This window comes from Pseudomonas sp. URMO17WK12:I6 (assembly GCF_003253625.1).
In the GTDB taxonomy this organism is placed as follows: domain Bacteria; phylum Pseudomonadota; class Gammaproteobacteria; order Pseudomonadales; family Pseudomonadaceae; genus Aquipseudomonas.
Genome location: NZ_QKYZ01000009.1, coordinates 1 through 56,559 on the forward strand (window position 1 = coordinate 1; position 56,559 = coordinate 56,559).

General features: G+C 59.9%; 55 protein-coding genes, 1 tRNA gene, 1 pseudogene and 1 riboswitch (1 of these 58 only partly in view). Of the genes and pseudogenes, 17 read left to right on the top strand and 40 right to left on the bottom strand.

The features are described from left to right. Window positions 1-11 precede the first annotated feature (11 nt). Window positions 12-87 (bottom strand) — tRNA-Val (locus F475_RS17260). Window positions 88-246: 159 nt separating this feature from the next. Here F475_RS17260 and rdgC point away from each other — a divergent pair. From rdgC to sugE, 3 genes are all read left to right on the top strand, one after another. Further along, entirely contained in the window at window positions 247-1,167 is a 921-nt protein-coding gene (rdgC, locus tag F475_RS17265; protein WP_019579659.1) for a recombination-associated protein RdgC, read from the top strand. 152 nt (window positions 1,168-1,319) lie between these two features. Then, entirely contained in the window at window positions 1,320-2,285 is a 966-nt protein-coding gene (locus F475_RS17270; protein ID WP_018925159.1) for a bile acid:sodium symporter family protein, read from the top strand. A gap of 119 nt (window positions 2,286-2,404) precedes the next feature. Beyond that, complete coding sequence (gene sugE, locus F475_RS17275; protein WP_018925158.1) at window positions 2,405-2,719, top strand: quaternary ammonium compound efflux SMR transporter SugE; 315 nt, start codon at window positions 2,405-2,407, stop codon at window positions 2,717-2,719. A gap of 52 nt (window positions 2,720-2,771) precedes the next feature. Here sugE and F475_RS17280 read toward each other — a convergent pair whose 3' ends face one another. From F475_RS17280 to F475_RS17295, 4 genes are all read right to left on the bottom strand, one after another. Continuing rightward, entirely contained in the window at window positions 2,772-4,646 is a 1,875-nt protein-coding gene (locus F475_RS17280) for an MFS transporter (RefSeq protein WP_111454354.1), read from the bottom strand. A gap of 102 nt (window positions 4,647-4,748) precedes the next feature. After that, window positions 4,749-5,900 (bottom strand): TDT family transporter, encoded by a 1,152-nt coding sequence (locus F475_RS17285; protein ID WP_111454355.1) that lies wholly within the window; start codon window positions 5,898-5,900, stop codon window positions 4,749-4,751. Window positions 5,901-6,006: 106 nt separating this feature from the next. Then, entirely contained in the window at window positions 6,007-6,318 is a 312-nt protein-coding gene (locus F475_RS17290; protein ID WP_007936125.1) for a cupin, read from the bottom strand. 41 nt (window positions 6,319-6,359) lie between these two features. Further along, window positions 6,360-7,553, bottom strand: coding sequence for an MFS transporter (locus F475_RS17295; protein ID WP_111454356.1), 1,194 nt, complete (start codon window positions 7,551-7,553; stop codon window positions 6,360-6,362). Window positions 7,554-7,644: 91 nt separating this feature from the next. Between F475_RS17295 and F475_RS17300 the strand changes: the two genes are divergently transcribed. Next, a complete protein-coding gene (locus tag F475_RS17300; RefSeq protein ID WP_086945823.1) occupies window positions 7,645-8,184 on the top strand; it encodes a TetR/AcrR family transcriptional regulator in 540 nt (179 codons plus the stop codon). A gap of 172 nt (window positions 8,185-8,356) precedes the next feature. Then, window positions 8,357-11,827: a PAS domain-containing hybrid sensor histidine kinase/response regulator gene (locus F475_RS17305; protein WP_111454357.1), complete on the top strand. Its 3,471-nt coding sequence runs from the start codon at window positions 8,357-8,359 to the stop codon at window positions 11,825-11,827. A 185-nt stretch (window positions 11,828-12,012) separates the two neighbouring features. Here F475_RS17305 and rmuC read toward each other — a convergent pair whose 3' ends face one another. Together rmuC and F475_RS17315 are read right to left on the bottom strand one after the other, a co-directional pair. Further along, window positions 12,013-13,377: a DNA recombination protein RmuC gene (gene rmuC / locus F475_RS17310; RefSeq protein WP_169342498.1), complete on the bottom strand. Its 1,365-nt coding sequence runs from the start codon at window positions 13,375-13,377 to the stop codon at window positions 12,013-12,015. 175 nt (window positions 13,378-13,552) lie between these two features. Continuing rightward, complete coding sequence (locus F475_RS17315; RefSeq protein ID WP_082920890.1) at window positions 13,553-13,876, bottom strand: sel1 repeat family protein; 324 nt, start codon at window positions 13,874-13,876, stop codon at window positions 13,553-13,555. A 994-nt stretch (window positions 13,877-14,870) separates the two neighbouring features. Between F475_RS17315 and F475_RS17325 the strand changes: the two genes are divergently transcribed. Then, window positions 14,871-15,095: a hypothetical protein gene (locus F475_RS17325; RefSeq protein WP_007898912.1), complete on the top strand. Its 225-nt coding sequence runs from the start codon at window positions 14,871-14,873 to the stop codon at window positions 15,093-15,095. 405 nt (window positions 15,096-15,500) lie between these two features. Here F475_RS17325 and F475_RS17335 read toward each other — a convergent pair whose 3' ends face one another. The 8 genes from F475_RS17335 to F475_RS17370 form a co-directional block, all read right to left on the bottom strand. After that, window positions 15,501-16,136: a LysE family translocator gene (locus F475_RS17335; RefSeq protein ID WP_018925150.1), complete on the bottom strand. Its 636-nt coding sequence runs from the start codon at window positions 16,134-16,136 to the stop codon at window positions 15,501-15,503. After that, on the bottom strand, window positions 16,133-16,918 hold the full coding sequence (locus F475_RS17340) for an SDR family oxidoreductase (RefSeq protein WP_018925149.1): 786 nt from the start codon (window positions 16,916-16,918) through the stop codon (window positions 16,133-16,135). The genes F475_RS17335 and F475_RS17340 overlap by 4 nt, the downstream gene beginning before the upstream one ends. Then, window positions 16,915-18,111 carry an acetyl-CoA carboxylase biotin carboxylase subunit family protein gene (locus F475_RS17345; protein ID WP_111454358.1) on the bottom strand — a complete coding sequence of 399 codons (1,197 nt, stop codon included), beginning with the start codon at window positions 18,109-18,111 and terminating at the stop codon, window positions 16,915-16,917. Before F475_RS17345 ends, F475_RS17340 begins: the two co-directional genes overlap by 4 nt. Next, window positions 18,108-19,364, bottom strand: a complete 1,257-nt coding sequence (locus F475_RS17350) for an ATP-grasp domain-containing protein (protein ID WP_111454359.1) — start codon at window positions 19,362-19,364, stop codon at window positions 18,108-18,110. Before F475_RS17350 ends, F475_RS17345 begins: the two co-directional genes overlap by 4 nt. Window positions 19,365-19,421: 57 nt before the next feature. Further along, a complete protein-coding gene (locus F475_RS17355) occupies window positions 19,422-20,378 on the bottom strand; it encodes a TauD/TfdA family dioxygenase (RefSeq protein WP_064619327.1) in 957 nt (318 codons plus the stop codon). A 141-nt stretch (window positions 20,379-20,519) separates the two neighbouring features. After that, window positions 20,520-22,361: a carbamoyltransferase gene (locus F475_RS17360; protein WP_111454360.1), complete on the bottom strand. Its 1,842-nt coding sequence runs from the start codon at window positions 22,359-22,361 to the stop codon at window positions 20,520-20,522. Further along, the gene (locus F475_RS17365; protein WP_111454361.1) at window positions 22,358-24,403 is read right to left on the bottom strand and encodes an iron-containing redox enzyme family protein; all 2,046 of its coding nucleotides are present in this window, start codon (window positions 24,401-24,403) and stop codon (window positions 22,358-22,360) included. The genes F475_RS17360 and F475_RS17365 overlap by 4 nt, the downstream gene beginning before the upstream one ends. Window positions 24,404-24,580: 177 nt before the next feature. Further along, the gene (locus F475_RS17370; protein ID WP_064619336.1) at window positions 24,581-25,630 is read right to left on the bottom strand and encodes a hypothetical protein; all 1,050 of its coding nucleotides are present in this window, start codon (window positions 25,628-25,630) and stop codon (window positions 24,581-24,583) included. Window positions 25,631-26,113: 483 nt separating this feature from the next. Here F475_RS17370 and F475_RS17375 point away from each other — a divergent pair. The 3 genes and pseudogenes from F475_RS17375 to F475_RS17390 form a co-directional block, all read left to right on the top strand. Next, window positions 26,114-26,235, top strand: a pseudogene (locus F475_RS17375) (phosphatidylcholine/phosphatidylserine synthase); the annotation flags it as partial. 409 nt (window positions 26,236-26,644) lie between these two features. Next, entirely contained in the window at window positions 26,645-27,127 is a 483-nt protein-coding gene (locus F475_RS17385; protein WP_007936111.1) for a hypothetical protein, read from the top strand. 146 nt (window positions 27,128-27,273) lie between these two features. Beyond that, window positions 27,274-28,542: an OmpP1/FadL family transporter gene (locus F475_RS17390; protein WP_064619339.1), complete on the top strand. Its 1,269-nt coding sequence runs from the start codon at window positions 27,274-27,276 to the stop codon at window positions 28,540-28,542. Between the two features lie 89 nt (window positions 28,543-28,631). Here F475_RS17390 and F475_RS17395 read toward each other — a convergent pair whose 3' ends face one another. The 14 genes from F475_RS17395 to cobO all read right to left on the bottom strand — a co-directional run bounded on the left by F475_RS17395 (window position 28,632) and on the right by cobO (window position 40,134). Further along, window positions 28,632-29,183, bottom strand: coding sequence for a glutathione peroxidase (locus F475_RS17395; protein WP_018925139.1), 552 nt, complete (start codon window positions 29,181-29,183; stop codon window positions 28,632-28,634). A gap of 71 nt (window positions 29,184-29,254) precedes the next feature. Beyond that, on the bottom strand, window positions 29,255-29,377 hold the full coding sequence (locus F475_RS30750; protein WP_007936107.1) for a hypothetical protein: 123 nt from the start codon (window positions 29,375-29,377) through the stop codon (window positions 29,255-29,257). Further along, the gene (locus F475_RS17400) at window positions 29,374-30,582 is read right to left on the bottom strand and encodes an MFS transporter (protein WP_111454363.1); all 1,209 of its coding nucleotides are present in this window, start codon (window positions 30,580-30,582) and stop codon (window positions 29,374-29,376) included. Before F475_RS17400 ends, F475_RS30750 begins: the two co-directional genes overlap by 4 nt. Window positions 30,583-30,634: 52 nt before the next feature. After that, window positions 30,635-31,039 carry a MarR family winged helix-turn-helix transcriptional regulator gene (locus F475_RS17405; protein ID WP_007898923.1) on the bottom strand — a complete coding sequence of 135 codons (405 nt, stop codon included), beginning with the start codon at window positions 31,037-31,039 and terminating at the stop codon, window positions 30,635-30,637. Between the two features lie 254 nt (window positions 31,040-31,293). After that, window positions 31,294-32,025, bottom strand: coding sequence for an adenosylcobinamide-GDP ribazoletransferase (locus tag F475_RS17410; protein WP_111454364.1), 732 nt, complete (start codon window positions 32,023-32,025; stop codon window positions 31,294-31,296). Between the two features lie 2 nt (window positions 32,026-32,027). After that, window positions 32,028-32,603, bottom strand: a complete 576-nt coding sequence (cobC, locus tag F475_RS17415; RefSeq protein ID WP_111454365.1) for an alpha-ribazole phosphatase family protein — start codon at window positions 32,601-32,603, stop codon at window positions 32,028-32,030. Further along, window positions 32,600-33,655 (bottom strand): nicotinate-nucleotide--dimethylbenzimidazole phosphoribosyltransferase, encoded by a 1,056-nt coding sequence (gene cobT / locus F475_RS17420; RefSeq protein ID WP_018925134.1) that lies wholly within the window; start codon window positions 33,653-33,655, stop codon window positions 32,600-32,602. Before cobT ends, cobC begins: the two co-directional genes overlap by 4 nt. Then, window positions 33,652-34,173 (bottom strand): bifunctional adenosylcobinamide kinase/adenosylcobinamide-phosphate guanylyltransferase, encoded by a 522-nt coding sequence (gene cobU, locus F475_RS17425; protein ID WP_111454366.1) that lies wholly within the window; start codon window positions 34,171-34,173, stop codon window positions 33,652-33,654. Before cobU ends, cobT begins: the two co-directional genes overlap by 4 nt. Window positions 34,174-34,215: 42 nt before the next feature. Continuing rightward, window positions 34,216-35,667 carry a cobyric acid synthase gene (locus F475_RS17430; protein WP_111454367.1) on the bottom strand — a complete coding sequence of 484 codons (1,452 nt, stop codon included), beginning with the start codon at window positions 35,665-35,667 and terminating at the stop codon, window positions 34,216-34,218. After that, entirely contained in the window at window positions 35,664-36,656 is a 993-nt protein-coding gene (cobD, locus tag F475_RS17435) for a threonine-phosphate decarboxylase CobD (RefSeq protein ID WP_019648164.1), read from the bottom strand. The genes F475_RS17430 and cobD overlap by 4 nt, the downstream gene beginning before the upstream one ends. Next, entirely contained in the window at window positions 36,649-37,557 is a 909-nt protein-coding gene (gene cbiB, locus F475_RS17440; protein ID WP_111454368.1) for an adenosylcobinamide-phosphate synthase CbiB, read from the bottom strand. The genes cobD and cbiB overlap by 8 nt, the downstream gene beginning before the upstream one ends. After that, complete coding sequence (gene bluB / locus F475_RS17445) at window positions 37,554-38,204, bottom strand: 5,6-dimethylbenzimidazole synthase (RefSeq protein ID WP_111454369.1); 651 nt, start codon at window positions 38,202-38,204, stop codon at window positions 37,554-37,556. Before bluB ends, cbiB begins: the two co-directional genes overlap by 4 nt. Next, entirely contained in the window at window positions 38,201-39,526 is a 1,326-nt protein-coding gene (locus F475_RS17450; RefSeq protein WP_111454370.1) for a cobyrinate a,c-diamide synthase, read from the bottom strand. The genes bluB and F475_RS17450 overlap by 4 nt, the downstream gene beginning before the upstream one ends. Then, window positions 39,523-40,134, bottom strand: a complete 612-nt coding sequence (gene cobO, locus F475_RS17455) for a cob(I)yrinic acid a,c-diamide adenosyltransferase (RefSeq protein ID WP_007936078.1) — start codon at window positions 40,132-40,134, stop codon at window positions 39,523-39,525. Before cobO ends, F475_RS17450 begins: the two co-directional genes overlap by 4 nt. Window positions 40,135-40,214: 80 nt before the next feature. Continuing rightward, window positions 40,215-40,449, bottom strand: a riboswitch (cobalamin riboswitch). A 154-nt stretch (window positions 40,450-40,603) separates the two neighbouring features. Between cobO and F475_RS17460 the strand changes: the two genes are divergently transcribed. Then, entirely contained in the window at window positions 40,604-41,188 is a 585-nt protein-coding gene (locus F475_RS17460; protein ID WP_018925127.1) for a hypothetical protein, read from the top strand. Window positions 41,189-41,256: 68 nt separating this feature from the next. Further along, on the top strand, window positions 41,257-42,570 hold the full coding sequence (locus tag F475_RS17465; RefSeq protein ID WP_018925126.1) for a sorbosone dehydrogenase family protein: 1,314 nt from the start codon (window positions 41,257-41,259) through the stop codon (window positions 42,568-42,570). Between the two features lie 90 nt (window positions 42,571-42,660). On the opposite strand, the gene F475_RS17470 is transcribed toward F475_RS17465, so the two are convergent. The 5 genes from F475_RS17470 to F475_RS17490 all read right to left on the bottom strand — a co-directional run bounded on the left by F475_RS17470 (window position 42,661) and on the right by F475_RS17490 (window position 47,304). Further along, window positions 42,661-43,197 (bottom strand): C40 family peptidase, encoded by a 537-nt coding sequence (locus F475_RS17470; protein WP_064619367.1) that lies wholly within the window; start codon window positions 43,195-43,197, stop codon window positions 42,661-42,663. Window positions 43,198-43,363: 166 nt separating this feature from the next. Beyond that, entirely contained in the window at window positions 43,364-43,999 is a 636-nt protein-coding gene (locus F475_RS17475) for a C40 family peptidase (protein WP_064619369.1), read from the bottom strand. 214 nt (window positions 44,000-44,213) lie between these two features. Continuing rightward, complete coding sequence (gene hda, locus F475_RS17480) at window positions 44,214-44,918, bottom strand: DnaA regulatory inactivator Hda (protein ID WP_007936072.1); 705 nt, start codon at window positions 44,916-44,918, stop codon at window positions 44,214-44,216. A gap of 230 nt (window positions 44,919-45,148) precedes the next feature. Continuing rightward, window positions 45,149-46,222: an AI-2E family transporter gene (locus F475_RS17485; protein WP_018925123.1), complete on the bottom strand. Its 1,074-nt coding sequence runs from the start codon at window positions 46,220-46,222 to the stop codon at window positions 45,149-45,151. Window positions 46,223-46,254: 32 nt separating this feature from the next. Next, window positions 46,255-47,304, bottom strand: a complete 1,050-nt coding sequence (locus F475_RS17490; protein ID WP_111454371.1) for a DUF2066 domain-containing protein — start codon at window positions 47,302-47,304, stop codon at window positions 46,255-46,257. A 384-nt stretch (window positions 47,305-47,688) separates the two neighbouring features. Between F475_RS17490 and purM the strand changes: the two genes are divergently transcribed. The 5 genes from purM (at window position 47,689) to F475_RS17515 (ending at window position 51,687) form a co-directional block, all read left to right on the top strand. Further along, a complete protein-coding gene (gene purM / locus F475_RS17495) occupies window positions 47,689-48,747 on the top strand; it encodes a phosphoribosylformylglycinamidine cyclo-ligase (RefSeq protein WP_007936066.1) in 1,059 nt (352 codons plus the stop codon). Beyond that, the gene (gene purN / locus F475_RS17500; RefSeq protein ID WP_018925121.1) at window positions 48,747-49,397 is read left to right on the top strand and encodes a phosphoribosylglycinamide formyltransferase; all 651 of its coding nucleotides are present in this window, start codon (window positions 48,747-48,749) and stop codon (window positions 49,395-49,397) included. The genes purM and purN overlap by 1 nt, the downstream gene beginning before the upstream one ends. 8 nt (window positions 49,398-49,405) lie before the next feature. Beyond that, entirely contained in the window at window positions 49,406-50,119 is a 714-nt protein-coding gene (locus F475_RS17505; RefSeq protein ID WP_064619375.1) for a DUF3108 domain-containing protein, read from the top strand. A gap of 202 nt (window positions 50,120-50,321) precedes the next feature. Beyond that, a complete protein-coding gene (locus F475_RS17510; RefSeq protein ID WP_007936063.1) occupies window positions 50,322-50,738 on the top strand; it encodes an OsmC family protein in 417 nt (138 codons plus the stop codon). A gap of 61 nt (window positions 50,739-50,799) precedes the next feature. Next, entirely contained in the window at window positions 50,800-51,687 is an 888-nt protein-coding gene (locus tag F475_RS17515) for a pirin family protein (protein ID WP_111454372.1), read from the top strand. 93 nt (window positions 51,688-51,780) lie between these two features. Here F475_RS17515 and F475_RS17520 read toward each other — a convergent pair whose 3' ends face one another. The 4 genes from F475_RS17520 to F475_RS17535 all read right to left on the bottom strand — a co-directional run bounded on the left by F475_RS17520 (window position 51,781) and on the right by F475_RS17535 (window position 55,488). Then, window positions 51,781-52,509 carry a dienelactone hydrolase family protein gene (locus F475_RS17520; RefSeq protein WP_086945838.1) on the bottom strand — a complete coding sequence of 243 codons (729 nt, stop codon included), beginning with the start codon at window positions 52,507-52,509 and terminating at the stop codon, window positions 51,781-51,783. 67 nt (window positions 52,510-52,576) lie between these two features. Continuing rightward, window positions 52,577-54,481, bottom strand: a complete 1,905-nt coding sequence (gene htpG / locus F475_RS17525; RefSeq protein ID WP_064621333.1) for a molecular chaperone HtpG — start codon at window positions 54,479-54,481, stop codon at window positions 52,577-52,579. A gap of 81 nt (window positions 54,482-54,562) precedes the next feature. Then, a complete protein-coding gene (locus F475_RS17530; protein WP_019579626.1) occupies window positions 54,563-55,015 on the bottom strand; it encodes a PaaI family thioesterase in 453 nt (150 codons plus the stop codon). Continuing rightward, window positions 55,012-55,488 (bottom strand): PaaI family thioesterase, encoded by a 477-nt coding sequence (locus F475_RS17535; RefSeq protein WP_111454373.1) that lies wholly within the window; start codon window positions 55,486-55,488, stop codon window positions 55,012-55,014. Before F475_RS17535 ends, F475_RS17530 begins: the two co-directional genes overlap by 4 nt. A 156-nt stretch (window positions 55,489-55,644) precedes the next feature. Between F475_RS17535 and F475_RS17540 the strand changes: the two genes are divergently transcribed. Continuing rightward, entirely contained in the window at window positions 55,645-55,890 is a 246-nt protein-coding gene (locus F475_RS17540; protein ID WP_064619386.1) for a hypothetical protein, read from the top strand. A 76-nt stretch (window positions 55,891-55,966) separates the two neighbouring features. On the opposite strand, the gene F475_RS17545 is transcribed toward F475_RS17540, so the two are convergent. Both F475_RS17545 and F475_RS17550 read right to left on the bottom strand, forming a co-directional pair. After that, entirely contained in the window at window positions 55,967-56,368 is a 402-nt protein-coding gene (locus F475_RS17545) for an MAPEG family protein (RefSeq protein WP_111454374.1), read from the bottom strand. Further along, window positions 56,368-56,559, bottom strand: the 3' end of a protein-coding gene (locus F475_RS17550) for a DUF599 domain-containing protein (RefSeq protein ID WP_018925112.1). Its footprint extends 546 nt past the window's final position; only the last 192 of its 738 coding nucleotides appear in the window; its start codon lies off the right edge, out of view; its stop codon occupies window positions 56,368-56,370. The genes F475_RS17545 and F475_RS17550 overlap by 1 nt, the downstream gene beginning before the upstream one ends.

Below are 56,559 nucleotides of genomic sequence, written 5' to 3' on the forward strand. Positions count from 1 at the left end.
CTTGAAACGAATGGTGGGTGATGACGGGATCGAACCGCCGACATTCTGCTTGTAAGGCAGACGCTCTCCCAGCTGAGCTAATCACCCTTCGCTTCGGTGTGGCGCGCATTCTACGGAGCGACCCAACCTCTGGCAAGCACTTTTTTAAATAATTTTCTCAGGCCTTCCAAAGGCTTAGAGAAGGGTTGGCCTATGACCCGGCGAAGACAATAATGCCCCCCTTTGTATAAAGGAGAGACTCACCCCATGTGGTTCAAAAACCTGCTTATCTATCGCCTGACCCAAGATCTGCCTTTTGATGCCGAGGCGTTGGAAACTGCACTGGCCACCAAACTGGCGCGTCCATGTGCAAGCCAGGAGTTGACCACCTACGGTTTCGTCGCGCCCTTCGGCAAAGGCGAAGATGCACCGCTGGTACACGTCAGCGGAGACTTCCTGCTGATCGCCGCCCGTAAAGAAGAACGCATTCTGCCGGGCAGCGTCGTGCGTGACGCAGTGAAGGAAAAGGTCGAAGAGATCGAAGCCGAACAAATGCGCAAGGTCTATAAAAAGGAACGCGATCAGATCAAGGATGAAATCATCCAGGCCTTCCTGCCCCGCGCCTTTATCCGTCGCTCGTCGACCTTCGCCGCCATTGCGCCGAAACAGGGCCTGATCCTGGTGAACTCGGCCAGCCCGAAACGTGCCGAAGACCTGCTGTCCACCCTGCGTGAAGTGATCGGCTCGCTGCCGGTACGTCCGCTGACGGTGAAGATGTCGCCGACCGCAACCATGACCGAGTGGGTTACCACTCAGAAAGCCGCAGACGATTTCTTTGTGCTGGACGAGTGCGAACTGCGCGACACCCACGAAGACGGCGGCATCGTGCGCTGCAAGCGTCAGGACCTGACCAGCGAAGAGATCCAGCTGCACCTGAGCACCGGCAAAGTGGTCACTCAATTGTCGCTGGCCTGGCAGGACAAACTGTCGTTCGTGCTCGACGACAAAATGGTGGTCAAGCGCCTGAAGTTCGAAGACCTGCTGCAAGATCAGGCGGAACAGGACGGTGGCGACGAAGCACTGGGTCAACTGGACGCCAGCTTCACCCTGATGATGCTGACCTTCGGCGACTTCCTGCCGGCACTGGTTGAAGCGTTGGGTGGTGAAGAGATGCCGCAAGGGATCTAAACCGACGCGCGGTCTAAATGTGGGAGCGGGCTTGCTCGCGAAGGCGTCATGACAAACAACATCATCGTTGAATGTCCGACCGCCTTCGCGAGCAAGCCCGTTCCCACATTGGATCTGCGCAATTTTCGAATATGAATAACAAGGATCAGGCCATGCGCGCACTCGCTGCATTGAGTCGTTTTGTCGGCAACACCTTCGCTTACTGGGTACTGATTTTCGCCATCGTGGCGTTTCTGCAGCCGGCCTGGTTCATCGGCTTGAAAGGCGCAATCGTGCCGCTGCTGGGGCTGGTGATGTTCGGCATGGGCCTGACCCTCAAGCTCGAAGACTTCGCCGAAGTCGCTCGCCATCCGTGGCGCGTGGCCCTGGGCGTGGTTGCCCATTTCGTGATCATGCCCGGTATGGCGTGGTTGCTCTGCCAGGTATTCCACCTGCCGCCAGAGATCGCCGTCGGGGTGATTCTGGTCGGCTGTTGCCCGAGCGGCACCTCGTCGAACGTGATGACCTGGCTGGCTCGCGGCGACCTGGCGTTGTCGGTGGCCATCGCCGCCGTCACCACCCTTCTCGCGCCATTGCTGACACCGGCGCTGATCTGGCTGCTGGCCTCGGCCTGGTTGCCGGTGTCGTTCATGGAGCTGTTCTGGTCGATCCTGCAAGTCGTGCTGTTGCCGATCGTACTTGGCGTGGTTGCCCAACGCGTACTCGGTGATCGGGTTCGTCACGCGGTAGAAGTGTTGCCGCTGGTGTCGGTGGTGAGCATCGTGATCATCGTCACGGCCGTGGTGGCTGCCAGCCAGGCGAAGATTGCCGAATCCGGTCTGCTGATCATGGCCGTGGTGATGCTGCACAACAGTTTCGGCTACTTGCTGGGTTACTTCACCGGGCGCCTGTTCAACCTGCCGCTGGCCCAACGCAAATCCCTGGCACTGGAAGTCGGCATGCAGAACTCCGGCCTGGGTGCGGCACTGGCCAGTGCGCACTTCTCGCCACTGGCGGCGGTGCCGAGCGCGTTGTTCAGCGTCTGGCACAACATTTCGGGGGCGCTGCTCTCCACCTATTTCCGTCGCATGAGCGAGAAAGAGGATCGGAAAATCGCTGCTCAGCAGGTGGCCGACTGATCCGAAAACTTGATCCTCGAGTTAATGATGGGCACTCTATTGCGCAACGCGAGGACGACCTCGCGGCTCGATCGAGTGCTTAATCCGGGGACGACCCCATCCATCGATGGAGGTCTTCCATGTCCTGGATCATTCTGTTTTTCGCCGGTCTGTTCGAAGTCGGCTGGGCCGTTGGCCTGAAATACACCGACGGCTTCAGCCGCCCTCTTCCCACCGCATTGACCGTTGCCGCCATGGCGATCAGCCTTGGCCTGCTGGGCCTTGCCATGAAGGAATTGCCGCTGGGCACGGCCTATGCGATCTGGACCGGCGTGGGTGCAGTGGGCACGGTGATCGCCGGGATCATTCTGTTTGGTGAATCCATGGCACTGTTTCGGCTGGCCAGTGTGGCACTGATCATTACCGGGTTGGTTGGGCTCAAGGTCAGCGCTTAGGCCACTGACGTCATCGCGGGCAAGCCCGCGATGAGGCCCGCAAAGTCACCAACTATCTAACGGCGCCACGCAAATCCCCCACCATCGCCTGCAACTTCGCTGGCTCAGCCACTTCAACGGCCACCGCCGGCCCCGCCACCAACGTCACCCGCGACCACAACCGACGGAACAAGCCCTTGTTCGGATCGCGGCTGAAGAAACTCCCCCATAACCCCTGCAAGGCCAGCGGAATCACCGGCACCGGCGTTTCTTCGAGAATCCGCGTCAGCCCGCCCTTGAACTCGTTGATCTCGCCATCAGCGGTCAACTTGCCTTCAGGGAAAATACACACCAGCTCGCCATCCTTCAGATACTGGGCAATGCGGGTGAAGGCTTTTTCGTAGATTTGAATGTCTTCCTGGCGCCCGGCAATCGGAATTGCCCCGGCCGTGCGGAAGATGAAGTTCAGCACCGGCAGGTTGTAGATTTTGTAATACATCACAAAGCGAATCGGCCGACGCACGGCTCCACCAATCAGCAACGCATCGACGAACGACACATGGTTGCAAACCAGCAGCGCAGGGCCCTCATCGGGAATCAGCTCGAGGTTGCGATGCTCGACGCGGTACATGGAATGGCCAAGCAGCCAGATCATGAAACGCATGCTGAATTCCGGGACGATTTTGAAGATGTAGGCGTTGACGCCGATGTTCAGCAGCGACACCACCAGAAACAGCTGCGGGATCGACAGCTTGGCGATGCTCAGCAAGACGATCGACACAATCGCCGACACCACCATGAACAGGGCGTTGAGAATGTTGTTGGCGGCAATCACTCGGGCCCGTTCGTTCTCGACGGTGCGGGACTGGATCAGCGCATACAGCGGCACGATGTAGAAACCGCCGAAGACTCCCAGCCCGAGGATGTCGATCAACACCAGCCAGGTGTGACCGAAGCCAAGGATTTCGATCCAGCCATGGCCGGTAACGCTGTCCGGAATTCCACCGGAATGCCACCACAGCAACAGGCCAAATACGGTCAGGCCGAATGAGCCGAACGGCACCAGACCGATCTCGACTTTGCGCCCGGAGAGTTTCTCGCAAAGCATCGAACCCAGTGCAATACCGACCGAGAATACGGTAAGAATCAGCGTCACCACAGTCTCGTCGCCGTGCATCCATTCCTTGGCATACGCCGGGATTTGCGTCAGATAAATCGCCCCGACAAACCAGAACCATGAGTTGCCGACGATCGAACGCGAGACCGCAGGGGTTTGCCCCAGGCCCAGCTTCAACGTGGCCCAGGACTGGCTGAAGATATTCCAGTTCAGGCGCATTTGCGGCGATGCCGCCGCAGCTCGGGGAATGTTGCGGCTGGCCAGATAACCGAGCACCGCAATGCCGATGATTGCCGTGGACACCACCGGCGCATAGTTGCTGGCGGACATCATGATGCCGGCGCCAATCGTCCCGGCGAGAATTGCCAGGAAGGTGCCCATTTCCACCAACCCGTTGCCACCCACCAGCTCTTCTTCGCGCAAGGCCTGCGGCAGGATCGAGTACTTCACCGGCCCGAACAGCGCCGAGTGGGTGCCCATGGCAAACAGCGCCAACAGCATCAGCGACAGGTGATCGAACATGAAACCGACCGCGCCCACCGTCATGATGACGATTTCCCCGATCTTGATCAGACGGATCAGCGCGTCCTTGGCGAACTTCTCCCCGAACTGCCCGGCCAGGGCCGAGAACAGGAAGAACGGCAGGATAAACAGCAGCGCACACAGGTTGACCCAGATCGAACGGTCACCCTCGATGGTCAGCTTGTACAGAATGGCTAGGATCAGCGACTGCTTGAAGATGTTGTCGTTAAAGGCCCCAAGGGACTGCGTGACAAAAAAAGGCAGGAAGCGCCGAGTGCGAAGCAAGGTGAACTGCGAGGGGTGACTCATCTTCCATGTGTCCCTGATTTTTTTGGTAGAGGGTGGCGTGGATACTGTTATTGGAATGTCGAACGTCGATCCAGGCCACACACATTACCTAATCTTTGCCGGTTATTTCTTTAATCCTGCGATGCACGGTGAGACAAACAGTTCGCCCTTCCACGCGCCCTGCACCGTGCGTTTGGCGACAATCAGCCACATCACCGCCAGCATGGCCACCAACACGCAACCAAAGATACTGAAAAACGTCAGGTTCAAGGTGCTGGCCAGTTTCAGCGTAGTCAGGGAATAGACACCCAGCGGGAACGTGAAACCCCACCAGCCGAGATTGAACGGGATACCGGCGCGCAAGTAACGCACGGTGATCAGCAGTGCTATCAGCATCCACCAAAGCCCGAAGCCCCACAGCGTGATCCCGGCCACCAGCCCAAGGCCCTCAGCTATTTCACCGATCCCCGGCAGACCGTTGGCGGCAAAGATCGCCGGCGCGTCGGCGCCCAGCAGCAACATGCCCAGCGCACCCGTGCCAATCGGCCCAAGCGCCAGCCAGCTCGAGGCGGCCATGTTTTCGTGGGGCAATTTATGCAACGCCATGCGCAGCAACAGGATGGTCAGAATGCTGAACGCCACCGGCAGGGAAAAAGCCCAAAGCACGTAGCTGGTCACCAGCACCACTAACTGCGAATGAGCATCGGCCAGGTGCGGCGCCAGCAAGCCACCACTGGCAGCCGCCACTTCCGCCGCCACCACCGGCAACAGCCAGACAGCGGTCATCTGGTCGATGCTGTGCTCCTGACGGGTGAACATCATGTAGGGAATCAGTACGCCGCAGGCCAGCGACATCGCCACGTCCAGCCACCACAGCACTTCGGCGACATGAATCACACCGTCGCCCCAGCGCGGCAAGCCGAACAACAGAACGCCATTGATGATGGTCGCAAGGCCCATGGGAATGGTGCCAAAAAACATCGAAACCGTGGAGTGGCCGAAAATCCGCCGCGCTTCGTCGAAGAACATGACCCAACGCGCGGCATACATAGCCGTGAACAACACAAACAGGCCAATATTTAATAGCCACAAGCCTTCGGCCAACGCATGCAGACCGGGAGTCGACACCGGCAGTTGCGCAAGCGCAAGCGCCAATACACCAGTGCCCATGGTCGCCGCGAACCAGTTCGGGGTGAATTGGCGGATGGCTTCTCTTGGGTGCTGCAGATGACTGAGCGGCTTGATACCGGGTTTAACGCTACGGGTGCAGGTCATGGCGAACTCCTGTCCTCTAATGAGGGAGGCGCTCATGATAGATCCGAATAGAATATCGATATAACGGGTAATATCTCTAACTGTTATCTGTTTTACAGATATAGCATCAGACGCTGCCTTCAGTCTCGATCACCAATATCCTCGCCACGCCCTGCGGATGAGCCACATGTTCGGTGCCCACCGAGGCATAAAAAATATCGCCGACCTCCAGCAGGGTTTCCTTTTCGAGGCCTGCTTCGCGATAACGCATCTGCACCTGACCGTCGAGCACCACGAACACTTCCTGGCCATCGTTGACGTGCCATTTATACGGCTGATCGGTCCAGTGCAAACGGGTGGTGATACCGTTCATGTTGGCGATGTCCAGCGCCGCCCAGGCGCGGTCACCGGTGAAGGATTTGCTGCGGATGATCTTCATGGGCGGTCCGTCGAAATGAATGGCGGTGCCAAGGCTAACGGTCATCTGACATCGACGCCACAGACTTTGACAGACCGCTCACGAAGCAACCCGATCAGCGCACCGAGCGACAGGATGATCAGTACCGCGCCGTAACCGTCGGTGGTCGCCACCAGCCCAAAGCTGCGGGTCAGATTACCGGCCAGCAACGACGGCAAGCAGAACGCCAGATAACTGAGCACATAAAACGCCGACATCAACCCGGCCCGCTCATGAGGCAAGGCCAGCGGCACGATGCTGCGCAAGGCGCCAAGGAAACCCGTACCGAATCCGCTGCCCGCCACCAGCGTGCCGAAGAAAAACAATGGCAGGCTGGCGCTGTGGACCGCCAGCAGAATCAGCGCAACGCCTGCGGGCAGCAAGCTCGCGCCCAGCAGCAAGACCTTGTCGGCCGGCCGATTGCGCAAGGTGTAGATCATCGAGGCACCGGTCACCGTCAACACGGCCACCGTCGCACCGCCAATCAGATTCGACGTCGACCCGGTGGCTGTCCGCACCAGAGACGGCGCCAGGGAGGCGAAAAAGCCGCCAAGCGCCCACACCGCGAGGTCAATCGGCAGCACCCGCCACAACATTCGCCGCGCCTGAATCGGCACATGCAGGGTCGGGCGCAGCGAAGCCCAGGCACCCGGTTGTCGACTGACGCTTTCCGGCAGACGCCAGACGTACAGCGCTTGCATCGCAAACAGCGCGAACAACATCCAATAGGTCAATTGCAGCGGCAGGGGCGCAAACTCGGCCAATAATCCGCAGCCCATGGCCCCCAGCGCCATGCCCAGCAACGGCGCGACACTGTTGACCATCGGCCCTTGCTGGCGATCGGTGTCCAGCAACGCCGCACTCAAGACGGCGGTGGCCATTCCCGTCGCAAACCCCTGAAGTACTCGCGCACCGATCAACCAGGCGACGCTGTCGGCGTTGATGAACAGCAACATCGCCAGCATATTCAGCAACACGGCGGTAAAAATCACCGGTTTGCGCCCCAGATAATCCGACAGCGAACCGACCGTGAGCAGCGCCGCCAGCAAGCTGAGGGCGTAGACACCGAAAATCAGGGTCAGGGTCGCGGCTGAGAACTGCAGGTGCTCCTGATAGAGGTGATACAACGGGGTCGGCGCGGTGGAAGCGGCGAGAAAACTGAGTAAGGTGATCGCCAGAAACCACAGGCTGGAACGATTTGTCGCTGGAAGAGACATGAGCACACTCCGCAAAAGCTAATTTTTTGCTTTTGCGGAGTCTGCTACTGGTCAGCGCTTAAAGCAAATTCTTTGTGTTAAGGTCCGCCGCATGGCTATTAAAGAAGGTTTACGCCCTGGTGGCAGAAGTGCCAGGGTTCAAGAGTCGATTCATTCGGCTGTCCGCGCGCTCCTCGAAGAGCAGGACCGCGCCTGCGTGACTGTGCCGCAGATTGCTGCCCGGGCCGGGGTGACGCCGTCGACCATTTATCGGCGCTGGGGGGATTTGTCAGCACTGCTCGCTGATGTCGCCCTCGCCCGCATGCGCCCCGACAGTGAGCCGGCCAATACCGGCAGCTTACGCGGGGACGTCCGGGCTTGGGCCGAGCAGTATCTGGATGAAATGAGTTCCGAACCCGGGCGCAACATGATGCGCGACGTGCAATCCAGCGCCACGCCGGGCTATTGCGTGACGATCATTGGCGGGCAGTTGCAGACGATTCTGGATCGCTATCCCGATCAATCGCGGCCAAGTGTCGACCGGCTGATCAATATGGTGGTGGCACCGACGGTGTTTCGCATCCTGTTTGCGGCGCAGGCGCTGGAGGTTGAAGAGTTGCATCGGCTGATCGATATTGCGTTGAGTCAGTAACCCCGCCTTCGCAGGCAAGCCTCGCTCCCGCAATGACGACCAGGATCTGACGGATACACAACCTGCGACACCCCGCCACGCCACGACCTTGGTCGACACTGACTAACTCAGGCGGTCATGCGAGACTGTCTGGATCGGGCGCAGTCCCGGATGTCTTTTGTCTGGAGTTCCCATGTCGCTGTCCACCGGGCTGATCGCCATTGTCGCCCTGGCCTATATGGCCATCCTGTTCGCCATCGCCTTTTACGGCGACCGTCGCAGCACGCCGCTGCCGCCACGGGTGCGTGCCTGGGTGTACAGCCTGTCGCTGGCGGTTTATTGCACCAGCTGGACGTTCTTTGGCGCCGTGGGCCAGGCAGCCGAACAACTCTGGTCCTTCCTGCCGATCTACCTCGGGCCGATCCTGCTGCTGGTGTGCGCACCGTGGGTCCTGCAAAAAATGGTGATGATCAGCAAGCAGGAGAACATCACCTCCATCGCCGACTTCATCGCCGCCCGTTACGGTAAATCCCAGTCCCTGGCGGTAGTCGTCGCGCTGATCTGCCTGGTCGGCGTGCTGCCCTACATTGCCTTGCAACTCAAGGGCATCGTGCTGGGTGTAAACCTGTTGATCGGCGCCGGCGCCGACGCCATGGGCACGCGCGCGCAGGACACGGCGCTGATCGTCTCCCTGGTACTGGCGCTGTTCACCATCGTTTTCGGTACCCGCAACCTCGACGCCACGGAACACCACCGCGGCATGGTGCTGGCGATTGCCTTTGAATCGCTGGTCAAGCTGTTCGCTTTTCTCGCGGTCGGCGCGTTCGTGACCTACGGCCTGTACGACGGTTTCGACGACCTGTTCGACCAGGCCATGCTCGCCCCGCGCCTGGAAGAGTACTGGAAGGAAACCATCAACTGGCCGTCCATGGTGGTGCAGACCGGTGTGGCGATGATGGCGATCATCTGCCTGCCCCGGCAGTTCCACGTGACCGTGGTGGAAAACATCGACCCCCAGGATTTACGCCTGGCCAAGTGGGTGTTCCCGACGTATCTGGCGCTGGCCGCGCTGTTTGTGGTGCCGATTGCACTGGCCGGTCAGATGTTGCTACCCAGTTCGGTGCTGCCGGACTCATTCGTTATCAGCCTGCCTCTGGCCCAATCTCACCCTGCCCTGGCAATGCTGGCGTTTATCGGCGGCGCTTCGGCGGCGACCGGCATGGTGATCGTCGCCAGCGTGGCGCTATCGACCATGCTCTCCAACGACATGCTGCTGCCATGGTTGCTGCGGCGCAACAACGCCGAACGGCCATTCGAAGTGTTCCGCCAGTGGATGCTTTCGGTGCGCCGGGTGAGCATTGTGGTCATTCTGCTGCTGGCCTACGTCAGCTATCGCCTGCTGGGCTCGACCGCGAGCCTGGCGACCATCGGCCAGATTGCCTTCGCCGCCGTGACCCAACTGGCCCCGGCCATGCTCGGCGCGCTGTACTGGAAACAGGCTAACCGCCGTGGCGTGTTCGCCGGACTGGCCACCGGGACATTCCTCTGGTTCTACACCCTGGTGTTGCCGGTTGCCGCCAACAGCCTCGGCTTGCCCTTGAGCGGTTTTCCGGGCCTGGCCTGGCTGCAAAGCAATCCGCTGAACCTGCCGATCACGCCGCTGACTCAGGGCGTGGTGTTGTCCCTGGCGGGTAACTTCACCTTGTTCGCCTGGGTCTCGGTGCTGTCACGCACACGGGTTTCGGAGCACTGGCAGGCCGGTCGTTTCATCGGCCAGGAAATCAGCCCCCGCCCCAGCGCCCGCTCGATGCTGGCGGTACAGATCGACGATTTGCTGCAACTGGCTGCCCGGTTTGTCGGCGAAGAACGGGCCCGTCAGAGCTTCATCCGTTTCGCCTACCGCCAGGGCAAAGGCTTCAACCCGAACCAGAACGCCGACGGTGAATGGATCGCCCATACCGAACGCTTGCTGGCCGGTGTACTCGGCGCCTCTTCGACTCGGGCGGTGGTAAAAGCCGCCATCGAAGGTCGGGAAATGCAACTGGAGGACGTCGTACGGATCGCCGACGAAACCTCGGAAGTGCTGCAATTCAACCGCGCCCTGCTGCAAGGCGCCATCGAGAACATCACCCAGGGCATCAGCGTGATCGACCAGTCGCTGAAACTGGTGGCCTGGAACCGGCGCTACCTGGAGCTGTTCAACTACCCCGACGGTTTGATCAGCGTCGGCCGACCGATTGCCGACATCATTCGCTACAACGCCGAACGCGGCCTGTGTGGCCCCGGCGAAGCGGAAGTGCATGTCGCCCGTCGCTTGCACTGGATGCGTCAGGGCCGCGCCCATACCTCCGAGCGACTGTTCCCCAACGGCCGAGTGATCGAGCTGATCGGCAACCCGATGCCCGGCGGCGGTTTCGTCATGAGTTTCACCGACATTACCGCGTTCCGCGAAGCCGAGCAGGCGCTGACAGAAGCCAATGAAGGCCTTGAGCGGCGGGTCGCCGAACGGACCCACGAACTGTCACAACTCAACCTTGCCCTGACCGAAGCCAAGGGCACCGCCGAATCGGCCAACCAGTCGAAAACCCGTTTCCTGGCCGCCGTCAGCCATGACTTGATGCAACCGCTGAACGCCGCGCGGCTGTTCTCCGCCGCCCTCTCCCATCAGGAAGAGGGTTTGTCCAGCGAAGCGCAGAAGCTGGTTCATCACCTGGACAGCTCACTGCGTTCGGCCGAAGACCTGATCAGTGATCTGCTGGATATTTCCCGTCTGGAAAGCGGCAAGATCAACCCTGATCGCAGGCCCTTCGTGCTCAATGAGTTGTTTGACACGCTGGGAGCCGAGTTCAAGGCACTTGCTCAGGAACAGGGGCTGAAATTCCGCGTCCGGGGCAGCACGCTACGGATCGACAGTGACATCAAACTGCTGCGACGGATCTTGCAGAACTTCCTGACCAATGCCTTCCGCTACGCCAGAGGCCCCGTGCTGCTCGGCGTTCGGCGGCGCAACGGCGAGCTGTGCCTGGAGGTCTGGGACCGTGGACCGGGTATTCCGAAAGACAAACAACAGGTGATTTTCGAAGAGTTCAAACGCCTCGACAGCCACCAGACCCGGGCCGAGAAAGGCCTGGGCCTGGGGCTGGCGATTGCCGATGGACTGTGCCGCGTGCTCGGTCACACTTTGCGCGTACGCTCCTGGCCGGGGCGCGGCAGTGTATTCAGTGTCAGCGTGCCGTTGGCTCGGGCACAAGCCGCGGTGCCGGCCAAGGTTGCCGAACTCAATGGCCATTTGCTCGGCGGCGCACAGGTGCTGTGCATTGATAACGAGGACAGCATCCTGATCGGCATGAACAGCCTGCTCACGCGCTGGGGTTGCCAAGTCTGGACCGCGCGCAACCGTGATGAATGCGCGACGCTGCTCAACGACGGGATGCGCCCGCAGTTGGCGCTGGTGGATTACCACCTGGACGATGGCGAGACCGGAACCGACTTGATGGCGTGGTTGCGCACGCAATTGGGCGAGCCGGTGCCGGGGGTGGTGATCAGCGCCGATGGACGGCCGGAGACCGTGGCCCAGGTGCATGCAGCGGGCCTGGATTACCTGGCCAAACCGGTGAAGCCGGCGGCATTGCGGGCGTTGTTGAGTCGGCATTTGCCGTTGTAATAAATGCGTCTGGCTAGCCCAGAACCTGTGGCGAGGGAGCTTGCTCCCGCTAGACTGCGCAGCAGTCGCAAAACACGCAACGCGGATTGCTTTACGGGAAACGGGGGCTGCTGCGCAGCCCAACGGGAGCAAGCTCCCTCGCCACAGCAAGCCCCCTCGCCACAGATGCCATCGTAAAAGATGGCTTATTCGGGCAACTCGGCCAAGCCATCGACATCCGTCATGGCCCGCTCCAGCAGGTCCGCCGGCAAGCTCTTGCTGGCCCGCGCGCCAAGCAATTTGAGCTGTTCGCTGCGACTGACCAGGTTGCCACGGCCTTCTGTCAGCTTATTGCGGGCAGAGCTGTAGGCCTTGTCCAGCTGCTGCAAGCGATTGCCGACCTCATCCAGATCCTGAATGAACAACACGAACTTGTCGTACAGCCACCCGGCGCGCTCGGCGATTTCCCGAGCGTTCTGGCTCTGGCGTTCCTGCTTCCACAGGCTGTCGATGACCCGCAAAGTGGCCAGCAACGTGGTCGGGCTGACGATCACGATGTTGCGGTCGAAGGCCTCTTGAAACAACGTCGGCTCTGCCTGTAACGCTGCGGAAAACGCCGCTTCGATCGGGACGAAAAGCAGGACGAAATCCAGGCTGTGCAACCCGTCGAGCCGCTTGTAGTCCTTGCCGGCCAGGCCTTTGACATGATTGCGCAGGGACAGCACGTGCTGCTTGATGGCGATCTGGCCGATGCCGTCGTCTTCGGCGGCCACATATTGCTGATAAGCCGTGAGGCTGACCTTGGAATCGACCACGACCTGCTTGTCGCCAGGCAGGTAAATAATCACATCCGGCTGGAATCGCTCACCGTCCGGCCCCTTCAGATTGACCTGGGTCTGGTACTCGCGCCCCTTCTCCAGCCCCGCGTGTTCAAGCACCCGTTCAAGAATCAGTTCACCCCAATTGCCTTGGGTTTTCTGCCCTTTCAAGGCGCGGGTGAGGTTGGTGGCTTCGTCGCTCAGGCGCAGGTTCAGTTGTTGCAGACGCTCCAGTTCCTTGGCCAGGGAAAAGCGCTCGCGGGCTTCGGCCTGATAACTTTCCTCGACGCGCTTTTCGAACGACTGGATGCGCTCCTTCAACGGATCGAGCAATTGCCCCAGACGCTGCTGACTGGTTTCGGCAAAACGCTGTTCGCGCTCGTCGAAGATCTTGCCCGCCAGCTCGGCGAATTGCGCTCGCAGCTCGTCTCGCGAGCCTTGCAGGTCGTTGAGGCGCTGCTGATGGCTTTCCTGCTGCTCACGCAACTCGGCGTTGAGGGAGGCAGCCTGAGCGTCCAGGCGACGCAACTCAGCTTCTTTGCCGGCACGTTCGATGTTCCAGGCGTGGGCTGCGTCGCGGGCATCGTCGCGTTCGATCTGCAGCAATTCGACTTCACGGCGCAGGGCTGCCAGATCGGCTTGTTTGGCGGCGTTGGCCTGGCTCAGGTCAGCGACTTCATCACGGCAGGTGTCGAGCTGGGCGTTCAAGCCATCCTGCGTCAGCTGGGCCATGGCCAGGCGCTCTTCCAGCAATGCCAGTTCGGCCTGCCCCGTACTCGCCCGACGCTGAAGTTGCCAAGCCAGTACCAGCAATGGCAGTGCAGCGCCCGCCAGCCCCAGCAATGCGCTGGTCAAGTCCATCGCCATAGCCACTCCTGCCGATTAGATAAAGCGTGAAGGTTAACCAAGGCGTCAGGTCTTGGACAGCTCAGTCTTCGATCAGGCCGAGTTCCTGCTGGGCGCGTCGGTCCCCTGCGCGCGCAGCCTGGCGCAACAGGTCCTGGCCAATACGGCGATCCCGGGCATTCCCGCATTCGCGGCACATCAATTGGCCGAGGCGGCTTTGCGCGGCCACTACGCCTTCACGGGCAGGTTGCTTGAGTAAACGTCCGGCGAAGTGTTTGACGTTGGGGTTTTCGCCCAGGCGCGGGCTGTCCAGTAGCCACTCGGCCACACGCATCGAAAAGCGCTTGGGTGGGTTAATGCTGGAGGGTGCTGAGGCAGGAGAGACTGGTACTGAGCGAAACTTCATAAAGCACTGTGGGGCAGATCGGAAGGCGCGCCACTCTACTCTTTTTTTCGCACAGGTAAAGTCGAGAAAAGCCTGCACGCCCGTCCTAGAGCAAGCGCTCGGGACAATCCACAGAAGCTGTGGATAACTCAGTGGACAACCGCCCTTGAAGTCGCGCAAAGCCGTGTGGAATGGGGCTCGCAGTCAAACTGACGATTTTTTCACCAGTAAAAAAAAGCGATGTTTTTCATTGACTTAAATTTTCGTTACAGGCACCCACCCTCGGTGAAGCGAGGATGACAGTGGGATGACAGTCCGCGCAACTAATGTGCACAAGTACCTGCGAGGCGGTTATATCGGTGCGCTTTTTCGGCGCGTTTTTACGGTGACGCCTGGGGATAAACCCGGCAACCCGCGCCGCAGATTGATCCTGGCTCGATCGCCCTCTCGGATCAACGGCCGTTTTTTGGGCAATTGCGGGGCACGTGTCGGCCGATGACATTTTCCGACAGCACTTGCGGATGTGGTCGGCCGGCACTTCAGTGTTTTTTTGCGAGCAGGCTTCCCTTCGGCCATTCAATCCGTTAGTATCCGCGGCGTTAGTACCAAGCTGAAAGTCAATTCTGGTCGAACAAATCCCCCCGGTCAGCCTTCCCTGAGAGAAGCCTTCACCGACAAAGCGGGATCGACCACCTCGATGGTTTCCAGGTAAATCTTGCGTCAACACAGCCTTTGAATCGAAAGCAAAGGGTGTTGCGAAGTTCACTTACTCTGACCGAACCAACCTGCAAAAATTGATCAGGATCTTCACCCCGGGCCCAGAACCTTTGCCCCTGATGTGTTGCCTGCCCTCCTAAGTACCTACCTGCCAGCCCAAGCGCGCCAACTTATCAGCGCTTCAAACTGGCTGCTTTGTTCCAGTCGGGTTCTTCGTTCGACCAATGGTGGTCGTCGTCACTGGAACGTTTTAATTTTGCACGGTTCTTATCCGTGTCGCTTGTAGGAACACCCGATTATGTCTACTCAAATCCACACTCAGGATGCCATTCGCACCCTAACCAACGCTTTTGCTCCAATGAACTGCCTGATCATGGCCGCTCGCAAAGGCTGCTTCAGCTTCACTCTGGTCAACGAACACGGCATCGCTCGTCACAGCGAACGCCTGTACCCCGATCAATACTCCAGCGCCGAGCCGCTGCAGGCTGTGATCGAGCGTACTCGCCAGGCACTGGTTGCCTGAGACGCCAGAAAGGCTGAAAACCTCAAAAGCCCTGCTGAAAAGCGTAATGCTGCTCACTTAAGCGGAGCAGCCTTACGGTCCACTGGAAACCGGGGCTTTGATATTTTCACCGTCCCTGGCCTTGAAGGCCTTGGACGGTGATTCAGAAACACCCCTCCGATACCGGTACTTAACCCTGCCAATCATCCGCCTGTACCTGAAATCGGGTTGTCCGCGGCCATCACGATCAGTTGCACAGCAATGTCCCCGCACAACCGCCGGATCTACGCACAAGATTACGCCCATGCTGGGCGCACCATAAAAATCCGATGCCAGAGGTCTGGCATCGGATTTTCGAGGAAGTCCGGCTGAAGCTCAAATACTCAAGTGAACAGCATTACGGTCAGGCGAAACACTCGCTCCCTATCAGGTGAGCGGTTTGCGCAGCAGGATATCGACCGCGAAGACGCCCAGGACAGTCCCGGACACCCAGCGTTGGGTGCGCATGGCAGAAGGTCGCTTGGCCAGGAATCCACTGACCCGGGAGGCGGCGAGAACGATCATGCCGTTCACGGTGACGGCAATGGTGATCTGTACCAGCCCCATCTGGATGAATTGCTGGAAGGTAGATCCTGCGGAAGGGTCGATGAACTGCGGGATCAGCGCGGAATACATCAGCGCAATCTTCGGATTCAGCAGGTTCGTCACAAGCCCCATGGTGAACAGCCGTCTCCGCGAGTGAGGTGGCAGCTCCCGCGCCTCGAAGGGGGAACTCCCCCTGGGCTTCAGCATGTTCCAGGCCAGATAGCCCAGATAAAATGCGCCTGCGATCCTGACGACATCGTAGGCGACTGGCACTGCCTTGAACAAAGCGGCCAGTCCCAGTCCCGCCGCCAACAAGTAGCACACGAAGCCTAGCGCCACACCCGCCAGCGAAATCATCCCGGCCAGCCGCCCCTGGGAAATCGCCCGCGAGGTCAGGTAGACCATGTTGGGACCCGGTGTCAGCACCATACCCAAGGAGATAATGGCCACACCGGCCAGGCTTTCCAGCGCCATCATTGGCGTGCTCCATCGTTCAAAGGGGATGTATCGGCCCGCTGCGGCTCGAACCAGCCGAGGCTGCCGCGGAACAGCGCATGCTGAGCACGCTGTGCCACTGGCCGAACCACGATTTCATCGACATTAACATGTGCAGGCTGATCGGCAACCCAAGCCACAACCTGGGCGACATCGTCCGCGCTCAAAGGCCGGTCGACATCCTTGTAGAGGGCACTGACCCGTTCGGCGTCGCCGCGAAAACGATTCAAGGAAAACTCTGGCGTATGCACCATGCCGGGGAGCACTTCGGTGATGCGCACCGGTATACCCTTCATCTCCAGTCGCAAGGAATGGGTCAGTGCGCGCTGGGCACTCTTGGCCGCGCAATAGCCGCCTCCCCCCTCATATCCGGCTAGCGCAGCCGTTGAGGTGATATTGATGATGCACCCTTGGGACGCGATGAGCCGAGGCAATAGCAGTTGGGTCATCCGCAAAGTCCCAAGGACGTTACTGTTGAACATGTTCGTCCAGTCCTCGGCACTGGCCGCGTCTACCCCATCCAGGCCGATCGCCCCGCCCGCACAGTTCACCAGAAGATCGCACTCGAAAACCTGCACCAAGTCCTCCTCTCGCGCCTGTGTCACATCCAGCACAATGGCGCGTCCGCCGGTTTCGCCGGCAATCTGCTCGAGCCGATCCCCCCTGCGCGCCACAAGGAATACCCGCCAACCACGACTGGCCAAGGTACGAGCGCATGCCTCGCCAATGCCACTGCTTGCACCGGTAACAACTGCTGTTTTCAAGATTGAGCTCCCCATGCTTCGGATAACTGTTCGAAGATCTTCCCCACGTCACGTACCAGCGCGGGACGATCGAAGCTGCGCAGCCGAAGGCGCGTGCCAGCGCCCTCATAAACACCGCTGGCGAAGCGATCCAGGTTCTGCGGTTGAGCCCAGTACAGGGTACCCAAGCCTTCACGCGGCGAGCTGTTGCGGCGGGCGATCACCCATGCCCCCCGCTCGCGGTGCAATGGCCTGCCCTCCTTGCTAAGGCTGCGCGCAAGGTCCCGGTAGCGGGTAGACGCCCCGGTCTGGATTTCCCAAGCGATCCCCAGCAGGTCGATATCCCTCACCTCTCGCCAGAGGAACGGGATTTCGGCGCCACCGACCCGGGCACCGATTTCCAGGAACAGCAATTTGTCATCCAGGTCGAACAGTTCGAGGTGGAAGACGATTTCTCGCTCAGGCGCGAAGACTGCCAGCAGTTGTTCGACGCGCCCCGCAATCCGCCGTTCGTCATCGCCCTCCTCGAGTTCGATACTACCCAGCGGGCTATCCGGACCGAAATCGGCACAGCTGTTCACATAACGCGACGCCGTGACTACCACAATCCGTTGCCCATCCCACCAGCCGTCAACGTGCAGGATGGGGGCCGCGCAGCAAGCCTGGACCATCATCGGCTCCGTGGCCTGCCCGATCTGATCAAGATCCCTTGGACCGCGAAGAAACTTTACGCCGCGACTCGCCGTGCCGTAGCGCGGCTTGAGCACCAGCGGATAGCCATGTTCAGCGGCCAGTCGCTCCACCGCTTCGCGGGAATCGGCAGGCGACGCAGGCAGCACGCCGATCGACGATTGCCGGCCTGCGACCTCCAGCATGGTGAGCTTGTCGCGGAACCGCTCGGTCCACGCGACAAGATCTCCCGGTACCTGCCATCGCTCACGAATAGAAGCCGCATTGAGCAGGTCGCCCTCATTGAGGGCAACCACCAGCGCTGGAACCCCATGTTGCTCGACCAGACGCTCGGCCTCAGCCATGACCGCCTCAGCATCGTCCAGTGAGACGAGCACCGAGCTTGACGCCAGGCGCTCGCTCGGCAGGGACGCGCAGGATTCGGGCGTACAGATCGCCCGAATCTGCATTCCTGCCGGCAGTTCGTATCGGTCGTATAGCGCTTGGCTACCGACCCAACGGTGCAAGCAGAGGACATATTTCATGCCGTGGGATCCACGATGAAGTTGACCGCCGCTACCAGTTCATCACCGATACGCACGGCATCCTCGCGCGAGGTGCCTGTTGCCAGGACATACCCTGAAACGCAGTCGGCAACGGTGTCGAGCGGTGGAATCGTATCGCCCTCATGCTTCTGGATGACTACGGCACGCTCGGCTGCGCCCAGTTCGAACAGGAACGGCAAGAACACCCGTGGAGTCTCGCCTGACTTGGTATGGCGCACATCGACGTCAGGCTTGAGATCGAGCTCGACCTTTCTGACCTTGCCAGGTGTCGGTACGAAGAACTGGATCGCGGCACCCGCTTTCGGCTCGGGCGACACTTGCGGCAGAGTGTCGATACCCAGCGGCACAGTCAGGAACATGCGGTTCAGGTCCAGGCCGAACGCACGCCGCACCAGTTCAGGGGCACCCGAGCCCGCCAGGCGAGCATGGGATTCGAGTACACGAGGCCCCTTGGGGGTCAGCACGAACTCGCTATGGGAGGGCCCCTCTTCCAGTTCTACGGCGTCGAGCAGGCGGCAGGTCATTTCCTTCAGCTCGCTCAGCCATTTCCTGGCCTCGGTGCTCGGCGTGCTGACTTCCCACTCAACGTATTTGTCGTTCATGCGGTACTGGGAGTAACCAATGGGAAGGTGGCGCCCCTGGAACGAGAAGGAGTCGACGCTGACGACCGGCCCCTCCAGGTACTCCTCGATGATAATGTGCTTGACGTCGGCATCCTGAAGCGCCTGCCAGGCCTTGGAAGCAGAGGCTGCGTCATCGCAGGGATGGATATGCAGGCTGGCCACGCCTTCGGCGGGTTTGAGAACCGACTTGCCATGCTCTTTGACGAACGCGACGGCATCCTGCGCACTGGTGACATGGCGATAGGCAACCGGGCTCAGGTTGTGCTCGACCAGCAACTCGCGCATGGCCACTTTGTCCTTGAGCAGGCGCGCAGTCTTATAGGAAACCCCGGTGAGACCGAAGTGATCGACCACTTTGCCCGTTGACTCGCCTGCCACTTCGGTAGTGGTCATGATGCGATCGAACGGACGGTCGCGGTGCAGGGGCTCGAGGACCTTGATGATGGCCTCGGCGTCGTCAATCCTGGCATGCACCACCTGTTCGCAATGGGCGAGGATTTCCTGCTCGTAGTCACCCTCCTGATGCACCAGCACTACGTCGATGCCCAGCTCCTTGGCACCGTGAATGGGCGAGGGACGACCACCGACTACTGCGATACGCTTATTCATGCATGAACTCCCTGTCTACTGTGATGTTTGTTGTGTGATGGTTCTTGAAGCAAAGGCTCAACTGCCGTACACCCGGCGCAGCCAGCGCGCCTTGCCGTTGAGCAGAGGCTGGAACGCCTTGCGCCGGTGCAGCACGCGGGCATTTTTGAAAATGAAGAAGTCGCCTGGTTGCAACACCACCTCTATACCCTGGGCATCGCGCAGGCACTGGCGCAGGAGCCCAAGTGCCTTTTCGCTGTCCAGGTCGAGGGCGGCCACGATGCCATCGTCAAAGCGCAGGCGATAACCGCCCTCGTCGTGCTCCAGCACCGGCAGCACCCTCGGCTGGCCATCGAAGCCCTCGTTGGAGGCAGGGGCACCAAAGGTGTAGGCAGACTTCTGCAACTGGGCGATCGCCCAGCCGGGCAGCTTTGAAAGGACATGATCCACACAAACAATGTCGGTGGAGGCGCCTTCAAAGTTGCGCACGGCGGTAAAGGCCAAGAAGTTCGGCACGGCGGTCGCGACATTTCGGCTTTGATCGGCGAAGGGCCAGTTGGGATTGTCGGTGTGCCAGAAAAACTCCACATCCGCGCCCCAAGAGCTGGTGGTGCCCGCGGCCTCCGGAACCGGAACGACGTTTCTGACCAGCTTGCCGAAGTTCTCATACTCGACTGCATGCGGCCTGACACCCAGCAGCCGCAACATGCCAAAGTGCAGCAGATCGAAGTCAAGAACACACTCGGCGTTGGGCAGGAAACCATTGCGCGGCGTCGCGACGTCCGTAGAGAGCGAAATGCCTCTGATGAGCAGCGCTTTGTGCGGGCTGTCAGGAAATGCGCGAATTGCCTCGACGATGTCCCGGCCCAACACTGTGCCGAGCCAGTCCCCGCCGACTGCTCCCACACTCTCAGCGCAGTGCGGCGTTTCGGCCAGCCTCACGCGACAGCCCTCCAGCCCGGTCAGGTCGGGATCATTGACGACCACCACCTGTACCAATGAAGCCTCCTGAACATCCATGGCCATGACGCTCATGATTTGCGGTTCAGGTATGAGGTGACCTTGGGGTCCGGCTGATGGGCGAACGCCTTGGTTCGTCGGATAAACATCCCCAACGGCAGGATCAGGTAGAGCAGAACATAATCCATAGTGCACCTTCCCTAGTGTATGAAAGAGTTAATCCAGCGGTACTGTCTCGCGCCAGTCGACCGCCTCCTCGAACTGAGGCTGCTCCGATTTATCGAGGTAGAAGTCGCCAATCGCCAGCACATCCATGTTGGTACGCATAAAGCAGCGATAAGCTTCGAACGGCGTGTTCACAATCGGCTCACCACGCACGTTGAACGAGGTGTTGACCAATACAGGACACCCTGAACGCTGATAGAAGTGTTCAAGCAGCGCCCGGAACCGCGGGTTGCGCTCCCGGTCAACGGTCTGCACCCTTGCCGAGAAGTCCACGTGGGTGATTGCCGGCAGATCGCTACGCACCAACTTGAGCAAGTCGATCCCGGTAAGCCGCGCACTCTCCTGTGGGATCGCCTTGCGAATGCCCATTGCAATGGGCGAGACCACCAGCATGTAGGGGCTTTCCTCGACGATGTCGAAGTAGTCTGCCGCTTTTTCCTCAAGCACCACGGGAGCGAAGGGGCGGAAGGACTCGCGGAACTTGATGCGCAGGTTCATGTTTGACTGGGTGTCCGAGCGGCGCGGATCACCCAGGATCGAACGGCTGCCAAGCGATCGCGGACCGAACTCCATTCGCCCCTGGAACCAGCCGATGACCCCGCCATCCTCGATGCTGGTGCTCACCCGCTGGTCGAGCTCTTCCGGCGAAAGCCTGTGAAAAACAGCGCCGCAGGCTTCCAGTTCGTCCCTGATCTGCTCTTCGCTGTACTCCGGCCCAAGCAATGCTCCGCTCATGCCATCACGCACGCCAGCAGGCAGTTCGCGGCTCGCTACCCTGCGATACTTGCGGTCAGTCAGCAGCGCGGCGCCCAGCGAGCCACCCGCATCGCCAGCCGCCGGTTGCACCCACAGACGGTCGAATATCCGCTCACGCGAGATCACGCCGTTGGCTACGCAGTTAAGGGCAACGCCCCCGGCCATGCACAGCGCGGTCTCGCCAGTGAGCTCACGGGCGGTCTTGGCCAGGCGCGAAACGACGATCTCCGTGACTTTCTGCACCGATGCGGCCAAATCGAACTCGCGATCGGTAAGGGGGGCCTCGGGCAAGCGCCGGGGGCCACCGAACAGCTGCTCAAAGGCATCGCCCGTCATGACCTGGCCTTTGATGAACTCAAACTTGGTCCAGTCGAGCCTGAAGCTGCCATCGGGCTTCACATCGATCAGATGCGAGAGGATCGTGTCGACGTAATGAGGCTTGCCATATGGCGCAAGTCCCATGAGTTTGTATTCGCCGGAGTCCACCTTGAAGCCGCAGAAATAGGTGAAGGCCGAATAGAGCAGGCCCAGCGAATGGGGAAAGGACAACTCGGCGACCAGCTTGATACCTTCTGGCCTGCCGTGCCAGATGGTGGTCGTCGCCCACTCGCCGACACTGTCGATACACAGGATCGCGGCGCTCTCGAAAGGACTGGGGAAAAATGCCGATGCGGCGTGGGACTCGTGGTGACCATGCACTTCGATTCGGCGACCGTCCCGGTCTCCCATCGCTCTGAGATGACGCACGACCTCACGGTCCATCCGGCGCTTGGTTGATAGCCATTCGCCAAGCACCGGTGCGTAGGTGCGCGCTGCCGAAAGCCCGGCCACGGCGGCCGTCGAGAGTACCCGACGGAACTTCAGTGCCGGGTCTTCGTAATAGGCGACATGGTCGACATCGGCCAGGTTTATACCTGCGTTCCTCAGGACGTACTCGATGGCCTTGCGTGGAAAACCCGGGTCATGCCGTATCCGGCTGAAACGCTCTTCCTGGGCCGCGGCAACGATCTTGCCGTCCACTACCAGACTGGCCGCGCTGTCGTGATAAAAGGCAGAGATGCCAAGCGTAATCGTCATAGCAGCGACCTCACTTTTTCGCGAAACTTATCCAGCATTGTTTGCTCCCTGGGTGGATTGAGCGCGACGAATCCATTACGGACGCGCGCCCAGAGTTCATCACGGTCACTACGAGAAAAAGCACAAAGGTAGGTATCCAGACTCGCGGCAGCCCATGCCGTATGCCCGGTGGAGATGTTGTCGATGGAGTTATGCAGATCGACGAACATCGTCGGATAGCCATAGGCAACCAACGCCTTGTGGGTACGCCGGTAACCGCCCCCTACTCCGGATAGCTCCATCGCCAGGTTCAGCCCGAGAATCTCCGGGCAGTAGGTTTGGGGATATCGCCCGATAGACAACCAGAACACGGGCAGCTCGAAGTTCTCGTCGTTGAAGCAAGCGGCGTTGGCGTATCCAGGGTCGGCGGTGGCCGGCAACTCGCCATGTACTGCCTTGAGCAGATGGCGGTAGATGACGGGATGGTTCTGCGCCTCGATTCCGTTGCCCAACTCATCGAAAAGCGTTTCGAACAGTCTGCTGCCGTACGCCGTGGAGGCTACCGCCGGGTGGGCGAACCCGGCCAGCCAGGCCCCGTCGATCATTGTCAGCGGCGCCAGGGACAGGATATCGGCGACCACCTCATCGCGAGACGGCAGCTCTTCGTCCGGCTCCAGTGCCTGGTTGGAAGCTTCATGCTGGCCCTGCAACCACTGCTGCAGGACACCGGGAGCCCAACGCTCCGGCAACGAGCAATACCCCTTGGTGACGCCACGGGCGGCCCTGGCCAGCCAGCTCTTCACGTAGTGACCGGCATAGGATTCCTCTGACGGCGTGAGCTCCATTCGCAACAGGCGCGGGTAGGCCTGTCGCGGGCTGAATCTGGCGACCAACGCTTGGGTTTCAGCGACCTCGCGAAGAGCCCCGGCGAGTTTGCCGTCGTCTTTCCATACCTGGAAAGCCGGGGTCTGCCTGGGCGCATCGGAGTAAGGCAAGCCGCAGATCCAGCGGTGAAGAATGGCAATATCGTCGCGACTGAAGATTCGGAACATCTTGCCCCGCGGCGAAATCAGGCTGGTGAGCAGTGGACTCGATTCCGGCCTGCCCGCCCGCACGTAAGCGCTGGCGGCAAGATGGTCGAGAAACTTCAAGGAGTCGTCGACTGCGAGCAAGGGCTTCATCGGCACCTTATTCAACTGAGTCTTGTCATGGTATTGACAAGCATCCAGCCGACGTCGGCTGATCAGGTGGCGCGCCGCCTCTCTCGGATCGAGCCAGCGCTCAAGCACATCGAGCAGCGCTTCGTTCATCTCCTCGGCCTGCCGGCGCGCCCACAGGTAGCCTTGGCGTACCCCATCGTTTCCGGCAGCGCCCATTTGCACGAGAAATTCCCGGACTGCCGTTTCGGCGAGCACGGCAAGATCGTCGGCACTACCAGCGGGGTCGCGACGCAGATCGAGAAACTGGCGGGCGGACGGCTCGTTATGGGCGATGAACTCAAACGAGGGCAACAGCCCGCAATGACGCAGGTAAAGGTTGATCCCCAGGATCTGGGCCGTCAGCGACTCCGGAAAATGCCCCAATACGAGCAGGGTCGAGGCAAAGTTGAAGGCACCGTCCGAGATCCTTGGGTCGGCCACTGCTCGCAAGAGATCTTCGCCAGCATCTGCCAGCGCGTGCTGACGCAGCAATTCCAGGTAGCGCTGGATACGACTGGCCCCTGGCTGACCGGCACCCACATCCGCCGCATGGATACTCAGCGCTGCCATGGCATGGCGTGCTTCATTATTCCAGCTGCCGCACACCCCATGAATCAGGTGCTGACTGCCGATCAGAAAGGGAGCCGACTCCAACGCCGCCTTGGCACGCAACGCCTGGGCATCCGCTTCGTTCCCCTCAATTGTCTGTGCCAACCTTCGGAATCCGTCGCGCAACGGCCCAAGCCGCTCGCATGCAACACTCGCCAGCCCCGCCAAAGCCGCCGGGCTGGTGAAGTCGACGTCTACCAAGTCCGTCCCATGCACCTCACCCAGGCAAGTGCGCAGGCTGACCGGCGTGAACATGCGCCTGGCCTCTCCCCCGGTCTCTGCCCCGAGGAAGCTGGAAAAGATTTGCCTATTAGTCTTCATCAGTGCATTGGATATATGGAGGAATTGTTTTTCTTCTTGGCTTTTTTCTTTTTCTTGAACAAAGAACCAAGTGCCTTGCGAATTCGCTTTAACATAGAGCCCCCTAAATTTTCATTGCAGGTATCGATGAATGGCGCGTGCTACGACATCACTGCCAAGGTCGGTAAAGTGCGCGCGATCAACGTATAACCATTCATCATCCGGACGCTCTCTAAAATCATCGATCAAACTGGCAAATCGAATACCCAAGTCATGACAACTGTTGGCCAGACTATCGGCGTAATATTCCGCGACCGTGGGGGCGGATATATCGCCATATAAATGCTGCCAGGTACCAAACCGGGAAATCTGATCAAGCTCATTGAACAGCTTCTGTTCTTCGGCACACGGCGTTCTTACCCAAGTCGCCAAGGGCTGGAGAACAAACGTAAGTTCTGCACCCAAAGAATCCGCGAGGCGTTTCCAGGTAGTCAGACAATTCATGGTGTCTTGCAGCGCGCGTACCAGAGTTTGCGAAACAGGCGGAACCTCAGTCGTTTCGGCCGGCCATTTTGGAAGTTTTCCAGGCGGCAGTTCTGCACCATTTTCCTCAGCAATTTCATCAAACTTTTCGTAATAGTCACCGCAGAAGTAGAACGGTGGCAGATCACCTCGAATGAACTCAGGAAGACGCGCCATGACCAGAGTATTGAAGCCGCCCATGATCACGATGCGTCGCACTTTGGGCAGTCGATGAGCATGCAGCACGAACAGCATCAATTCCTGGGTCGCATTAAAGGTATGCCCCGCGAAATTCAGCCATGGCGTAGCGTCGGGATCATGCGTGGACAGGCGGCTCGCTACCGAGGCGGCATCACTGGAAGCCCCGTAACCCAAGGCTGACGAGGCCCCGACCAGTAAATTCACCTCTGATAGCGTGCTGGCCTCGAGGGTGCCGACACTGACCGGCCGACCTTGCGCATCATAGGCCAGGCGAAATCCGAGCCGATCGGTATTGATCGCTTCCGAACGGTAATCGGCGGCATTGAAACCCATCACATAAGGCAAGTACTGGGAACGACTGCGACTGGCGAATTGATCGTAGGTGAGCATCTGGGGTGTTAACTTCACACGTTCCAGACTGGGATCATCCAGCGCGGTGCGCTTGCGTCTTTTAAACATGGCCAAGCCACTCCTTTAGCGAGAATCGGAATTCCATTTGATCAGCCAACTTTTTTTGGGACGAACGTCTATTTCGATTATTCAATATCGAAAGTGCGAACCTGCCAATAACGGCCCACAGCAAGCCAGGCACCATAAGTTTGAGATATCAACAATCCAAACTGTTAGATGCATGAAGGTCGAAATTAATTAAAACCGTGCGCGAGCAAAATAATTCACAGCACAATGCGACGAGGCGGGAAATTCAGTGATGATTTTTGCGAGGTGCAATTTGAAGGTATTGCAGACTGCAATACGCTGATACGGATAGCTTCCATGCATTGTATCTTCCTTTTTACTTTTATTCTTTTTGGCCCATCCGAGGGGCTCATGCGATCGATTCTAGACATTGGATCCCAAATGTCAAATGAAGCACCTGCATTTTATCCAAGAAAAAAATATTCATGAAAAGGCGCGTAAATCAACAAACCCTATGAATGCCCGCTCAAGTTGCCTGACGACACCCTGCTGCTCACCGTGTCGCTGATTCTGGTGTCGTCGCTGTTTGCTTTTGCAATGTCAACATGAAGAGCAAGGACAACTCCTTCCAGGGCTTCGCCGCCACGTAGAACGTGGTTGCACTGTGCCTTTACATCATCGACCCGTCGCCGTCGCGTACGCGGCTCCTGAGCACCTTCCTCCAAAACACCCCCATAGAGTGAGTCGCGTCTGCACCGTCCAAGGCCTTCCAGGCCAAGGACGGTAAGGCGGCTCCGCTTAGGTGAACAGCATCACCCTGAAAAGCGGGGTTTTTATCGCCCGATATTTCTCTTTTAGCCGCCATTGCCTAAGCACCAACCGATATAACGGTTATAACTCGAAGCCGGAAATATTTTAAAAACAGTCCTTTACAGCAAAATAATGACACTACACTTCAACTCAAGCGGCTTGATCCGCTTACGGCGAGCCTGATTCGATCCACAGCTGCCAAGGCCTCTTCAGGTATCGCCGACCACTTGATGTTTCGAGGGCTTTATGGGTATCGCTGCCAGCGAACTGTGCCGTTATGTGATCCGTCCGACATTGATCTACCTCGGGCGCCATAGCGCGACTGCCGAATCCCTGCTGCTGGGCATCGCCGCCAGTCAGTCAGCCCTTGGTTCAGCCCTGCATGACCGCCGTGGACACGGCTTGTACCGGATCGCCGAGCCCCGCCACCAGGCCCTCTGGGATCACTACCTGGCCCTGGACCCGGAGCGGGCGAGCCTGGTTCGCGGCCTGGCCAGCCAGCATGCTTTTCTCAGCGGGCCGCACCTGGAATTGACCGTCAACCTGCGTTACGCCACAGCCATCGCCTGGCTGCTGGTAGAAGAACAGAACACTCCCCTCCCCGCCTCCGATGACTTGCTGGGAATGGCCCGAATCTGGCGCCAGACCTTCCAGCCCCAAGGTCGTTTGCGAGACTTCACCTACGCCTGGCAAACCTGTGTTTCATCGTTGAATCAGGTCGCCTGCTGATTCACCCATTTCAGAAGATCGCCCAACAGGTCGCGATTTTGGTCGGATTGTCCTACAAAACCGCTCTAAATCAAGCAATACAGGCTATGGCGCCCGGACGAAAATGTTGGTAATTTTCGCTCCGGTGATCACCAGGAGTTCTAATAATGAAAAAAGTAATGCTCAAAACCACCCTTAGCCTCGCCGTTGCCTTGGCATCCACCCAGATCTTCGCCAGTGGCTTTGCCCTCAACGAACAAAGCATCAGCGGGATGGGGACAGGTTTTGCCGGGCGATCTTCTTCTGCCGACGACGCATCCACTGTTTTTGGTAACCCTGCCGGCATGTCTCGCCTCAAGCGCGAACAAGTGACCGGCGGTGTTGCATTTATCGACGCGCACGCTGACATCAGTGATGCCAGCTCCAGCCCGAATGGTGGTACCAACAAAGGTGACATGGTCCCTTTCATGGGCGTGCCCATGGGCTACTACGTAAAGCCACTCGATGACCAGTGGGCAGTCGGTTTCGGCGTCTATGCTCCATTCGGTCTGGTGACCGACTACGAGAACGGCTTCGCCGGCCGTTACTTCGGCAGTAAAAGCGAAGTCAAAATCGTGACTCTCCAGCCAACCATCAGCTATGCCTTCAACGACAAGGTGTCGATCGGTTTCGGTCCGACCATCAACCGCATTGACGGCACCCTGGAATCGAACCTGTCACTAAACCCGCGCGCAGCGGACGGTAACGTCAAGATCAAAGGTGACGACACCGCGCTGGGGTACAACATCGGCATCTTGGTACAAGCGACCGACAGCACTCGCGTTGGCCTGACCTACCACTCGAAAGTGAAGTACAAGCTCGAAGGTGACACCAAGGTCAACTACAGCCTCCTCGGGGCTCTGGGTCAGAACCCTAACCAGAAGTACGATGCATCCCTGGACATAACGACTCCTGAATCGGTTGATATCTCGCTCACTCATCAACTGGATGACAAGTGGACCCTCTACGCGGGCAGCACCTGGACTCGCTGGAGCCGCCTGAAAGAAATCAGCGTCGAAAACAGCGGCGTCCCTGCAGCCCTGAACAGCCGGTTTGGTACCATCACCGAAGAACAGAACTGGCATGACACCTGGGCTCACGCCATCGGTGCTTCGTACCAGTTGAACAAACAATGGGTTCTGCGTACCGGTCTGTCCGTCGACCAGGCACCAACCAACAACGAAAACCGCTCCCCGCGCATTCCGACTGGCGATCGCAAGATTTTCAGCCTGGGCGCGGGCTGGAGTCCGACCGACGACCTGACCATCGACGTAGCGTACTCGTACCTGCGCGAAGAGTCGGTCAAGGTCAACAACAGCAACGGCCGCCAGAGCTACAACGCCAAGTATGAAAACTGGGCAAACGGTTTCGGTGTAGGCGCGACCTACCGTTTCTGATCATTCACGGCGAACCTGAACACCTCGCCGCCTGAATTGAAAAAGCCCCGCACTCTTGTACAGAGGCGGGGCTTTTTAGTGCGCGTCGATCAGGGCTTCGAGGCCAGGGCTTTCTCCACCGCCTCGATGAACTCGGGATTGTCGGGCTTGGTCAGGCTGGAGAAATTGGCGATCACGTTGCCTTGGCGATCGACCACGTATTTGTAGAAATTCCACTTCGGCGAACTGCTTTGCTCGGCAAGGACCTTGAACAAATGCGTGGCGTCATCGCCGCGGACTTTCTGCGGTTCGGTCATGGTGAAGGTCACGCCGTAATTCACATAACAGACCTTGGCAGTCTCTGCACCATCCTTGGACTCTTGCCTGAAGTCATTGGATGGAACACCGACCACCTCAAGCCCTTGATCCTTGTAGCGCTGATACAGCGCCTCAAGACCTTTGAACTGCGGGGCGAAGCCACAGAAGCTTGCGGTATTGACCACCACCAACGGTTTGCCGGCGAAGCGCTGGCACAAATCGATGGATTCCTTGGCGCGCAGCTTCGGCAATGAGCCTTGCAACAGCTCCGGGCATTCTGCTGCCTGAGCCAGCCCGGAAAAAAACATCAGCAACGCAGGAACTGCAAGCCAGCGCATCGGCATGTCGGTGCATCCTTGAGCAATCGTCAGAACGCGAAACTACTCGCCTTCGCCGCTCGCTAGCAAGCAGCTCGCTAGCAAGCACCCATGCCCAGCTGCATCAATGCCAGCCCACCCTGATGCCAGCCCCACCAAACCAGGGCCAGCAGCAATACGCCGACGGCGATGGCTGCCATCCGCGGCCAAAGACTGTTCATGCGGCACTCACTTGAGTTTGCAGGCGCGCCACCGGCTGCTCGCGCACTGGCCAGTTCAGGGCTGCGGCCATCAGACTCAAGAGAATCGCCACCTGCCAGATCAAGTCGTAGCTCCCGGTTCGGTCATACACCACCCCGCCCAACCAGCCGCCGAGGAACGAGCCCAGCTGGTGGAACAGGAAAACAATCCCGCCGAGCATGGACAGATTTCGGACACCAAACAAGGTTGCCACCGTGCCGTTGGTCAAGGGCACCGTCGACAGCCAGAGGAAACCCATGGCCATGCCGAACAAATAGGCCGTGATCTGAGTGACGGGTGCCCAGAGGAACAGTGCAATCACCACCGCCCGCAACAGATACAGACCGGTGAGCAAGCGTGGTTTGGACATCCGTCCGCCGAGCCAGCCTGCGGTATAGGTACCGAAGATATTGAACAGCCCGATCAGCGCCAGCACCGTGGTGCCGACGGAGGCTGGCAGGTGTTGATCCACCAGATACGCCGGCAAGTGCACACCGATGAACACCACTTGAAAACCGCAGACAAAAAAGCCGAACGCCAACAACCAAAACCCTGAATGGGAGCAGGCTTCGTGTAGCGCTTCAGAGAGGGTTTGCTCATGCCCGAGCACCGGCAACGGCTTGTCTTTAAGCATGCTCACCAGCGGCACGATCAGCGCCACCAGCAGGCCCAGCACCAGCAATGCCGCAGACCAGCCCAGCCAGCCGATCAGCCCCAGCGTGCCGGGCAACATGGCGAATTGACCGAAGGAACCGGCAGCACTGGCGATCCCCATGCCCATACTGCGTTTTTCCGGTGGTACGGCACGGCCGACCACGCCGAGGATCACCGAGAACGAGGTGCCGGACAGGCCGATACCGATCAACAACCCGGCGCTCAAGGACAAGGTCACCGCCGAATCGGACAACCCCATGAACATCAGGCCCAGGGCGTACAGAACACCACCGATCAACACCACCTTTGCGGCGCCAAAGCGGTCGGCCAATGCGCCGGTGAATGGCTGCGCCAGGCCCCAGATCAGGTTCTGCAGGGCAATGGCGAAGGCAAACACTTCGCGGCCCCAGCCGAATTCGGTACTCATCGGCGCCAGAAACAGCCCGAAGCCGTGTCGCACCCCCAGGGACAACGCCAGAATCAGCGCACTGCCCAACAGCACCCAACCGCACGTACGCCACATCGATGTCATTATTGTTCTCCGGTAGCGGGTATATACCCGCTTAAGATCGAAAAAACTGGCCTCAAGCCAGTTCGTCCAGCAGTTTCAGCAAGGTTTCACGCTTCTCGGCACCCAGACGGTCGATCAACCGCTGCTGCGCCGCTTCCCAGGCCGGCAAGGCCGCTGCCAGACGTTCGCGCCCCGTCTCGGTGAGCAGGACGATGCGATTGCGCATGTCTTCGCCCTCGACCAGCGTCACCAGACCTTCACCTTCCAGCACCCGTAGATTGCGCCCCAGGGTGCTGCGATCCAGACCCATGGCCTCGGCCAGTGTCGAGATGCTCGGCTGATCCAGACGCTGCAGGTTGCACAGCAGAGAATACTGGGCAACGTTGATCCCGAAGCCGTCGAGCGCGCCGTCGTAATGCCTGCTGACGCCACGAGCGGCGCGACGCAGGTTAGTGCACAAACATTGAGAAGGAAGCATGGTGCGTGTATATACCCGCGGTTAAATGAAAGCAAATATTTCGACACATTTTACCTGTAGCAGCTGGCGAAGCCTGCGTTCGGCTGCGCAGCAGTCGTAAAATCAGAACTTGCGGTGCATCAGGCAGACCGCCTCAGCCGAACTCGCGACTGCTTCGCAGCCGAACGCAGCCTCGCGAGCTCGGCAGCTGCTACAAAGAGTGTGCTGCACCTGAAACGGCTTAACTGGCTGACAAGCCTCGCTTCTACGGGGACTCAGAGCAGCGCCAACCCCACCAGCACCGCCACTTCCAGCAACTCCAGCAACGCCCCGGCAGTGTCGCCGGTCGTCCCGCCCAATCGCCGCATCATGACTTGCCGCAACCAGACAAACACCACAGCTGCCAGCGCAAGCGCCCACACACCGCTGAGGCCCGCGATCAACACACAGGCCACCGCACTGATCACCAACACCTGTTTCCCGGCCAAACGTGGCAGATGATCGGCCAGCGCCTGCCCCAATCCACCGGGACGCACGTAAGGTGTGGTCAGGAATAATCCCAACAGCGCGCTGCGAGCAATCAGTGGAACGATGATCAGCACTACGCTGTGCTGCTGCTCGATCAACGCCAGCAATGCGGCGAACTTGAGTAGCAACACCAGCACCAGCGTCACCACCGCGATCGGCCCACTGCGTGGGTCTTTCATGATCGTGAGAGTACGCTCACGATCACCGAAACCACCGAGCCACGCATCGGCGCTATCGGCCAGGCCATCCAGGTGCAACGCGCCGCTGAGCAATACCCACACGGTCAGCAGCAACGCCGCGTGAAGCAACAATGGCGCGCCCTGCAACAGCCCGTTCAACGCCCACAGAATGGCACCGAACAGCACGCCGACCAGCGGATAAAACAGCAGCGACCGGCCCAATTCCTCGGGCGTTGGCATGCCCGGCAGGCGAATCGGCAGGCTGCTGAGAAATTGCAGGGCGATCCAGAACGGCAACATGATCAGATCGCTTCCCTTAACAAAGCGCCGGATTCAACCGTCAACGAGAACAACGCGCCATGGCCAACCTCAACGTTGAGCAGCTGCTCACGCGGCAATCCGCGCGCTTGCGCCAGTAACAATCGCATGACGCCGCCATGGCTGATCAGCAGGACCCGCTCACCCGCATAGGCCGCGTGCAACCGCTCAATGGCCGCCAACACCCGCGTCGAAAAGTCGGCAACCGGCTCACCATCAGGCGGCGTAAACGAATAGGGATCGGCCCAGAACAAGCCCAATGCCTCGGCACTGGTTTCCATCAGCGCCGCGGCGCTCTGTCCTTCCCAGACGCCGAAGTGCAGCTCTTGCAGATCCTTTTCCAGCTGCACTGGCAGCCCCAATTGCGCCCCAAGCTCTTCAGCAAAGCGTGCGCAACGCTGCAACGGCGAGCTGACCAAGCGATCCCAAGGGCCCTGCTCAACCACCGCAGCGCGCATCTGCTCCCAGCCCTTGCCGGTCAGCGCGTCATCGAGGCTGCCGCGCAGGCCGCCACCGAGTTCGGTTTCGCCATGACGCAACAGGTCCAGGCGCAAGGTCATGCCGGGCGATCCGCCACTGCGGCTTCGGCGAATGTTGCCATCTGCCCGTGCAGGTCGCAGGCCAGGCGCAGCAATGGCACGGCCAACGCCGCACCACTGCCCTCGCCCAACCGCAGGCCGAGGTCCAGCAACGGTTCGGCGTTCAGGGTTTCCAGCACATGGCGATGACCTGGCTCGGCACCACGATGACCGAACAGCAACCACTCACGACAGGCCGGATTCAGACGCACCGCCACCAGCGCGGCGACGCTGCAAATAAACCCGTCGACCAACACCGCGACGCCTTCCTGAGCACAAGCCAGGTACGCGCCAACCAGCGCAGCGATTTCGAAACCGCCGAGGTTGAACAAGGTTTGCAGCGCATCGCCACGCTGAGCACCATGCAACGCCAAGGCGCGTTCGATGACCTGGGCTTTATGGCTGACACCTGCAGCGTTCAGGCCGGTGCCCGGCCCGGCCAGGTGCACCACCGGGCAATCGAGCAAAGCACAAGCCAAGGCGCTGGCCGCCGTGGTGTTGCCGATGCCCATTTCGCCGCCGATGAACAACTGCGCGCCTGCTGCAATGGCGCGCTGCACACTGTCGCGACCAGCCTGCAAGGCGAGTTCGCCCTGGGCCTGAGTCATCGCCGGGCCCTGGACGAAATTCGCCGTGCCCGGGCCGACGTTCAGGTGACGCACACCCGGCAGATTCAATGACGGCGTAACGGTGCCAAGGTCGACCACTTCAAGGGACGCGCCCAACTGCCGCGCCAACACGCTGATCGCCGCGCCGCCGCTGACGAAGTTGTGCAGCATCTGTCCGGTGACTTCCTGCGGAAACGCCGACACCCCTTCGGCGACCACGCCATGGTCACCGGCAAAAATCGCGATCCACAGCTGATCGAGGGTCGGCTTGACCTGCCCCTGCAACCCGGCCAGTTGCACCGCCACCGCTTCGAGCTGGCCGAGGGAACCGGCAGGCTTGGTCAGTTGCTGTTGACGCGCCTGCGCCTGTTCGACCACTTGTGCATCGATTGGCTTGCACGGGTTCAGCCACCAGGTGTGAGTCATAATGCAGTTCCTTTCAAAGTCAGGGGCAGGCCGGCGACGGTCAGGACGACACGTTGGCAGCGCTCGGCCAAGGCTTGATGCAGCCAACCGGCTTCATCGACATAGCGGCGAGTCAATTCGCCCAGCGGCACGACACCCATTCCGGTCTCGTTGCTGACAAAAATGATTTCACCCGGCAACGATGCCAGGCAGTCCAGCAGGGCCTCGCGCTCGGCCGACAGGCGCTCGGCGTCGTCGAGCATCAGCAGATTGGTCAGCCACAGCGTCAGGCAATCCACCAGCAGGCAACGGTCGACGCCGGCGCTTTCGCGCAGTACGCGGGCCAGCTCCAGCGGTTCCTCGATCAACGCCCATTCGGCCGGACGACGGGCACGGTGATGGGCCACCCGCTCGTTCATTTCACCGTCCAGGGGTTGGCTGGTGGCGATGTAAGTGACGTGGAGCTGACTGTCAGTCGCCAGCTTTTCAGCCAGACGACTTTTGCCGGAGCGGGCGCCGCCGAGGATCAGTTGCAGCATGGTTCATTCCTTAAAATCTTCGATGAGGCCAGTGCAGCCACCTCAAAAACCGCAGAGTTCACGCAACAGCGAGGTATCCAGATGCTTCTCCACCAGATCCGCCAACCGCTCGATATCGCGCTCGCGCAACCCGTGGTAATCCACCTCCTGCACCTCCTGCAAACCAGCCCAACGCAACAGTGCACTGCACGCCGCCGGTGATTCGAACAGGCCATGCAGGTACGTACCGAAAATCTGCCCATCGGCACTTTGCGCACCATCGCTGCGACCATCGTCCAGCTGCACGGCGGCGTTTTCCAGCGCCGGCCCGGTGGTCACGCCGGCATGAATTTCATAGCCGCTGACCTGCGCATCTTCCAGCGCCAGACGCCCACGTACGTTGCGCAACTGCTTCTCTTCTTCGAGCTGCGTTTCGAACGCCAGCAAACCCAAACCGGCACTGGAACCCGGCGCGCCTTCGAGGCCCAACGGGTCATGCACCTGCTCGCCGAGCATTTGCAGGCCGCCGCAGATTCCCAGCACTTTGCCGCCGTAGCGCAAGTGCCGCGCGATCGCCGAGTCCCAGCCGTTGCTCCGCAGGTACGCGAGGTCGCTGCGTACGCTTTTCGAACCCGGGAGAATCATCAGGTCGGCCGGTGGAATCGCCTGGCCGGGGCCGATGAATTGCAGGTCCACTTGCGGATGCAGGCGCAGTGGATCGAAATCGGTGTGGTTGCTGATGCGCGGCAGCACCGGCACCACCACGTTGAGCACTTGATCGGCCTTGTCGGCCTGACGCTGATCGAGGCCGTCCTCGGCCTCAAGATGCAGGTCCATCACATAAGGCAACACGCCGATCACCGGTTTGCCGGTGCGCGCTTCCAGCCAGTCCAGCCCCGGTTGCAGCAAGGCGATGTCGCCGCGAAAGCGGTTGATGATGAAGCCTTTGACCCGCGCCTGTTCGCTGGGCGACAGCAGCTCCAGCGTACCGACCAAATGCGCGAAAACCCCGCCGCGATTGATGTCGGCAATCAGCACCACCGGGCAGTCCACCGCCTCGGCAAACCCCATGTTGGCGATGTCGCCGGCGCGCAGGTTGATCTCGGCCGGCGAGCCCGCCCCTTCAACCATCACCAGCGGATACGCCGCGCTCAGCCGTTCATGGGAGGCCAGCACCGCCTGCATGGCGATGGCCTTGTAGTCGTGATAGGCGACCGCATTCATGGTGGTGACGGCGCGGCCATGGATGATCACTTGGGCGCCGGTATCACTGTTGGGTTTAAGCAGCACCGGGTTCATGTCGGTGTGCGGTTCAAGGTTTGAAGCCTGGGCCTGCACCGCCTGAGCGCGACCTATCTCGCCACCGTCGGCGGTCACCGCACTGTTGAGGGCCATGTTCTGCGGCTTGAACGGCACCACGCTCACGCCTTGGCGCGTGACCCAACGACACAGTGCCGTCACCAGTGTGCTTTTACCGGCATCGGATGTGGTGCCTTGCACCATCAACGTTGTCATGGGTTTTCCTTGGCATGGATTTGCAGGGCTTGTTCGAGGCGCGACCAGTCCGCTTCATCCGCAGGTAAACCAAAACGCAGGCTGCTGTTGTGGGTGAACAACCGCAGCAGAATGCCACGCCGGGCCATGAATTCATGCAGCGCTTGGGCGCGCTCGGTGATCAGCCACTGGAACAACGCGCAACCGCCCTGAGGTTTGAAACCATACTGCTCAAGCAGCAACGCCAGACGCTCGCCAGCTTCGTCAGTGCGAATGCGCTGTCGGGTGTGCCCGTCCGTATCCGTCAGGCACGCCTGGCCCAGGACGCGGGTCGGCCCACTGACCGCCCAAGGCCCGACCTGCTCGGCCAACAGTTTGAGCAACTTGCGCTCGGCCAGCACAAACCCTAGCCGCACACCGGCCAAGCCGAAAAACTTGCCGAAGGAACGCAGCACGATCAAGCCGATCTGGTTGGTGAACGGCGCCAGACTCAAATGCGGTGTGTTGTCCATGAACGCCTCGTCCACCACCAGCCAGCCACCGCGCTGGGCCAGCCGCGCATGCCAATCCAGCAGGCGGGCCGGGGTCAGGCTCAGACCCGTGGGATTGTTCGGATTGACCACCACCAGCACGTCCAGGTTGTCGAGAAAGAAATCGACTTCCGACTCCAGGACTTCACGCACGACATAACCGTTGCGACGCCAGGCTTCGGCGTGCTCGGCGTAACACGGCGACAGCACGCCGACCTTGCCGGCCCTGCGCAAACGCGGCAGCAACTGAATCGCCATTTGCGAACCGGCCACGGGCAACACCTGGGCCGCACCGTAATAGTCGCAGGCGGCTTGCTCCAGACCGTCATCGGTTTCCGGCAAACGTGCCCAGGCCCGCAGCGGGATATCCGGAACCGGGAATGGCCAGGGCGCAAGACCACTGGACAGGTCGAGCCAATCGGCTTCGGCGATACCGTATTCAAGTGCTGCCTTGCGCAACCGGCCACCGTGTTCAAGCATAGAATTCAGCCCCCACGCAGAGAATCAGCAGCCATAACCATACCCCGCGCTGGACCAATTGCCAGCCACGGTCGATGGAATCGGCATCCGCCGGCACCCCTTCGCCCAACTGCGGACGCTGATGCAGTTCGCCGTGATAAATCGCCGCCCCGCCCAACTCGACACCCAACGCACCGGCACCAGCCGCCATCACCGGCCCGGCATTCGGGCTGTCCCAGGTCGGCCCCTGGGTGCGCCAGCATTTCAGCGCCAGTCGGGTTTTGCCCAACAGTGCGTAGGTCAACGCCACCAGGCGTGCAGGAATGTAGTTCAGGACATCGTCGATCTTTGCGGCAGCCCAGCCGAAACGCTCGAAGCGTTCGTTGCGATAACCCCACATCGCATCCAGGGTGTTGCTCAGACGATAGAGCACCACACCAGGCGCACCCGCCACGGCAAACCAGAACAGCGCGGCGAACACTGCATCGCTGCCGTTCTCCAACACCGATTCGGTGGCGGCGCGGGCGACTTCGGTTTTGTCCAGTTCGCTGGTCTGGCGGCTGACCAGATAACCGACACGTGTACGCGCCTCAACCAGATCATCGCTGCGCAGGGCCTTGGCCACCGGCTCGACATGCTCGCCGAGGCTGCGCATGCCAAGCGCGCAATAGAGCGCGAGAATCTCGACGATCCAGCCAACATAAGGTGCCCAGGACAGCGCGGTGACCAGCAAGGTCAGCGGCACGACCGCCATCACCCAGGCCGTCACCCCGTGACTGCGCCAGCCGCGGCCAGCGGAGTTGAAACGTTGTTCGATGCGATCGGCAAAACGACCGAACGCCACCAGCGGATGCCCGCGTTTGGGTTCACCCAGCAGCGCATCCAGCGCGACTGCGGCGACACTCAACAACGCCACACTCATTGACTCACTCCCCAATAATTTTCATACAGCAACTCGTTGAGCGGACGCGCTTGCGCCCAGCCTTCGAGTACCAGCATCGGCGCTGGATAGAATTCCTTGACCGGCCCCAGGCAAAGAACGGCCAAAGGCTTGGCCCCGACCGGTAAACCCAACAGGTTCGCCAAGGCTTGCGGTTCGAACAGCGACACCCAGCCCATGCCCAGGCCTTCGGCGCGGGATGCCAGCCAAAGGTTCTGGATGGCACAGGACAGCGAGGCCATGTCCATTTCCGGCAACGTACGACGGCCGAAGATATGCCGTTCGCGACCGTCCATCAGCGCAGCGACCAGCACTTCGGCGCAGTCTTGGATGCCTTCGACCTTGAGCTTCATGAACTCGTCGGAGCGCTCGCCGAGGGCTTCGGCGGTGCGGACGCGTTCTTCCTCCACCAGTTGCTGGATCTTGCCGCGCAGCGCCCGGTCGCTGATGCGGATGAACCGCCAGGGCTGCATCAGGCCGACGCTCGGCGCCTGGTGCGCGGCTTCGAGCAGGCGCCTCAGTAACTCGGGCTCGACCGTGCCGCCGCTGAAGTGGCGCATGTCACGGCGTTCGCCGATGGCCCGGTAGACCGCATCGCGCTCGGCTTCGGAAAAGGCGTTTTCTGTCATGGCCTGCTCGCGATGGCGGCTTCACGATCGGGTGCCAACAACGCAGCAATCGCCGCCGGATTGGACGGAAAATAAAAGTGCACATAAGAGGCCGTCATCCGCCCCTCACGATAAACCGCCTCCGCCCCTCGCCCGCCATTGGGGCTCAGGCCACGCGCTATCGGCTCAAGCTCGGTGCTGGTCAGCGAGTGGTGATAGGTGTGCCCGCGCAGCAAACCTTCGGGCAGTTCCACCGCCTGCAAGGCCAACGCCGCCAAACGCTTCTGCATCACCGCATCACCGGTCAGCAAGCCAACCAGTTCAGCGCGAGTACCCTCGACATCGGTCAACGAATCCAACAAATACAGCATGCCGCCACACTCGGCCAGCAACGGTTTGCCCGCTGCGTGATGAGCGCGGATGGCGGTCAGCATTGGCGTGTTTTGTGACAACGCCACATGGTGCAATTCAGGGTAACCACCCGGCAGATAAAGGCTGTCTGCCGCCGGCAACTCGCGGTCGCGGATCGGCGAGAAGAAAGACAATTCGGCGCCCATGGCCCGCAGCAGATCCAGGCTCGCGCCGTAGGTAAACGCAAAGGCTTCGTCCCGGGCCACGGCAATCCGCACACCGGCCAGCAATGGTTCGGCGGCGATCACTTCAGGCGCGGCGAATTCCACGGCAGGCGGTAACGCCACGTCGCAACTGCTGGCCAGCGAGGCGGCGGCTGCATCGAGGCGCAGATCGAGATCATTCAATTCGCTGGCCTGTACCAGGCCGAGGTGCCGACTCGGCAATTCGATGCCGGTCTCCCGGGACAACGCGCCGTACCAGCGCAAGCCTTCTGTCAGACTGCCTTCGAGCAATTGCGCATGACGCAGGGTGCCAACCCGGTTGGCCAACACACCGGCAAACGGCAAATCCGGCTGATAGCGCGCAAGCCCCAGGGCCAGTGCACCAAACGTCTGCGCCATCGCGGTGCCGTCAATCACGCCGAGCACCGGCACACCGAAATGCCGCGCCAGGTCGGCACTGGACGGCGTACCGTCGAACAACCCCATGACGCCTTCGATGAGAATCAGGTCAGCTTCGCCAGCGGCTTCCCACAACAGGCGACGACTTTCCTGCTCGCCGACCATCCACATGTCCAGCTGATAGACCGGCGCACCGCTGGCGCGCTCGAGAATCATCGGGTCGAGAAAGTCCGGGCCGCATTTGAACACACGCACCTTGCGCCCCTGATTGCGGTGCAAGCGGGCGAGCGCGGCGGTGACGGTGGTCTTGCCCTGACCGGAGGCCGGCGCGGCAATCAGTACCGCCGGGCATTGACGTGGTTGATTCACAACTCGACGCCTTTTTGCGCCTTGATCCCGGCCTGGAAGGCGTGCTTGATCATGCCCATTTCGGTGACGGTGTCAGCCAGTTCGATCATCTCCGGTTTGGCGCCACGGCCAGTGACCACCACATGCTGCATCGGCGGACGGGCCTGCAAGTCGCTGAGCACCTGATCGAGATCGAGGTAACCGTGCTTGAGGGCGATGTTCAATTCATCGAGTACCACCAGGCCAATCGACGGATCGCTCAGCAGTTCGCGGGACACCGCCCACGCAGCTTCGGCGGCGGCGATGTCACGCTGGCGGTCCTGGGTTTCCCAGGTGAAGCCCTCGCCCATCACATGAAAACGCACCTGCTCCGGGAAACGCCGGAAGAACAGCTCCTCGCCAGTGCTGCTGCGCCCCTTGATGAACTGCACCACACCGCATTGCATGCCGTGGCCCATGGAGCGCGCAAGCATGCCGAACGCCGAACTGCTTTTGCCTTTACCGTTGCCGCTCAGCACCAGCAGCAGGCCGCATTCATTCGGCGAATTGGCGATGCGTTCGTCGATCACGGCTTTTTTGCGCAGCATGCGCGCCAGATGGCGTTCGTCACGATCGGGGGTATCAGTCATGGGGGAGCTCTCCGTTGAGGCTGGATAACGGCGGGCAGGCACAAGAATAGACGGCAAGAAGCCTGGCATCGCCCACCGTGATGCCGCTGAATGGATCAGGCCGGTCTCCGGGCTCATGAGCGGCTCGGGGCCAACTGCGCGCCTTCCCGCATCGTTCATCGACACAGTGGCATCAGGCGCAGTCTTCACTCATTTACCGTTGCGGGGGCAGCGCCGGGATCGTGATCATTCTTCGCTGGAAGAAATCCACTCACCGGCTTCCCTGTTTCACTCTGTCGACCAAGGCCACAGAGCACCTGAAACAAGCCGCGAAGGTTAGAGGGTTGGGGGTGGAGCGTCAATTAAAGACGGGACGCCTTCCGGCGAATAACTGCCGCTGATCAATTATCTGACGCCAATCTTGTGCCACACTGCCAGCAGTGATATCAAAGAGCCACAACCTCATAACACAATAACAAGGGTGAGCCACATGCAAGGCATGATCATCAGCAATCCGAAGCTGGAATTCCTGCGCCCGGTGCTGGAACGCTGGTTTGACTGTATCGACCGCTACAACGCCGTGCGCGGCGATAACGATACGCCTTACTGGTACGACGAAAACGCCAACCTCGGCCTGCTCTCTGCCGCAGCCTGGATGGCGGAAATGGTCACGCTGCAGCAAACACCGTCGCGCAAACAGACCGAAGAAGGCGAACGCAACGCCCGCGCCGATCTGTTTATCGCCACCAGCGAAGAACGCGCGTACCTGCAGGCCACCCAGCGCTGGCCGCGGGTCAACAACCTGAACCTGACCCAGGCACTGGCGGACATCACCAGCGACGCGAAGCGCATCAGCTACGCCAGCGACCTGAAACTCGGCTGCCTGTTTGTCGCCCCGCAAAAAGCCCAGCACAGCGCCACCCCGGAAGAACTCCAGGACATGCTCGACGACCTGCAAAAGGAGCACACCTGCGCCGTGGCCTGGTATTTCCCCTACGCCTACCGCAAGTTGCGCAATGAAGCCGGCAACTACCATCCGGGGATCGCCGTGCTGTTCAAGGAGGCCCGCGGCTGACCGGTTGAACCATCGGGTGTTTACGCTTCTCTATGATTACGTCAATGCATTCATAGGGAAGATCAGTAATGCGCAAACCCCAGCTCATTCTCATCATCGCGCTCGCCGGAGGGCTCGCCGCCTGTGGTGAAACCTCCAGCCTGCAAGTCTCGGACGGCACCGGACCGTCGCCCAAGCTGCCGGAACCGAACAAAACCCTGATCCCGACGGTGAACATCGCCCCGGCGATCGGCTGGCCTCAGGGTAAAAAACCCGTCGCCGCCGCAGGCACTCAAGTAGCAGCGTTTGCCGAAAACCTCGAACACCCGCGCTGGCTCTACGTGCTGCCCAACGGCGACGTACTGGTGGCCGAAACCAACGCGCCGTCCAAATCCGATGACAGCAATGGCATTCGCGGCTGGATCATGGGCAAAGTCATGGGCCGCGCCGGGGCTGGCGTCCCCAGCCCGAACCGCATCACTCTGCTGCGGGACAAGGACCACGACGGCGTCGCCGAAACCCGCACGGTGTTCCTGGAAAACCTCAACTCGCCTTTCGGCATGACCCTGGTTGGCAAAGACCTGTATGTCGCCGACACCGACCGCTTGCTGCGTTTTCACTATGAAAACGGCGAGACAGCGATCAAGTCACAGCCAATCAAAGTGGTCGATTTGCCGGGCGGCACGCGAAATCACCACTGGACCAAAAACGTCATCGCCAGCAAGGACGGCAGCAAGCTGTACGTCACCGTGGGCTCGAACAGCAACGTTGGTGAAAACGGCATGGATCAGGAGGAAGGTCGCGCGGCGATCTGGGAAGTCGATCGCGCCACCGGCAACCATCGAATCTTCGCCTCGGGGATTCGCAACCCGAACGGCCTGGCCTGGGAGCCACAAAGCGGCGCACTGTGGACCGCAGTCAACGAGCGTGACGAAATCGGCAGCGACCTGGTGCCGGACTACATCACTTCAGTGAAGGACGGCGGGTTCTATGGCTGGCCTTACAGCTATTACGGGCAACATGTCGATGTTCGCGTCGAGCCACAAAACCCTGATCTGGTCGCCAAGGCCATTGCACCGGACTACGCAGTGGGGCCCCATACCGCGTCGCTGGGCCTGACGTTCGCCGAAGGCAGCAAGTTGCCCGCGCCGTTCACCCAAGGCGCCTTCATCGGCCAGCATGGCTCGTGGAACCGTAAACCGCACAGCGGCTACAAAGTAATTTTCGTGCCGTTCAGCGCCGGCAAACCGAGCGGACAGCCGCTGGATGTGCTTACCGGCTTCCTCAACGACGAGGGAAAAGCCATGGGGCGGCCGGTGGGCGTGGTGATCGATCAGCAGGGCGGCTTGTTGGTGGCGGATGATGTGGGGAACAAGATTTGGCGCGTTAGCGCGGCAAAATAATGTGATTACTGCAAGACGATAATCCTGTGGGAGCTCCCACAGGGGATCAGCGTTTACGACAGAACGTGCGAGCCGGCATGACAACCCGGGCTATGGATTATGTGCCAAGTGCTCGGGCTGCAGGACGCGCTTGGCGCTCAGGTAGGCTTTCTGCCAGTAAGCCTTGGACAAGCTGTCCAGCTTGACCGTGCCGCCCGTGGCTGGCGCATGGACGAAGCGCCCTTCGCCGACATAGATCCCGGCATGGCTGACCTGGGAGCCGCCATTGGTGGCGAAGAAGATCAGGTCGCCGGTTTGCAGGCCTTCCTTGCCGACGTCGGGAGCCTGCATGCCGATCATCTCGCGTGTGGACCGCGGCAAGGAAATGCCTGCGACATCGCGATAGACGTAACCGATCAAACCGCTGCAATCGAACCCGGAATCCGGCGTGTTGCCGCCCCAACGATAGGGCGTCCCCACCAGACCGAGCGCGCGAAACAGCACGTCTTCTGCCGCAGGGGAAAAGGCTTGGGGAGAACCGAAAACAATCGGTGCGCGAACCACCGGCGCAGGTGGCGGTGTGCGGCTGGCGCAGGCGCTGAGCAGCGCTGCGAAGAACATGAGTGCGAGGCGGGCCGACATCGTCATAAACAGAACATCCTGATCTGGCTGCGGCTTTTTTCTGCCACAAAGACAGAAAAGAAAACCGCCTGCGCAGAACGCAGGCGGTTTGCCATCAATAATAGATCAGGATTCTAGCGGCTACGCGGCAAACTTCAAGTAAGACTTTAAGTTCGCCTTGTAAACTGTCCGCTTATTGGCGCGCAGTGACGATAGGCGCTGCAGCCGGTGCCATTGCGAGCGCACGCTTGGCTTCGATGAAGGTCTTGCTCCAGTAGCTGTCGCCCAGGCTATCGACCCGGACACCACCGCTTTTGCGGCTGCTGGAGTGGATGAACTGGTTGTCACCCACGTAGATCCCGGCGTGACTGACACGACCGCGACGGCCATTGGTGGCGAAGAACAGCAGGTCACCCGGCTTGAGGGCGCTGCGAGCCACCAGCGGAGCGTCAACGTTGATCATTTCGCGAGTGGAGCGCGGCAGGTTCATGCCAGCCTCTTCACGAAACAGATAACCGATGAAGCCGCTGCAGTCGAAGCCTGCCTCGGAGGTGCCGCCGAAACGGTAACGGGTACCGATCAGGGACATGCCACGTTCGAGGATGCTGTCAGCCAGAACCGGAAGCTGATACGACTTGCCCCCGGCGAAGTCTGCCAGTTCTTTATTGGTTGCCAGCTCTTCCTGGAAAAGAACGGAAGAAGACTGTGCGGTAACTGAATTTGAAACCTGATGCTGTGGCTCTTGCTGGGACACTGGAGAGTGAGCAGCGCAACCGAACAACAGGGTGACGAGTGCGAGAGGCACGAGGGGTGCGAAGCGATTTAGCATGGGCACGACCGTGGCTGATAGTTGTAAAGAAGCCGAGACTATGCCCGCTATCGATCTCATTTGCAAATTCAATCGATCTTTATGTGACTTATCGGTTTCTCGTTTCCATCTAAGCGCTTAAGCCCATTTTGAACCTTTGCGCAGCCTGCTCCCCTGCAGGAAAGCGGATTTGTTGACGCCTGGAATATGCCGGAACCCGCGAAAAACCTGGCCTTTACCAGCCCAACGTCTCTTTCAGGAACGGGATTGTCAGCTTGCGCTGAGCTTGAAGGGAGGCCTGATCGAGGCGCTCAAGCAGCTCGAAAAGCGCACTCATGCTGCGAGTACCGCGAGTCAAAATAAAATGACCGACTTCGTCAGTCAGGTGCAGGCCACGACGGGAGGCGCGCAACTGCAAGGCACGCAACTTGTCTTCGTCAGAGAGCGGACGCATCTGGAAGATGAGCGCCAGTGTCAGCCGAGACTTGAGGTCCGCCAGCTTCACCGGTAGTTCGCGCGGGGATGTCGAGGCGGCGATCAGCAGACGCCGACCGCTGTCACGCAGACGATTGAACAGATGGAACAACGCCTCTTCCCAATCCGCCTTGCCGGCGACCGCCTGCAAATCGTCCAGGCAAACCAGTTCGTATTGTTCGAGGTTGTCGAGGATTTCGATGCCGCGGTCCATCAACTCGGCCAGCGGCAGATACACCGCCGGTTCACCCATCTGCTCGAAACGCAGGCAAGCCGCCTGCAACAAATGCGTGCGCCCTACCCCGTGCTTGCCCCAGAGGTAAATCAGGCTTTCCGTCCAGCCGGCGTCGGCTTCGCACAGCCGCTCGACATAGCCGAGTGCAGCGGCATTGGCGCCTGGGTAGTAATTGATAAAGGTGGCGTCATCACGCAGACGCACACCTAGGGGCAGCTGAATCGGTTTCATGCTGACTGAACAGTTCCAAAGGAACCGTTAGTGGCCTCTGTGTAAAGTTTGCGAAGTTTATACCCGTGAAGCTGACGGCACAATGCGACAGACCACAAGCAAAATCAAAGGTTTGCGTTAACGTGCTGGTTTTATGACAGTTTCTTTGGCGGTGCATGTGACAGCCGCGCGAGGGATACGGGCAAACCCGGCGTGAAACCAGGCTGCCCGCGACGAGCGATCAAAAGGCCTTACTTCTCAGACTCGTCGACACCGCCGTAGATATCCGAATCTTTATACAAATCATGCACATGGCGCACCAGAACCATGATCACCGCCGCCACCGGCAATGCCAGCAGCACCCCGGTAAAACCAAACAGCTCGCCGCCGGCCAGAATCGCAAAGATCACCGCCACCGGGTGCAGGCCGATCCGGTCACCCACCAACAACGGCGTCAGAACCATGCCTTCCAGCGCCTGGCCGACCATGAACACCGCGACGATACCGATCATGGGATACAGATCGCCACCGAACTGGAACAGGCCGGCAATCAACGCCGCGCCAATCCCGATGACAAACCCCATGTACGGCACGATCGCCGCCAGGCCGGCAATCAGACCGATCAACAACCCCAGTTCCAGCCCGACGATCATCAAGCCAGCGGCGTAGATCACACCCAGCGCCAGCATCACCAGCAACTGTCCGCGCACGAACGCCCCAAGCACTTCATGGCATTCCCCAGCCAGGGTCATGACACGCTCTTCACGATCACGCGGCAGCAAGCTGCGGATCTTGGCCATCATCAGGTCCCAGTCGCGCAGCAGATAAAAACTCACCACCGGGATCAGCACCAGATTGGCCAGCCAGCCGATCAGCGCAAGGCCTGAAGCCGTCGCCTGACTCAGCACCACGCCGACAATGTCGGTGGTCTGGCCCATATGCTCGCTGATCGCTGCCTTGAGCTTGTCGAACTTCCAGAAGCCCTCCGACAAACCCAACTTCGATTGCGCCCACGGCAACGCGGTGTGCTGCAACCAGTCGAGCATCTGCGGCGCCAGTTCATACAAGCGAAACAGCTGCTTGGCGAGCATCGGCACCAACACCAACAACAGCGTGGTGAGGACCATCGTGAACAACGCGAACACCGCCACCACGCCCCATGTCCGGGACAAGCCGAGCTTCTCCAGCCGATCCACCAGCGGGTCGAACAGATAGGCCAGCAACAGCGCCACCAGGAACGGCGTCAGGATCGGATGCAACAGGTAAACAAACGCGCAAAGCAGGGCCACCCCACCGAGCCAGAACCAACGCCGCGTATCGGCCATGTACCACTCCTGCTTCTATATAAAGAAAAAACTCACCAACGGAAATGCAACTGCGGCGTCGGGGCAGGCGCTGGCGCTGCGGCCGGCGCAGAACCCACAGTCACCGGCTGAACAGGTGCCGGCACCTGACTGGCCGGAACCTCCTGCAATTGCGCCAGGGACAACTGAGCTCGCAGCTGATCGGCGCTGCCGTTGACGCGATAAAGCACGCGGTCGCCATCGACACTTTGCAGACGCGCGCCAAAAGGCTCCAACAAACGCCCAAGCGTCGCATAACGCTCCAGATTCATGCCCTGAACTTCCAACAATTGCTCACCCGACGCACCTGGCTTGGCAACGAAACGCGACGCCAGACGCTCGCTGACCGCCAGCATCACCGCATCGGCCACGGCGGCGGTATCGGCGCCCTGCACGCTACCGACCTCTTTCTGATCGCCCAGCCACAGTCGCCACTTGGCTTGCCATTGCCCCCCTTCTTCACGGGCATGCACCGCCAGCAAGGCATCGGCATTGTAACGATCGGAGGCACTGCGCAGTGGCGCAGGGTCGGCACCTTCCAGATTCGGTGCCGTGGCGACGATCTGTTCATTCAGGTCAGCCAGCGGCAAACGCAGCGGCAGGCCTCGGTGCTGAGCCGCCCGACGCAAGGGCGCAGCACTGGCCTGACCATCGCCGACCAGGCTCGAACCTTCGGTGGAATCGTTCAACCACCAGCCGAGGATCGACGGCCGATTGGCCCCCCACACGGCCAGCCCGGCACGACGCAAGGCCTGCTCGGTGGTGGCCGGGTCGAAATCGACTTTCAGCACTTGCGGTGGCCCGGCGTCGTAGCCGAACTGACTGATGATCTGCTGAGGGTCTTTGCGCACGGCCGCAAGGCCAGGGCTTTGCGCCGCCTTGGGATCGCCGGTCAAGCGCAACACCAGCGTTTCCAGCGCCTGCTGAGTCGCCTGGTCGCGCTCCTCCGGTGTCTGGCCGCTGACCGGTTGGCGCACTTGATAGAGGCCTTTGACGGTTTCGGCATGGCTGGCCAGGCTGACCACGGATAAACAGCCCACGAACAAGAATTTAAGAAAACGCATGGAAGATTCCTGACGACAAGAGCGGCTGGAACAGACCGCATGAAGACGATTGAGCCAGGGCTGTGACCGCAGGCCCAAGCAAAACATTCACACGATCGCGGTAAGTTTTCGCACTGTCATAACGATAGACGGTTAACGTCGTACCTTATACAGCCATGTGGGACGTCGCCAACACGGGCAATATCAGTTTTTTTAACGCGATATGCCCCTGCCCGTCGGCACGAGGATGGCCGCTGCCCCTCAAGCCTGATAAAATCGCGCGCCTTCGCAGACCGGCTACAGCCGGGTAGTGTCGAAATAGCGCGTGAGGCAATTGCCTCATCAATTTCGACAGGCCCGCTGAACTCGGTCGTTACCCCTGAATCCCCCCTAAAGGCCTGGATCATGAGCAAGCAACCCTCCCTGAGCTACAAGGACGCCGGTGTAGACATCGACGCCGGTGAAGCATTGGTCGAACGCATCAAGAGCGTCGCCAAGCGCACTGCGCGCCCGGAAGTCATGGGCGGCCTGGGCGGTTTCGGCGCCCTCTGCGAAATCCCGGCCGGTTACAAACAACCGGTGCTGGTATCGGGCACTGACGGCGTCGGCACCAAGCTGCGCCTGGCGCTGAACCTGAACAAGCACGACAGCATCGGCATCGACCTGGTGGCCATGTGCGTGAACGACCTGGTGGTCTGCGGCGCTGAGCCGCTGTTCTTCCTCGACTACTACGCCACTGGCAAACTGAACGTCGACACCGCTGCTCAGGTTGTAACCGGCATCGGCGCCGGCTGTGAACTGTCCGGCTGCTCCCTGGTCGGCGGCGAAACCGCTGAAATGCCTGGCATGTATGAAGGTGAAGACTACGACCTGGCCGGCTTCTGCGTCGGCGTCGTGGAAAAATCCGAAATCATCGACGGTTCGAAAGTCGCTGCCGGCGATGCCCTGCTCGCCCTGCCGTCTTCCGGCCCGCACTCCAACGGCTACTCGCTGATCCGCAAGATCATCGAAGTATCGGGTTCCGACATCGAGAATATCCAGCTCGACGGCAAACCGCTGACCGACCTGCTGATGGCTCCGACCCGTATCTACGTGAAGCCGCTGCTCAAGCTGATCAAGGACACCGGCGCCGTCAAAGCCATGGCCCACATCACCGGTGGCGGCCTGCTGGACAACATCCCGCGCGTACTGCCAAAAGGCGCTCAAGCGGTGGTTGACGTCGCGAGCTGGACCCGCCCTGCGGTGTTCGACTGGCTGCAAGAGAAAGGCAACGTCGACGAAACCGAAATGCACCGCGTGCTGAACTGCGGCGTCGGCATGGTCATCTGCGTGGCTCAAGAGCACGTTGAAACCGCGCTGAACGTCCTGCGTGAAGCTGGCGAGCAGCCATGGGTCATCGGTCAGATCGCCACCGCTGCCGAAGGCGCGGCTCAGGTCGAACTGAAGAACCTCAAGGCTCATTAATGTCCCAGACCTGTGATGTGGTGGTGCTGCTGTCCGGCACCGGCAGTAACTTGCAGGCCTTGATCGACAGCACGCGGACCGGCGACAGCCCGGCCCGCATTGCTGCGGTGATTTCCAACCGCGCCGACGCCTACGGCCTGCAACGCGCCAGGGACGCGGGTATCGACACCCGCACCCTGGATCACAAGGCTTTCGAGGGCCGCGAGGCCTTCGATGCCGCGCTGATCGAACTGATCGACGCCTTCAACCCCAAACTCGTGGTACTGGCCGGTTTCATGCGCATTCTCAGCGCTGACTTCGTGCGCCATTACCAGGGTCGCCTGCTCAATATCCATCCCTCGCTGTTGCCCAAATACAAAGGGTTACACACTCATCAGCGCGCGCTGGAGGCCGGCGATACGGAACACGGCTGCTCCGTGCACTTCGTCACCGAGGAACTCGATGGCGGACCACTGGTCGTACAGGCAGTAATACCGGTAGAGTTGCACGATTCGCCGCAGAGTCTGGCGCAGCGAGTCCACACCCAGGAACACCTGATCTACCCGATGGCCGTACGCTGGTTTGCCGAAGGCCGTTTATCACTCGGCGAACAAGGTGCTTTACTGGACGGACAGTTACTCGCGGCCAGCGGCCACTTGATTCGAACCTAGGAGATTTTATGCGTCGTGCCCTGCTCTTCGCTTGCGCCCTGCTCGCCCTGCCGTTTGCGCAGGCCGCGGACCTTCATCCCTTCTCCGCCAGCTACACCGCCGACTGGAAGCAACTGCCCATGAGCGGCACCGCCGAACGCAGCCTGACCAAGGAAGCCAACGGCGTCTGGAAACTCAGCTTCAAGGCATCGATGATGATCGCCAGCCTGACCGAAGAAAGCACCCTGACCCTGGACAAGGACACGCTGCTGCCGCAGTCCTACCACTTCGAACGCGGTGGCCTGGGCAAAGCCAAGAAGGCTGATCTGGATTTCGACTGGACCAACAAGATGGTCACCGGCACCGATCGCGGTGACGCCGTCAAGCTCCCGCTCAACCGCGGCATGGTCGACAAGTCCACCTATCAACTGGCGCTGCAGCATGACGTGGCCTCCGGCAAGAAAAGCATGAGCTATCAGGTCGTCGATGCCGGCGAAGTCGATACCTATGACTTCCGCGTGCTGGGCTCGGAGAAAGTCGACACCAAGGCAGGCCAGATCGATGCGGTCAAGGTCGAGCGCGTGCGCGATCCGACACAAAGCAAGCGCATCACCGTGCTGTGGTTCGCCAAGGATTGGGATTACCTGCTGGTCCGTCTGCAACAGGTCGAAACCGACGGCAAGGAGTACAACATCATGCTCCTCGACGGTACGGTCAACGGCAAGACGGTCAAAGGCAGCTGATCCGGACCGACATGAAAGCCCCGCAAACGCGGGGCTTTTTTTCGTCTGGCGTTAAGCGGGGGGGGGGGGACAGGACAATGACAACTTTGAGCTGTGGCCAAATCGTCCGGCGAAAAATAGGAACGCGAACGTGAAGGAATACTCTATAAATTCAGGGTCTTTTTTGATCGAATGACTTTTCCTGATCCCTGCGAGGTTTCCCATGACCGTTACCGTCAATACTGTCTCCGCCGAAGGTTTTCGTCACAGCGTCCAGATCGATGACCATGAACTGTTTGCCGATGTTCCCAAGTCGTCCGGTGGCGAAGGCACCGCGCCAGAGCCCCATGACTATTTCGACGCGGCCCTCGGCGCCTGCAAGGCCCTGACCCTGAAACTGTATGCGAAGAAGAAGGGCATCCCACTGACCGGCGTCGGGGTCGAGGTCAAGCGCGACAACAGTGAAGAGCAGAAAGGCAAATATGCCCTGCACGTCAAACTCACGCTCAAGGGCGTACTCACCGACGCCCAGCGCGACGAGCTGCACCGCGTGGCCGACCGCTGCCCGGTACATAAGCTGATGACCACCTCTGAAGTCAGCATCGAGACTCATCTGTCCGAAGGCGCCTTCAGCCAATAGCGGCAACGGCTGCGCAAGCGGGTTATGCTCCCTGCGTCACCCGCTCAGCCTGGAACGCACCATGAACACTCCGCTCGTGATCCGCCCCCGCGCCGAAGATGTCGAAGGCCAGCCGATCCTTCGCCCTTTGCCGTCAGCCAAATGCCGCAACGTCGGGCCCTTCGTGTTTTTCGACCACATGCTCGAAACCCGTTATCCACCGGGCAAAGGCATGGACATCCGTCAGCATCCGCACATCGGGCTGTCCACCCTCACCTACCTGTTCGAAGGGCAAATCCAGCACAAGGACAGCCTCGGTTCCGATCAGGTGGTGAATGCCGGCGATGTCAGCTGGATGACCGCCGGCAGTGCGATTGCCCACGTCGAACGCACGCCCGAAGCCTTGAAGAACAGTGGCGGTACGATGCACGGCTTACAGATCTGGCTGGCTTCGCCCAAGGACCGTGAGCACGGCCCAGGACACTACAGCCACCATCCAGCAGCCACGCTGCCCGCCAGCGAAAACCTTGGCGTGAAGATACGAATGATCGCCGGGAAGGGCTTTTGCCTTGAATCACCGGTCCCGGTGCTTTCGCCTACGCTGTATGCCGAATTGAACCTGCAAACGGCGACCACGCTGCTGATTCCCACCGAGCATGAAGAACGGGCGCTGTATGTGTTGAGCGGCGAGGCGCAGCTTGATGGCGAGCTGCTGGCCCCCTACACGCTAGTAGTGCTGCCGGCCGGGGAAGAGATGACGCTGTTCGCCGAGAGTGACTGCCATGCCGTGCTGTTTGGCGGAGCGCCACTGGACGGGCCACGACGGATCAACTGGAACTTCGTGGCCAGTGATCCGGCGTTGATTGATGAAGCACGTCGGCGCTGGGCGGCCGGGGATTGGCCGACGGTGCCGGGGGAAAGTGAGCGGATTGAGTTGCCGAAACACCGAAGCCCGCCAACGCCCCTGTAACTGATCGGCTGATCGTTCCCACGCCGCGAGCGTCCCTAGAGGCATTCCCACGCAGAGCGTGGGAACGATCATCGTCCGGACCGAGAGCAGCAATCAGCCCTTGAACACTTCATCCAGCAAGTTATGCATCGACGTGAACGCGCGAGCCGCGGTTTTCGCGTCATACATCATCATGCCCGGCACGTTGGCATGCGGGTCGGTGAACGAATGCACCGCGCCGCCATAGCTCAGCAATTGCCAATCCACACCGGCGGCATTCATCTCAGCTTCAAACGCTGGCAGCTGCTCTTTCGGCACCAGCGGATCGGCAGCGCCATGCAGCACCAGCACCGAACCCTTGATGTTTTTCGCATCGTTCACGTTCGGCGTATCCAGCGTACCGTGGAACGACACCGCAGCCTTCACCGGCGCACCGCTACGCGCCAGCTCCAGCGCGCAGCAACCACCGAAGCAGAAACCAAAAGTCGCCAGTTTCGAGGTATCGACCGCCGCCTCGCCCTGCCCTTGCAGTTGTTCGAAGGCTGCCTGCATGCGTTTGCGCAGTAAGGCGCGATCATTCTTCAGCGGCATCATCGCCGCGCCTGCCTCGTCGCCGTTCTGCGGACGAACCGATTGCCCGTACAGATCCGCGATCAGCACCACATAACCCTTGGATGCCACCGATTTGGCAATCTCCTCGGCGCCGACGCTGACGCCCATCCAGTTCGGCGCCATCAACAGACCCGGACGCGGGCCTTTATGGTCGGCATCGAAGGCCAGACGGCTTTCATACGATTGGCCGTCGATCTGATAGGCGACGGATCGAACAGTGATTTGGCTCATGACTGACTCCCAGTAAAAAAGCACCAGAATGAAAAAACCCGCCGAAGCGGGTTTTTATACAACGTGGTTAAACCGACAGTTCAACCAGCAGCTTGTTCAGACGACGCACATAAGCGGCCGGGTCTTTCAAGCTGTCGCCGGCCGCCAGGGCCGCCTGATCGAACAGAATGTGCGACAGGTCGCCGAAGCGCTCGTCGCTCTGCTCGTTGTCGAGCTTCTCGATCAGCGGGTGAGCCGGGTTGAATTCGAAGATCGGCTTCGAATCCGGAACCTTCTGACCGCTGGCTTCCAGGATCTGACGCATTTGCAGGCCCAGGTCCTGCTCGCCGATGGCCAGAATCGCCGGGGAATCGGTCAGGCGATGGGAAACCCGCACTTCAGCAACGGACTCACCCAAAGCGGTCTTGAGACGCTCAACCAGGCCTTCTTTGGACTTGGCGACTTCTTCCGCGGCTTTCTTGTCTTCTTCCGAATCCAGGTTGCCGAGGTCCAGGTCACCGCGTGCCACGTCGACAAAGCTCTTGCCGTCGAAGTCGCTGAGGTAGCTCATCAGCCACTCGTCGATACGGTCGGTCAGCAGCAGCACTTCGATGCCTTTCTTGCGGAAAACTTCCAGGTGCGGGCTGTTTTTGACTTGCGCGTAGGTTTCGCCGGTCAGGTAGTAGATCTTGTCCTGACCTTCCTTGGTACGAGCCAGGTAGTCGGCCAGACTTACAACCTGCTCACCGTCATCGCCCTGAGTGGACGCGAAACGCAGCAGACCGGCAATTTTTTCTTTGTTGGCGAAGTCTTCTGCCGGACCTTCTTTCATGACCTGACCGAAGTTCTTCCAGAAGCCTTTGTATTGCTCAGGCTCGTTCTTCGCCAGTTTTTCCAGCATGTCCAGAACGCGCTTGGTCAGCGCCGATTTCATGGAGTCGATGATCGGGTCTTTCTGCAGGATTTCCCGCGACACGTTCAGCGACAGGTCGTTGGAATCGACCACACCTTTGATGAAGCGCAGGTACAGCGGCAGGAACGACTCAGCCTGATCCATGACGAACACGCGCTGCACGTACAGCTTCAGGCCTTTCGGCGCTTCACGCTGGTACAGATCGAACGGAGCACGGGTCGGCACATAAAGCAGCGAGGTGTACTCGAGCTTGCCCTCGACTTTGTTGTGGCTCCAGCTCAGCGGGTTTTCGAAATCGTGAGCGACGTGCTTGTAGAACTCCTGGTATTCCTCGTCCTTCACTTCAGTGCGAGGGCGAGTCCACAGGGCGCTGGCGCGGTTGACGGTTTCCCACTCAACGGCAGGCTTCTCTTCGCCTTCGGCGGCTGCAACTTCTTTCGGCAACTCGATCGGCAAGGCGATGTGGTCGGAATACTTCTTGATGATGTTGCGCAGGCGCCAGCCATCGGCGAACTCGTCTTCGCCGGATTTCAGGTGCAGAACGATACGGGTGCCGCGATCAGCTTTTTCGACGGTGGCGATTTCAAATTCGCCTTCGCCCTTGGACGACCAGTGCACACCTTCGCTGGCAGCGAGGCCGGCACGGCGGCTGAATACGTCAACTTTATCGGCGACGATGAACGCCGAGTAGAAACCAACACCGAACTGACCGATCAGGTGCGAGTCTTTTTTCTGATCACCAGACAGGTGCTTCATGAAATCGGCGGTACCGGACTTGGCGATGGTGCCCAAGTGAGTGACCGCATCTTCACGGCTCATGCCGATGCCGTTGTCTTCGAGGGTGACGGTTTTAGCGTCCTTGTCGAAGCTCACACGGATTTTCAGCTCAGCGCCGCCTTCCAGCAATTCAGGCTTGGCCAGCGCTTCAAAACGTAATTTATCGACAGCGTCAGAGGCGTTCGAGATCAATTCGCGAAGGAAGATTTCCTTGTTGGAATACAGCGAATGGATCATGAGGTGCAGCAGCTGCTTCACCTCGGTCTGGAAGCCCAGGGTTTCCTTTTGAGTTTCCACACTCATGGTCATCAAACTCCAATCAGATGGCAGTGGCCGCGACCTTGAGGGTCGGCGGCGGGTTGTCCTCAGAGTTGGGGGCTGAGATCAGGATTTCAAGGGCTCTTCGATTTTGAAGTGGGCCCGGGCCGTGGCAATGGGCTCGGCTTCAGTGCTTTGCCAGGCGGTAATCGCCACGTTCGCCACCCGCCGCCCCTGGCGACAAACCTGGCATCGGGCCCAGGTATCGCGAAACTGCCCCGCGCGCAGGTAGTCGAGGGAGAAGTCGATAATCTTCGGCACACCGGGCGAGCCGGTGAAAATCAACAAGTGCAGCGCCGCCGAGAGCTCCATGAACCCGGCAATCACCCCACCATGAATCGCTGGCAGTAAAGGGTTACCAATGTTGTCCTTGTTGGCCGGCAGACGAAACAGCAGCTCATCTCCTACCCGCGAACATTCGACGCCGATCAGCTCGGCGTAAGGAATCAGCTGCAGCAGCGCGGCGTAGTCCCCCTGAGCATGGGCCTGTTGAAGCTGCTCCTTGAACGTGTCGGTCATTTCGTACCTCCGGAAATGGCGCCGCCAAAGCCTTTAGCGCCTTTGAGACCCTTGCCCATGCGCATGAAGGTGCCCACTACATGAGCGATGGGCTGTTCGGGGTCGTCCTGATAGGCAAAACCGCGCGCAAAAATCACATCGGTAGTCACTCGGTAGCATTGGGCGAAGCCGTAAACGTCCTTGTGTGGCTCGGCGGCATGCATGTAGTCGATGCGCAAGTCGAGCGTCGGGCAGACTTCGAACTCAGGCAGCACGCAGAGGGTGGCCATGCCGCAGGCGGTGTCCATCAGCGAGGTCAGCGCACCGCCATGAATCACCCCGGTTTGCGGGTTGCCGACGATCTGCGGGCTATACGGCAGAATCACCGTCAGCCCTTCGCTGCTGGCGCTGTGAAGGCGCATGCCGAGTACCTGACAATGGCGCAACGCCGACAGGAATCGCATCGCACGCTCAAAAACGGGGTTTTCGGCCATTTGGTAAACGCTCCTTAGTGTCCGGGCGAAGTAGCCGGCTCTTAAGTAAAAGTTCCGTAGCAAAACAAACTTATATATCTGAATGATTTAAGGAACTTAACCCTGGTCGCTGTGCTCGAAAGGCCAGTAGATATTTTCCATCAGGAGAAACACCCCATGCGTAAGACTTTAGCTATTGCCTTGATGTTGACCGCTTCCCTCGGTCTCGCCGCTTGCGGTAAAAAATCCGAGGACAAAGCTCAAGAAGCCACCCAACATACAGAGCAAGCTCAGGAAAAAATGAGCGAAGCTCAGGATAAAGTGAACGAGGCGGCAAAAGAAAACGCTGAAGCTGCCAAAGCTCAGACTGAATCGAACGAAGCAGCGGCAAAAGAAGCCGCTCCAGAAGCACCTAAAAACTAAAAGCGTTTTTAGTGATAAAAGAAAACCCGCCAAGTGCGGGTTTTCTTTTATCTGAAATTTTGCTCGAAACGCGTCCTTAGAGCAAAACAGTCCTAAAAGTCGGACTAATCATTAGCAACAACGAACACACTAATCCGACGAACCACACCAGACTTCGCTGCCAGGCCAGATCAGCCCAATAACACAGTAAGTAGATAACGCGCGCGATCACGAAGGCGATCGCCAGTGCATCGATCAGCCATCCCGCCGTTTGCGTGGTGTGCGCCATCAACACCCCGACCGCAAACAAAATGAACGCCTCGAAACTGTTCTGGTGGGCCGCCAATGCCCGGGCGCCGAAACCTGTGAGATGCGCCTGTTGTTGACGCGGCAGGTGATTGTTGTAACCGCCCTGCTCTTTCATCGCCTTGGCCACCGGCATGCGCGCCACGAAAATCAACAAGGCGCTGATAAACACACACCAGAATGGAATACTCATCAAGCCGCCTCTTTGTTCAGCTCAGGCAATGGCGCCTCTGTAGGTGTATAGACCATCACGTCAAGAACGTCGGAGTGAAACTCGCGGCGATACAATACCAACACGACACCGGCGCTCATCAACATGAACAACCAGGGGCTGACAAACCACGCCAGCATGCTCATGCCGAAGTAATAGGAACGCAGACCGAA

Excerpts from the sequence above, each read along its gene's own strand:
- rdgC (WP_019579659.1), top strand. The coding sequence starts at position 247 with ATGTGGTTCAAAAACCTGCTTATCTATCGCCTGACCCAAGATCTGCCT.
- F475_RS17270 (WP_018925159.1), top strand. The coding sequence starts at position 1,320 with ATGCGCGCACTCGCTGCATTGAGTCGTTTTGTCGGCAACACCTTCGCT.
- sugE (WP_018925158.1), top strand. The coding sequence starts at position 2,405 with ATGTCCTGGATCATTCTGTTTTTCGCCGGTCTGTTCGAAGTCGGCTGG.
- F475_RS17280 (WP_111454354.1), bottom strand. The coding sequence starts at position 4,646 with ATGAGTCACCCCTCGCAGTTCACCTTGCTTCGCACTCGGCGCTTCCTG.
- F475_RS17285 (WP_111454355.1), bottom strand. The coding sequence starts at position 5,900 with ATGACCTGCACCCGTAGCGTTAAACCCGGTATCAAGCCGCTCAGTCAT.
- F475_RS17290 (WP_007936125.1), bottom strand. The coding sequence starts at position 6,318 with ATGAAGATCATCCGCAGCAAATCCTTCACCGGTGACCGCGCCTGGGCG.
- F475_RS17295 (WP_111454356.1), bottom strand. The coding sequence starts at position 7,553 with ATGTCTCTTCCAGCGACAAATCGTTCCAGCCTGTGGTTTCTGGCGATC.
- F475_RS17300 (WP_086945823.1), top strand. The coding sequence starts at position 7,645 with ATGGCTATTAAAGAAGGTTTACGCCCTGGTGGCAGAAGTGCCAGGGTT.
- F475_RS17305 (WP_111454357.1), top strand. The coding sequence starts at position 8,357 with ATGTCGCTGTCCACCGGGCTGATCGCCATTGTCGCCCTGGCCTATATG.
- F475_RS17315 (WP_082920890.1), bottom strand. The coding sequence starts at position 13,876 with ATGAAGTTTCGCTCAGTACCAGTCTCTCCTGCCTCAGCACCCTCCAGC.
- F475_RS17325 (WP_007898912.1), top strand. The coding sequence starts at position 14,871 with ATGTCTACTCAAATCCACACTCAGGATGCCATTCGCACCCTAACCAAC.
- F475_RS17335 (WP_018925150.1), bottom strand. The coding sequence starts at position 16,136 with ATGATGGCGCTGGAAAGCCTGGCCGGTGTGGCCATTATCTCCTTGGGT.
- F475_RS17345 (WP_111454358.1), bottom strand. The coding sequence starts at position 18,111 with ATGAAATATGTCCTCTGCTTGCACCGTTGGGTCGGTAGCCAAGCGCTA.
- F475_RS17350 (WP_111454359.1), bottom strand. The coding sequence starts at position 19,364 with ATGAATAAGCGTATCGCAGTAGTCGGTGGTCGTCCCTCGCCCATTCAC.
- F475_RS17355 (WP_064619327.1), bottom strand. The coding sequence starts at position 20,378 with ATGAGCGTCATGGCCATGGATGTTCAGGAGGCTTCATTGGTACAGGTG.
- F475_RS17360 (WP_111454360.1), bottom strand. The coding sequence starts at position 22,361 with ATGACGATTACGCTTGGCATCTCTGCCTTTTATCACGACAGCGCGGCC.
- F475_RS17365 (WP_111454361.1), bottom strand. The coding sequence starts at position 24,403 with ATGTTCACGCCGGTCAGCCTGCGCACTTGCCTGGGTGAGGTGCATGGG.
- F475_RS17370 (WP_064619336.1), bottom strand. The coding sequence starts at position 25,630 with ATGTTTAAAAGACGCAAGCGCACCGCGCTGGATGATCCCAGTCTGGAA.
- F475_RS17385 (WP_007936111.1), top strand. The coding sequence starts at position 26,645 with ATGGGTATCGCTGCCAGCGAACTGTGCCGTTATGTGATCCGTCCGACA.
- F475_RS17390 (WP_064619339.1), top strand. The coding sequence starts at position 27,274 with ATGAAAAAAGTAATGCTCAAAACCACCCTTAGCCTCGCCGTTGCCTTG.
- F475_RS17395 (WP_018925139.1), bottom strand. The coding sequence starts at position 29,183 with ATGCCGATGCGCTGGCTTGCAGTTCCTGCGTTGCTGATGTTTTTTTCC.
- F475_RS30750 (WP_007936107.1), bottom strand. The coding sequence starts at position 29,377 with ATGAACAGTCTTTGGCCGCGGATGGCAGCCATCGCCGTCGGCGTATTG.
- F475_RS17400 (WP_111454363.1), bottom strand. The coding sequence starts at position 30,582 with ATGACATCGATGTGGCGTACGTGCGGTTGGGTGCTGTTGGGCAGTGCG.
- F475_RS17405 (WP_007898923.1), bottom strand. The coding sequence starts at position 31,039 with ATGCTTCCTTCTCAATGTTTGTGCACTAACCTGCGTCGCGCCGCTCGT.
- F475_RS17410 (WP_111454364.1), bottom strand. The coding sequence starts at position 32,025 with ATGTTGCCGTTCTGGATCGCCCTGCAATTTCTCAGCAGCCTGCCGATT.
- cobC (WP_111454365.1), bottom strand. The coding sequence starts at position 32,603 with ATGACCTTGCGCCTGGACCTGTTGCGTCATGGCGAAACCGAACTCGGT.
- cobT (WP_018925134.1), bottom strand. The coding sequence starts at position 33,655 with ATGACTCACACCTGGTGGCTGAACCCGTGCAAGCCAATCGATGCACAA.
- cobU (WP_111454366.1), bottom strand. The coding sequence starts at position 34,173 with ATGCTGCAACTGATCCTCGGCGGCGCCCGCTCCGGCAAAAGTCGTCTG.
- F475_RS17430 (WP_111454367.1), bottom strand. The coding sequence starts at position 35,667 with ATGACAACGTTGATGGTGCAAGGCACCACATCCGATGCCGGTAAAAGC.
- cobD (WP_019648164.1), bottom strand. The coding sequence starts at position 36,656 with ATGCTTGAACACGGTGGCCGGTTGCGCAAGGCAGCACTTGAATACGGT.
- cbiB (WP_111454368.1), bottom strand. The coding sequence starts at position 37,557 with ATGAGTGTGGCGTTGTTGAGTGTCGCCGCAGTCGCGCTGGATGCGCTG.
- bluB (WP_111454369.1), bottom strand. The coding sequence starts at position 38,204 with ATGACAGAAAACGCCTTTTCCGAAGCCGAGCGCGATGCGGTCTACCGG.
- cobO (WP_007936078.1), bottom strand. The coding sequence starts at position 40,134 with ATGACTGATACCCCCGATCGTGACGAACGCCATCTGGCGCGCATGCTG.
- F475_RS17460 (WP_018925127.1), top strand. The coding sequence starts at position 40,604 with ATGCAAGGCATGATCATCAGCAATCCGAAGCTGGAATTCCTGCGCCCG.
- F475_RS17465 (WP_018925126.1), top strand. The coding sequence starts at position 41,257 with ATGCGCAAACCCCAGCTCATTCTCATCATCGCGCTCGCCGGAGGGCTC.
- F475_RS17470 (WP_064619367.1), bottom strand. The coding sequence starts at position 43,197 with ATGACGATGTCGGCCCGCCTCGCACTCATGTTCTTCGCAGCGCTGCTC.
- F475_RS17475 (WP_064619369.1), bottom strand. The coding sequence starts at position 43,999 with ATGCTAAATCGCTTCGCACCCCTCGTGCCTCTCGCACTCGTCACCCTG.
- hda (WP_007936072.1), bottom strand. The coding sequence starts at position 44,918 with ATGAAACCGATTCAGCTGCCCCTAGGTGTGCGTCTGCGTGATGACGCC.
- F475_RS17485 (WP_018925123.1), bottom strand. The coding sequence starts at position 46,222 with ATGGCCGATACGCGGCGTTGGTTCTGGCTCGGTGGGGTGGCCCTGCTT.
- F475_RS17490 (WP_111454371.1), bottom strand. The coding sequence starts at position 47,304 with ATGCGTTTTCTTAAATTCTTGTTCGTGGGCTGTTTATCCGTGGTCAGC.
- purM (WP_007936066.1), top strand. The coding sequence starts at position 47,689 with ATGAGCAAGCAACCCTCCCTGAGCTACAAGGACGCCGGTGTAGACATC.
- purN (WP_018925121.1), top strand. The coding sequence starts at position 48,747 with ATGTCCCAGACCTGTGATGTGGTGGTGCTGCTGTCCGGCACCGGCAGT.
- F475_RS17505 (WP_064619375.1), top strand. The coding sequence starts at position 49,406 with ATGCGTCGTGCCCTGCTCTTCGCTTGCGCCCTGCTCGCCCTGCCGTTT.
- F475_RS17510 (WP_007936063.1), top strand. The coding sequence starts at position 50,322 with ATGACCGTTACCGTCAATACTGTCTCCGCCGAAGGTTTTCGTCACAGC.
- F475_RS17515 (WP_111454372.1), top strand. The coding sequence starts at position 50,800 with ATGAACACTCCGCTCGTGATCCGCCCCCGCGCCGAAGATGTCGAAGGC.
- F475_RS17520 (WP_086945838.1), bottom strand. The coding sequence starts at position 52,509 with ATGAGCCAAATCACTGTTCGATCCGTCGCCTATCAGATCGACGGCCAA.
- htpG (WP_064621333.1), bottom strand. The coding sequence starts at position 54,481 with ATGAGTGTGGAAACTCAAAAGGAAACCCTGGGCTTCCAGACCGAGGTG.
- F475_RS17530 (WP_019579626.1), bottom strand. The coding sequence starts at position 55,015 with ATGACCGACACGTTCAAGGAGCAGCTTCAACAGGCCCATGCTCAGGGG.
- F475_RS17535 (WP_111454373.1), bottom strand. The coding sequence starts at position 55,488 with ATGGCCGAAAACCCCGTTTTTGAGCGTGCGATGCGATTCCTGTCGGCG.
- F475_RS17540 (WP_064619386.1), top strand. The coding sequence starts at position 55,645 with ATGCGTAAGACTTTAGCTATTGCCTTGATGTTGACCGCTTCCCTCGGT.
- F475_RS17545 (WP_111454374.1), bottom strand. The coding sequence starts at position 56,368 with ATGAGTATTCCATTCTGGTGTGTGTTTATCAGCGCCTTGTTGATTTTC.